Genomic DNA, 57671 nt, shown 5'->3' with positions numbered 1-57671 from the left:
AGTTCCGCGAGAGCACCGCCATCTTCAACATCGATGGCCCACTGTTCAGCTTGCCCGGTGGCGAAGTGCAGCTGGCGCTCGGTGCCGAATACCGCAAGCAGCGCATCGACGACACGCCCGATCCGAACTCGATCAACGGCAACCTGCTCGGCCTTACTGCCGGCACGCCGACCCGCGGCTCGGACAGCGTGAAGGAAGTGTTCGGCGAAATCTTCGTCCCGCTGCTTGCCGATCGTCCGTTCTTCCACAACCTGAACTTCAACGCTTCGGTTCGCTATACGGACTACGATTCGTACGGCAGCGACGAGACCTACAAGATCGCCGGTGAGTGGGCGTTCTTCCCGGGAATCGGCATCCGCGGCAGCTACGGCACGTCGTACCGTGCGCCTGCCCTTGCCGAGCAATTCCTCGGTGCGACCAGCGGCTTCATCGCTGCCGGCAACGATCCCTGCGATGCGGACAACTTCCCGCGTGCAAATGGGCAGCCGAATCCGGGTGCTTACACCCCGGCGCAGCAGCAGCGCGCTGCCAACTGTGCCGCCGTCGGGATCAACGTGGCGACCTTCCAGCAGAACAACGGCATTACGTCGTTCACGCGGGGCGGTGCGGAAACCGGTCTGTCGGCTGAAACGTCGCGCAACTGGTCGGTGGGTGCGGTGTTCCAGCCGCGCATCTCCAGCACCACTACGCTGGCACTTGCGGTCGATTACTTCGACATCAAGGTGTCGAACGGCGTGTCGGCACTCAGCGGTACGACGATCCTCAACCGTTGCTACAACGATGTCGATTTCAACCCGAACGAAGGGTTCTGCCGGTTTGTGTCGCGTGATGCGAACCAGATCCTGACCGTCACAAGCGGGTACGTGAACTTGTCGGAAGACATCGTGAAGGGTTACGAGTTCACCGGCCGTTTTGCGACCGACCTGCTCGGCGGCCGTGTCACGCTCAACGCCAATGTCACGAAGTACACCGAACAGTCGGACCGGACCTTCCCTGAGGAAATCCTGCTCGACGCCAACGGCACGCTGAACGTCCCCGACTGGGTCGGCTCGTTTGACGCTTCGTATCGCAAGGGCCCCGTCACGTTCCGTTACGGTCTCGAGTGGTTCGACGGCTCGAGCGGCACAGCCGAGTACAACCAAACCAGCCGCACCACCGGTGTGGTGAATCAGGCGAACGTCGACACTCTCAACGAGTTCTATCAGATCGAAGTGCCGGACTACTTCCTGCACTCCGCTTCGGTTCAGCTCAATGTGAACGAGAAGTTCGAACTGACGCTGGGCGTTCGCAACCTGCTCGACAAGGACCCGCCGAAGGTCACTGTGTACTACACGACCATCGGCAACGCACCGCTGTATTCGGGTTACGACTACACGGGCCGCCAGTTCTTCGTGAACACCAATTTCAAGTTCTGATCATCAGTACCTGAAACGAAATCGGGGCGCTTCCTTCTCGGAAGCGCCCCTTTTTTGTCGCTCGAAACAATCCCGCAGAGAAGAAAAAGCGTTACCCGACCACCATCGTCAGCGCTCCGTCGCCCTCGTCGATCTTCACCGTCGCACCATCGGGAATTTCGCCACCGAGGATCTTCTCCGCGAGCGGATCCTGCAGATAGCGCTGCACCGCGCGCTTGAGCGGCCGCGCGCCGTAGACCGGGTCGTAACCCACCCTTCCCAGCCAGCGACGCGCAGCATCGGTCAGGTCGAGCGCGATCTTGCGGTCCTTGAGCAACTTTTGCACCCGGCCGACCTGGATATCGACGATCGGCGCCATGTGCTCCTGCGCGAGGCGGTGGAACAGGATGATCTCATCGAGCCGGTTGAGGAATTCGGGACGGAAGTGCGCGCGCACTACGTCCATCACCTGCGGCTCCACGCTTTCGACGTCCTGCCCCTCGTCCAGCCCGGCGAGATACTGACTGCCGAGGTTGCTGGTCAGGATGATCAGCGTATTCGAGAAGTCGACCACCCTGCCCTGGCCGTCGGTCAGGCGCCCGTCATCGAGCACCTGCAGCAGCACGTTGAATACGTCCGAATGCGCTTTCTCGACCTCGTCGAACAGTACGACCTGGTACGGGCGTCTGCGAACCGCTTCGGTTAAAACGCCGCCTTCCTCATAACCAACATAGCCTGGAGGCGCACCGATCAGTCGCGCGACCGCGTGCTTCTCCATGAACTCCGACATGTCGATGCGGACCATCGCGTTGTCGTCATCGAACAGGAAACCCGCGAGCGCTTTCGTCAGCTCGGTCTTGCCGACGCCGGTTGGGCCGAGGAACAGAAAGCTACCCAGCGGACGGTTCGGGTCCTGCAGTCCCGCGCGCGCCCGGCGCACGGCTTTGCTAACCGCAGCGACCGCATTGGCCTGCCCGATCACCCGGTTTCCAATGACGCTTTCCATCGCGAGCAGCTTCTCGCGCTCGCCTTCCATCATCTTGTCGACTGGGACGCCGGTCCATTTGCTGACGACACTGGCGATGTCGTCCTCGGTCACTTCTTCCCGCAACAGCGCATTCTCGCCAGCGCTCTCGGTTTCGGCGAGCTTCTTCTCGAGCTGCGGGATCGTCCCGTATTGCAGTTCGCCAGCTCGGCCGAGGTCGCCCTCGCGCTGCGCCTGCTCGAGTGCGATGCGCGCCGCGTCGAGCTCTTCCTTGACCTTGCCTTCGGCGGCGATCTTGTCGCGCTCGTTCTGCCAGCGCGTGGTGAGCTCGCTCGACTGTTGCTCGAGGTTGGCGAGTTCGTCGCGCAGGGCCGCCAGGCGGTCTTTTGAGGCGCTGTCGGTTTCCTTGCCCAGCGCCATTTCCTCGATGCGCAGCTGGATGATCCGGCGATCGAGATTCTCGATCTCCTCGGGCTTGCTCTCTACTTCCATCCGCAGCCGTGAAGCCGCCTCGTCCATCAGGTCGATCGCCTTGTCGGGCAGAAATCGGTCGGAGATGTAGCGGTTGCTGAGCGTCGCAGCGGCCACGATCGCGCCGTCGGTGATTCGCACTCCGTGGTGCAGCTCGTACCGGTCCTTGAGGCCGCGCAGGATGCTGATCGTGTCCTCCACGGTCGGCTCACCCACGAACACCGGCTGGAAGCGACGCTGGAGCGCGGCATCCTTTTCGACGTACTTCTGGTATTCGTCGAGCGTGGTCGCGCCGATGCAGTGCAGTTCGCCACGCGCCAATGCGGGCTTCAGCAGGTTGCCCGCGTCCATCGCGCCTTCCGATTTCCCCGCGCCGATGAGAGTGTGCATCTCGTCGATGAACAGGATGATGTCGCCCTCGGCGCCTTTCACCTCGTCGAGCACGGCCTTCAGTCGCTCCTCGAACTCGCCGCGATATTTCGCACCCGCGATCAGCGCGCCCATGTCGAGCGCCATGAGCTTGCGGTCCTTGAGGCTGTCGGGCACGTCGCCGTTCGCGATGCGCAACGCCAGGCCCTCCGCAATCGCGGTCTTGCCGACGCCGGGTTCACCAATCAGGACCGGGTTGTTCTTGGTCCGCCGGGCAAGGATCTGCACCGTACGGCGGATTTCCTCGTCCCGGCCGATCACGGGGTCGAGTTTGCCCGACTTCGCCACCTCGGTGAGGTTGCGCGCGTACTTGCTCAGGGCATCGTAGCTTTCCTCGGCGCTGGAGGAATGCGCCTGCCGCCCGCCGCGCAGGTCGGTGATCGCAGTCTCGAGTCCCTGCGGGGTGAGGCCCGCGGCCTTGAGCGCCTGCCCCGCCGCAGTCGTCGTCGCCAGGGTCAGCGCCAGCAGCATCCGCTCGACGGTGACATAGCTGTCGCCGCTCTTGGCCGCGAGTTGCTCGGCCTGATCGAGTATGCGTACGGCATCGTTGTCGAGGCCCGGGGTCGCCTGAGCGCCGCCGCCCGATACAGCAGCGATCTTGCCGAGTGCCGCGTCGATGCCCTGCACTGCGACCGCCGGATTGCCGCCCGCGCGCGTGATCAGGCCCGCGGCCATGCCCTCGCTATCCTCGAGCAGCGCCTTGGCGAGATGCTCGGCGGTGATCCGCTGGTGGTTCATGCGGATCGCGACGGTCTGCGCGCTCTGGATGAAGCCCTTGGCGCGATCGGTGAATTTCTCGAGATTCATTGTGAAACCCTCATCCTGTCCCGGCTCAGATGGTGTTGCGATTGTGCAACACAACCCCTCTCACGAGGAAATGTCCGTCACGACTGTATTAGTCGCATAGGTGGGTCGATGCGACGCCGCTGGCAAGTCTCGATTGCAACTCTTCTTCACCCCGCTATCGCTTCCGGCAAGGAGAGGTTGCGCAATGAAATGGATCGTTCGGGGAGGCTTGGCGGTTCTCGCGATCATCGCCGTCGCGTTGGTCGCGCTCATGACTTGGGAGCCATTTGCCGCCTCTCCTGCCAAGCCTCCCGCAGCACATGCCTACCGCGCCGAAATAGTCCGCGACGAGTGGGGCGTGCCGCACATCTACGGCAAGACCGATGCCGACGTCGCCTATGGCATTGCGCAGGCCCATGCGGAGGACGACTTCTTCACCCTGCAGGATGTCGTCGCGATGACGCGTGGGCGTTACGGCGCGATCCGCGGCGAGGAAGGCGCGACCTTCGATTACGTCCTAGCGCTGCTCGATGCGCGCGGCACTGCGCGGCGCGAATATTCGAAGCTGGAGCCCCGCACGCGCGCCGTACTCGAGGCCTACGCGACCGGTCTCAACGACTACGCGGCGGCGCATCCCGGCGAAATCAAGCTCGGCAACCTGTTCCCGGTCGATGCGGAGGACATCGCCACCGGCTTCGCGCTGCGCCAGCCGTTCTTCTTCGGCCTCAACAACGTGGTCGGCCCGCTGGCGGAGGGGGAGACGCTGCTGCCCGACCCTGGACCGACCCTGCGCGGCCCGCTGCCCGACCGCGAAGCGGCGGAGAACGCCGGGTCGAACGCCTTCGCCATTGCGCCGGGCCGCTCGGGCGACGGGGTGACGCGGCTCGTGTCGAACGCACACCAGCCGTGGTGGGGCGGTGTCGCGTGGTACGAGATCGTCGTCGAGAGCGGCGAAGGCTGGCACTTCGCGGGGGCGACCTTTCCCGGCAGCCCGTTCCCCTTCCTCGGCCACAACGAACACCTCGGCTGGACCAACACCGTCAACCAGCCCGACATGATCGACGTCTACAAGCTGGTACTCGACGATGCGGGCGAAAACTACCGCCTGGATGGAAAGTGGCCTCCGCTCGAACGCAGCGAGGTGCGGCTGCCCGTGCGGTTCGGTCCACTGATCGTACCGGTCACACGCGAGGTTCTGCGCAGCCGCCACGGCCCGGTGATTCGCAACAAGAACGGCGCGTTCGCCTTCCGATACGGCGGCATGGGCAGCCTTGCGATGCTCGACGCCTACTATGCGCTCAACAAGGCCAAGACCTATGCCGAGTGGCAGGGCATCCTCGCGCGGCAGGCGGTGCCATCGACCAATTTCATCTACGCCGACAAGAGCGGCACGATCGCCTACTGGTACAATGCCTCGATCCCGCAGCGGCAGGCAGGGCCCGACTGGCGCGGCGTGCTGCCGGGCGACCGCAGCGACCTCATCTGGAACGCGCTCGTCCCCTACGACAGCCTGCCGCACTACGTGAATCCCGCCTCGGGTTTCGTGTTCAACGCCAACAACACGCCGTTCGTCGCCGCGGGCAAGGCGAGCAACCTGTCCGATGCTTCGACTCCGCGCGAAATGGGTGTCGAGACCCGCATGACCAACCGCGCATACCGTGCGGAAATGCTGCTCGACGCGCCGGGACCGATCGACCGCGACCGGCTCGAACGGATCAAATACGACACGGGCTGGGAACGTGCGGGATACGTGAAGCAAGTGCTCGACGGAATCGACGCGCTCGACACCCGGGGCGATCCACTGCTTGCGCGGGCGCAGGCGATCATGGCCCGGTGGGACATGACGAGCGACGGCGCCGGGCGGGCCGATGCGCTGGCGCTACTGGTCCTCAAGCGGCCGATGGGCGACAGCTACAATGGCCGCCCGCTCACGGCACCGCGCACGCTATTGCGCGATGCGGCGGAGCACCTGATCGCGCATTTCGGTCGCCTCGACCCTCCACTGCAGGACGTCCTGCGTCTGCGGCAGGGACCCGGCCGGTTCGCAGTGGACCTGCCGCTCGACGGCGGCAGCGACACCCTGCGCGCGTCGACCTCGTGGGATGTGGAGGCCGATGGGCGCCTGAAGGTCAAGCACGGCGACAGCTTCGTGATGTTCGTCGAGTGGGCTCCGGGCAAGCCGGTCTCGAGCACCTCGATCCAGCCGTTCGGCGCGGCGACCACGCGGCCCGGCAGCGTCCACTACTCGGACCAAGCGGCGCTGTTCGTGCAGCACAAGCGCAAACCGGTCCATTTCACACGCGCCGATACGATGAGGAATGCCGTCAGTCGAAAAGTGGTGACTAGCCGCTCCCGCGCGGACTAGGATCAACCGCAACCAGATTTATCGGATTCCCGGGGACATTTCATGACAATGCGTTTCGCCACCGCCAGCCTGCTGGCGCTTTCGCTCACCGCGTGTGCAACCGTGCCCGTGGCCACGACCGGTCCTGCGGCGCTGGGCGACAAGCCGGCCCCGGTGGCCGAACTCGCGAAGTCGGTTGCCATCCCATACGAGACGTTCACGCTGGCGAACGGCCTGACCGTGCTGGTCCACACCGACCGCAAGGCTCCGATCGTGGGCGTGACGACCTACTACCGCGTCGGCTCCAAGCACGAGCCGCGCGGCCGCACCGGCTTCGCACACCTGTTCGAGCACCTGATGTTCGGCGGCAGCGAGAACGCCGAGAATTTCGACGTGCCGCTCGAGAACGCAGGTTCGACCTCCACCAACGGATCGACTTGGTACGACCGCACCAACTACGTCGAGACCGTTCCGACCGGCGCGCTCGACCTGGCGCTGTTCCTCGAAAGCGACCGCATGGGCCACCTGCTCGGGGCGGTCACCCAGGACAAGCTCGACAAGCAGCGCGACGTCGTGAAGAACGAAAAGCGCCAGGGCGACAACGCGCCCTACGGCCTCGTCGAATACAAGATCGGCGACGCGCTGTTCCCGGTCGGACACCCGTATCGCCATTCGACCATCGGCTCGATGGCCGACCTCAACGCCGCCGACCTGACCGACGTGCGCAAGTGGTTCACCGACAACTACGCGCCCAACAACGTCGTCCTTTCGCTGGCGGGCGATATCGATGCTGCGACTGCCCGGCCGTTGGTGGAAAAGTGGTTCGGCTCGATCCCGCGCGGGCCCGAAGTGCGCAAGGTTGCCGCCGCGCCGGTCACCCTCGCCGCTCCCATCCGCGAGGAAATGACCGACCAGGTCCCGGTCACGCGGATCATGAAGGTCTGGACGGGCCCGAACATCAACGATCCCGATGCCGTCGCGATGAGCATGGCCATGTCGGTTCTCGGCGGGCTCGGCAGCTCGCGGCTCGACAACACGCTGGTCAAGGGCGACCAGGTCGCGGTCAGCGTCACCGCCTACAATCAGCAGCACGAGAACCTGTCGTTCCTGCAGGCGCAGATGGACGTGAAGCCCGGCGTCGACCCGGCGCTTGCCGAGAGGCGGCTGGACGAGGAGATCGCGAAGCTCGTGTCCGCCGGTCCCGACGCCGACGAACTGTCGCGTGCGGTCAATCTGGGTGTATCGAACCTGATCGGCTCTCTCGAGATGGTCGGCGGCTTTTCCGGCAAGGGCGCCACGCTCGCCGAAGGGCAACTCTACTCGAACGATCCGGCGAGCTACCGCAAGGAACTCGACGAGTTCGCCGCGCTGACCCCGGCCAAGGTCAAGGCGGCGATGGACCGCTGGCTCGCACGCCCGAACTATACCCTCGTGGTCAAGCCCGGTGAGCGGACAGAGGACGGCGCGACGATGGGCGGCTGGGGCGATGAGGGCACCGTTCCCGCCCCCGCCCCCGACGCCAAGAAACCCGTCCCCGCGATCGCGCAGGGTCCGGCACGCGCGATGCCGCCGGTCCTGCCGGTCGGCGAGCTCACCTTCCCGTCGGTCGAGCGCGCCACGCTGTCCAACGGCATTTCGGTGGCACTCGCGCGGCGCACGGCGGTGCCGAAGCTCACCATGGCGATCTCGTTCGACGCGGGCACTGCCGCAGACGGTGCGGCAAAGGCGGGCACGCAGGCGATGATGATGGCCCTGCTCGACGAAGGAACCACCACGCGCGATTCGATCGAGATCGCCAAGGAGCAGGAGCGGCTCGGCATGCAGATCGGCGCGTCGACCTCGCTCGACACCAGCGCCGTGACGATGACCGCGCTCACCGCTAACCTTCGCCCGTCGCTCGCATTGCTCGCCGATGTGGTCCGCAACCCGGTCTTCGCGGACACTGAGGTGGAGCGTGTGAAGGCGCAGCGCCTTGCCGCGATCGCGCAGGCACAGGCCAATCCCAATGCCATCGCCGGCCGCGCGCTCGGGCCGCTGCTGTTCGGTCCCGGCCACCCCTATGGCGGGGTCGGCGGCGCGGGCCTCGCCTCGGCGATCACCCCGCTGACGGGTGCCGCGCTGCGCGCCGAGCACGAGCGCTGGCTGCGTCCGGACGATGCGTCGATCACCGTGGTCGGCGACGTGACGATGGCACAACTCCTTCCCGCACTCGAAGCCGCATTCGGCGACTGGCGCGGAAGCGGAGGCGAACGCCCTGCGAAGGACCTGTCGGTTGCTCCCGTTGCTCCGAAGCAGCGGATCGTGCTGATCGACCGGCCCAATTCGCCGCAGTCGGTCCTGCTGCTCGGGCGCGTGCTGCCGGTGACGGGCCGCGAGCCGGGCCTCGAATCGCTCGAACTCGCTAACGAAGTCATCGGCAGCGGCTTCCTCTCGCGCCTCAACGAAGATCTGCGCGAGCAGAAGGGCTGGACTTACGGCGTGCGCAGCGGCCTCACCGCGGAAACCGGACCGCGCACGTTCTTCGTCTCGACCCCGGTGCAGTCGGACCGCACGGGCGATTCGATCCGCCTGATCCTCGACAAGGTGGCTGCTTTCTCGAGCAACCGCGACAAGGTGGTCGACCTCGAGTTCCAGCGCGTGACCGATGGCAATATCCGTGCGCTGCCCAACAAGTTCGAGACCAACGGGCAGGTTCTCGGCGCGCTGCTGCAGAACCAGACCCGCGGGCGGCCTGACGACTACCAGCGCACGCTGCCGACGATCTACGGTAGCATCGACAAGGCGGCGATCGACGCGGCAGCGGCGCGCTTCATGGCGCCTGGCGACATGGTGATCATCGTCGTCGGCGACCGGGCGAAGATCGACGACCAGGTCAAGGCGCTCGGCCTGCCGGTCGAGTACCGCGCGGCGAGCGAGTTCTGAGCCTTCGGCGAGGAATTGACATCGATGTAAGCACGGCCGATTGAGACGGCCGGACCAGCACAAGTCAGGAGAGAGCGAAATGAGCGTTGCCGGCAGCTACGATTGCGTCACCAAGACCCCGATGGGCGACCAGAAGAGCGTGTTCACCGTGGTCGACAACGGCGACGGCACTTTTTCGGGCAAGAATGCCGGTTCGCTGGGTTCGATGGACATCGAAGACGGCAAGATCGACGGCAACTCGCTCACCTGGACGATGAACATGACGGTGCCGATGCCGATGAAGCTGGAAGGCAGCGCCACGGTCGACGGCGACACACTGACTGGTTCGGTCGACGCTGGGGCGTTCGGCGCGATGCCGATGTCAGGCACGCGCCAGGGCTGATCGCCGACCGCAACCACCCCAAACCCTAATCACCAGAGAGGGCGCCGGAGCGATCCGGCGCCCTTTTTCGCGCGCTTCAGTCGACCAGCAGGCGATAGCCGACGGCCGGTTCGTTGACGATCAGCGCAGGATTGGCGGGATCGACCTCAAGTTTCTGCCTCAGCGCGCGGATCGCGACACGCAGGTAGTCGATCTGATCCTCGCGCGCCGGTCCCCATACGGTCCGCAGCAGGCTCCGGTGCGACAGGATGCGCCCGCCATGCTTGGCGAGTTCGGCGAGGACGCCGTATTCCTTGGGTGTGAGATGCACATCCTCGCCATCGCGCGACACCGACCGGCGATACAGGTCGATCGTTATCATCCCGGCCGTGACCGGTGCGCGGTCGTCCGCCGGAGCAAGGTCGACGAGGGTGTCGATAACCCGATCAAGCCGAGCCGCCTCGGCTCCGACGCTCGCGACCACCTCCTTGTCCGCCACCCCGGCGCGGCGCAGCGACCGGACACCCGCGGCGATCGCATTCAGGCCGGGCTTGAAGTCCTCTCCGATCGAAGCGAGCAGGGCGTCGCGCATCCGGTCCCGCTCGTGCAGCGCGGCGAGCGCGCGTGCGTCTCCTTCCGCCCGCGCACGGGCCAGCGCCAGCGCCGCCTGGTCGAGCAGGCTTTCGAGCAGTTCGCCCTGCTCGCGGCCGACCGCCGGAGCGCCATCTTCGCGGGCAAGTCCGATCGCGGCGCCTTCATCAGCGCCGGTCCGCATCGGGTGAAACTGCCAATCCGCGATGTTCGCGGTCGCGCGCACGCCACGCCCGGCGGGATTGCCCGATGCGATGGCTTGGCCTGCCGAAGCGATGTCGGCGGGCGAGAGTGTCGCCGCGACCGGTGCGCTCGCCGCTATGCCCGGGACCTGGCTGCCGACGACGACTACCGCATCGCATCCGAACAGGCGGGATAGTTCGCCGGCGGTGACCGTGAAGATTTCGCTCTCGTCGACACAGGACAACAGGCGACCCGCGAACCCGGCAATCGTTGCGTTGCGGTTGGCATGGGCATCGGCCAGCAGCCTCTGCTGGCGCAGCGAGCCCGCCAGACTGCTGGTGACGACCGCGACCGCAAACAATGCACTCACCGTCACGATGTCGGCCGGCGAGGTGATCGCAAACGTGTGGACCGGCGCGGTGAAAAAGAAATTGTACGCCAGGGTGGCCAGCACGGACACCGCAAGCGAAAGCGCCAGCCCACCGTAAATGGCCGCGCCCAGCACCGGCACGAGATAGAGAAGAACGACCGGCGCAATCCCCCAGCGCCCGGCGATGAGTTGGCCCGCGACCGTGGCCAGGGCAATCCCGAGCAGTCCGAATACCAGCCCACCCAATTGGCGTGCCACCGGGGTCCTGTCGGAACCGTTTCTGAGCGCAAACGACATGGCGACTATTTCGAACGTCGGGTGCGTCTCGTCGAGGCCTGTTTTGCGTCGCGCAGATAAATCCACATGGAATCTTTATGCCGCCCTGGCTCATCTGAGCGAGATGAATGACGCCATCTCGCAAGCAACCCCGAACGAAACCGCCCAGACCTCGACACCCCTCCCACTCCTTATGCTCGGAGCGATTGGTGTCGTGTACGGCGATATCGGCACTTCGCCGCTCTACGCCATGAAGGAGACCTTCATCGGCCCCCACCCGCTGGCGGTCGATCGACTGCATATCTTCGGAGTGCTGAGCCTGGTGTTCTGGTCGCTGATGCTGATCGTGACAGTCAAGTATGTCTTCGTCGCCATGCGCGCCGACAACAAAGGCGAAGGCGGCTCGTTTGCCCTGCTGGCACTGATCTCGCGGCATCTCGACGATCCGCGCAAGCGCGCGGCGCTAGTGGTCCTGGGCGTGGCGGCTGCGGCCCTGTTCTATGGCGATGCGATGCTGACACCCGCTATCTCGGTGCTGTCTGCGGTCGAGGGGCTGACGATCGTCGAATCGCGACTCGAACCGCTGGTGGTCCCTCTCGCCGCCCTCATCCTCGTTGGCCTGTTCCTGATCCAGTCGCGCGGTACTGCACGGATCGGCACCGTGTTCGGGCCGATCGTGCTCGTGTATTTCGCGACCCTTGCCGTGCTCGGCGTGGTCAACATCGCTGCGCACCCCGATGTTCTCGGCGTGATCGATCCGCGCTGGGCCGTTCGCTTCTTTGCCTACGATCCCCGCCTTTCGTTTCTTGCGATGGGATCGGTGTTCCTCGCGGTGACGGGTGCCGAGACGCTCTATGCCGACATGGGCCACTTCGGCCGCAAGGCGATCGGCCTGAGCTGGCTCACGCTGGTCTATCCGTGCCTCATGCTCAATTACATGGGCCAGGGCGCGCTGCTGCTGACCAACCCCGCGGCGGTGGAGAACCCGTTCTACCTGATGGCCCCGGAATGGGCGCGACTGCCGCTGGTCGGCATTTCCACCGCCGCGACGATCATCGCCAGCCAAGCGGTGATCTCGGGGGCGTTTTCGGTCACCCACCAAGCGATCCAGCTCGGTTTCCTGCCGCGCCTCAAGACGCTTCACACCAGCGAGCGAGCGGCGGGGCAGATTTACATCCCCGCGATCAACTGGGGGCTGATGGTCATGGTGCTCGTGCTGATCGGAAGCTTCGGGGAATCGACCCGCCTCGCCTCGGCCTATGGCATTTCGGTGGTTGGTACGATGTTGATCACGACCGCGATGCTCGCCTTCCTGCTGTTCCAGGTGTGGCGCTGGAACCGTATCGGGGCGGGCGCGCTGATCGGCCTGTTCCTCCTTGTCGACGGCGTTTTCTTCGCCTCCAACATCGCCAAGATCGCCGACGGCGGTTGGGTGCCGCTGGCGATCGCGGGGGTGACGTTCACCCTGCTCACGAGTTGGGCGAAGGGTCGCCAGCTTATGCGACAAAAGATGTCGGTGGATGCCGTGCCACTGGAAATCTTCATCCGATCGACGGCCAATTCGGTGCACCGGATCGGCGGGACCTCGGTGTTCCTGTCAGCCGCCAGTGAGGGCGTGCCCGCCGCGCTCCTCCATAATCTCAAGCATAACCAGGTGATTCATGAGCGCGTGCTGGTGCTGACTGTGCAGGTCGAGGAAATCCCCGTCGTCGCGCCTGCAACCCGCTTGCAGGCGACCGATCTCGGTAACGGCTTCTACCGCGTCATCCTGCACTACGGTTTTATGGACGAAGTCGACATCCCGCGTGATCTCGCCGCCATCGAATCGACCTGCGGCGCCCCGCTCGACATCATGCGGACGAGCTTCTTCCTTGGTCGTCAGAAGCTGATCGCGGCGAAGGACGTCGCCGGGATGGCGCTGTGGCGCGAACACCTGTTCGTATGGATGATGAAGATGTCGGAATCGGCGATGGATTTCTTCAAGCTGCCGACGAACCGCGTGGTCGAACTGGGCAGCCAGTTGCGGATATGAGTTTCGCCTAGCCCGCCGGGTGGTAGAAATCCCAGATCTTCTGCGCGACGCCTTCGCTGATGCCGGGGGTGCGCTTGAGATCGTCGAGCGCGGCCGCGCGCACCTTGCCCGCGGTGCCGAAGTGCAGCAGCAGCGCGCGCTTGCGGCCCGGACCGATGCCGGGAATCTCGTCGAGCGGCGACGCGGTGATCGCGCGGCTGCGCTTGGCGCGGTGCGCGCCGATGGCGAAGCGGTGGACTTCGTCTCGCAGGGTCTGGAGGTAGAACAGAAGCGGCGAATTGACCGGCAGCGTCTTCTCCCGTCCGTCGGGGAAGTGGAACACCTCGCGCCCCTCGCGGCCATGGTGCGGCCCCTTGGCGATGGCGATCAGCGGCACGTCCTCGATGCCGAGTTCCTCCAGCGCGTCCTTCACGCTCGACATCTGCCCCTTGCCCCCGTCGATCAGCACGAGGTCGGGCCACATCCCGCCGTCGCGATCGGGATCCTCCTCCTGTGCGCGGGCAAAGCGGCGGGTGAACACCTCGCGCATCATCCCGAAATCGTCGTTGGTCTGCGCCGACTTGATGTTGAACTTGCGGTATTGCCCCTTCACGAACCCCTCGGGTCCCGCGACGACCATCGCGCCCAATGCCTTGTCGCCCTGGATATGGCTGTTGTCGTACACCTCGATCCGGCGCGGCGGGCCTTCGAGCTCGAGGAAGTCGGCCAGTTCGGCCAGGAGCCGCGCCTTGGTGCCGCTTTCCGCTTGCCGCCGCTCGAGCGCCTCGCGCGCGTTGCGACTGGCCTGCTCCATCAACTTGCGGCGCGTGCCCCGCTGAGGGATCGTGATCTCCACCCCGTGCCCCGCCTTCTCGCACAGCGCCACGCCGATCAGCTCCTGCTCGGGCAGCGTACGGTCGACGAGGATCGTGCGCGGCGGCGGAACCTCCTCGTAGAACTGCAGGAGGACATCGGCGAGCACCTGATCTTCGTCGATCTCGGCCGTGTGGCTCGGGAAGAACGCGCGGTGGCCCCAGTTCTGCCCGCCGCGGATGAAGAACGCCTGCACCCCGACGTGGCCGCCCTGGCTGGCGAGCGCGAAGACGTCGGCATCGCCCACGCCCGACGCGTTGATTGCCTGACTGCCCTGGATCGCCGTCGCCGCGCGCAGCCGGTCGCGCAGCATTGCCGCGCGCTCGAAGTCGAGCGCTTCGGCCGCGGCGGCCATCTGCACCTCGATCTTCTTCTGCACCGCGCCGGACTTTCCGGAGAGGAACTCCTTCGTCTCGGCCACCAGCTCGGCGTAGCCCTCCGGGTCGATCCGTCCGACGCACGGCGCCGAGCAGCGCTTGATCTGGTAGAGCAGGCACGGACGGTCGCGCCGGGCGAAAAAGCTGTCGGTGCAGGACCTGAGCAGGAACAGCTTCTGCAACGCGTTGATCGTGACGTTGACCGCGCCCGCGCTCGCGAACGGGCCGTAGTAGTTGCCCTTCGCCCGCCGCGCTCCGCGATGCTTGCTGATGCGAGGGAATTGATGATCCGCCCGCAACAGGATGAAAGGGAACGATTTATCGTCGCGCAGCAGCACATTATAGGGCGGCCGGAAGCGTTTGATGAGCTGCGCTTCTAACAGGAGGGCCTCGGCCTCCGAATTGGTGACGACGATTTCGAGTCCGCGTGTCTGGCTGACCATCCGCTTGAGGCGATTGGAGAGCGCCTTGACCTGCGTGTAGTTCGCCACCCGCGCCTTCAGGCTGCGCGCCTTGCCGACGTAGAGCACGTCGCCGCGCGCATCGAGCATGCGGTAGACCCCGGGGCGCGGCTTGAGAGTGCGGACGGTCTCGCGGATCGCGGCGACGCCCGCCTCGAGGTCAGGCTGCGCGCCCCCGCCCTTGACGGTATAGGTCGCACGCTCCTCGTTGAAGCGTTCGGCGCCCTTCGGGTTCGGCGGGGTTCCGGCTTCTGCGCGCGACATCGCCTACGCAGATAGGGACTGGGGCGAATCCGTCAAACCGTCAGGCGTAGGCTTCCACCATCGGCCGCGCTTCGCTCGCCGCGGGAGTCAGCGAGTCGAGAAACTGCGTCGTCGCCGCATCCCAGCTGAAGGTGCGGCTGTGGTCTGCGCAGGCGGCGCGGTGCCGGGTGAGCGCAATCCGCACCGCCTTGCCGAGGTCGCGAGAGAGTGCGCCGGTCTCGGGCGTCACGATCGCGCGCGGGCCATCGACCGGGAACGCAGCCACCGGGGTACCGCAGGCGAGCGCCTCGACCATCACCAGCCCGAATGTGTCAGTGCGGCTGGGAAACACGAACACGTCCGCGCTGCGATAGGCGGCGGCGAGTTCGGCACCCTGCATCACGCCGAGAAAGTGCGCTTGCGGGAATCGCGCGGCGAGCCATGCGCGGGCCGGTCCGTCGCCGACGACGACCTTCGTTCCCGGCACGTCGAGAGCGAGGAATGCCTCGACGCTCTTCTCCACCGCCACACGGCCGACATAGAGCAGGATCGGCCCCGGCAGGCGGCGAAAGGCGGGGTGGAAATCGCCGTTCGCCGTGAACTGCGCGAGGTCGACCCCCCGGCTCCACGTTCGCGTCGGTCCGATGCCCTGTGCGGCGAGTTCCGACCGTAACCCCTCGGTCGCCGCCAGCGTGGCGGCGGCGGGACCGTGGAACCAGCGGATGAAGCGCCAGAACGGGCCCGCGGGAAGGCGCGTGCGGCGCGCGAGGTATTGCGGGAACTGCGTGTGGTAGGCGGTCGTGAACGCAAGCCCGTGGCGCACGGCCCAGCCTCGCGCGGCAAGGCCCAGTGGTCCCTCCGTTGCGATATGCAGCGCATCGGGCGCAAACGCGGCGATCCGCGCGCCGACCTTCGACCGCGATGCCAGCGCGAGCCGGATTTCGGGATATGTCGGGCACGGCATCGAGCGATAGTCGGCGGGCGAGATCACCCCGACCGTATGGCCCCTCGATTCCAGACCCGCGCGGGTCGCCTCGAGCGTGCGGACCACGCCGTTGACCTGCGGGGCCCAGGCATCGGTGACGATGGCGATACGCATCAGGCAGCCTCTCTTGCGGCGATTTCGGACACTTCGCGCAACGCGACCTCGTCGGCCCAGCGCAGGATTTCCATCGCGCCCGAAGGATGCTCGACCAGCGCGGTGCAGCTTTCGACCCAGTCGCCGTCGTTGAAGTATTCGATCCCGCCGAATGCGCGCGCGTCGGCGGTGTGAATATGGCCGCAGACCACGCCGTCGACCCCGCGCTTGCCGGCTGCGTGGGCGACGGTCTCCTCGAAGCGCGAGATGAATGCGACCGCGTCCTTCACCTTGTGCTTGGCGTGCGCGGAGAGCGACCAGAACGGCAGGTCGAAACGGCGGCGCACCGCGTTGATCACCACGTTCAGCCGCAGCAGCAGGTTGTACGCCGCGTCGCCCGCGAAGGCGAGCCAGCGCTGGCCCATCACGACCGCATCGAACTCGTCGCCGTGGAGCACCAGAAGGCGGCGCCCGTCTGCCGTTTCGTGGATCGCGGAGCGGCGAATTTCGACCCCGCCGAAGTTCATGCCGGAAAACTGGCGGAACATCTCGTCGTGATTGCCGGGAATGTAGACGACGCGGGTGCCAGCTTTCGCCTTCTTCATCACGCGACGGACAATCGCGTTATGGCGTTCGGGCCAGTAGAAGCGCTTCTTCATCCGCCAACCGTCGAAGATGTCGCCGACGAGGTAGAGCGTGTCGCTGTCGCAATGGTCGAGGAAGTCGAGCAGCATCGCGCACGCGCAGCCGCGGGTGCCGAGGTGGACGTCGGAAATCCATATCGTGCGGAAATGCCTCCGCGGCGCGCCCGAGGGGCCGATCGCGCGCGAGGACTTTGAAAGCTGCTTGAACTGCGCCTGCGCGGGAACTTCGCTCAGCATGCGGCCGATCCTCCTGCCATTTCGCACGCAATGACGCGCGCAAGTGACGGATTCGCGGCTGGATTACGGTTCCGGGTCTATCGAGCCAGCCACCCCGCGCGAAATCCGGTTCGCGCGGGGACAGCAGGGATCAGCCCTTCTTCTTTTCCGCCGCGATCCAGTCGCGCACGCGGCGGTCGAGCAAGGTCAGCGGGAGCGGTCCGGCGCCAAGCACCGTATCGTGGAAGGCGCGAATATCGAACTTGCTGCCGAGCGCCTTTTCCGCCTCGGCCCGCAGCGCGAGGATACGCAGTTCACCGACTTTATAGGTCGTCGCCTGGCCCGGCCAGACGATGTACCGGCGCACTTCGCTGCGAATGGTTTCGAGCGGGGTGGCCGAGTTTTCGTTGAAATAGGCGATCGCCTGATCCTCGGTCCAGCCCTTCGAGTGCACCCCGCTGTCGACCACCAGCCGGATCGCGCGCCACACTTCGTTGCTCAGTCGCCCGAAGTTCGAATACGGATCGGTGTAGGTGCCTGGCATCTCCTTCGCGAGCTTCTCGGAATAAAGCCCCCAGCCTTCGATGTAGGCGCCATTGAACGAGCGCTTCTGGAATTCGGGCACGCCGGTCAGCTCCTGCGCGATGGACAGCTGCATGTGATGGCCCGGCAGCGCCTCGTGATAGGCGATCGCCTCGAGCGTATTCTTGGGCATCGCGCTCATGTCCGACAGGTGCGCGTAGTAGATGCCGGGGCGCGAGCCGTCGGGCGTGCCGGTGCGATAATGCTGCGCGGCGCCCGGCTGCTCGCGGAACGGTTCGACGCGGCGTACTTCCAGCGCCGCCTTGGGCAGCAGGCCGAAATACTGCGGCAACTGGCGCTCGATCTTGCGGATCGCAGCGTCGGCATCGGCGATATACTGTTTCGCGCCCTCGTCGCCGTTCGGGTAGTAGTTGTCGGGCTTGGTCCGGACATGCTCGAAGAACGCCTTGAGGTCGCCCTTGAAGCCGACCTTGTCCTTGATCGCGAGCATCTCGGCCTGGATGCGCGTCACTTCGCTCAGTCCGAGTTGGTGGACCTCGTCCGGCGTCATGTCGGTGGTGGTACGGCTCTTGAGCATCTGCGCGTAGTAAGCCTGCCCGTCCTTGAGCGCGCCGACTCCTGTCGTGACCTTGGATACGTTGGGCCGGTCGCTTTCCATGAAGGCGACGAGATTGCGGTAGCCCTCTGCGTAGCGGCCGGTCAGCGATTCCTTGAGATACGCCTCGAGCGCGGCGGCATCTTCGGCGGAGATCAGATTCTTGGCGGCGAGCGCGGCGATCTTGGCCTTGCCGTCGGCCCAGACGGCGTTGTCGGGGCCGCTATCGAACGGTGCGCCCGCGGCAAGCTTTTTCGCTTCGGCAGTGACGATATCATAGGCGAAGTAGGGCGGCCGCACGCCATCCGCCGCGCGCGCCTTGGCAATGTCGGTCAGCTGATCGACCGCACGCCCGATGGCCGCGACACGGGTGATATAGTCGACCATGTCCTTGCGGGTATCGACCCGGTGCTGCGAAATCAGCAGCGATGGCAGCGCGGTGTGGATGCCTTGCATCTGGGTGAAGACATAATTGCTGTCGCGGAACTTGCGGGCCGCGGCTGCCTGCTCGTAGCCCTGCACGAAGATGTCGTACGACAGCTTGTCACTGTCCGAGAGCTTGGCGTAGTCGAAAGTGCGCTTCAGTTCCTCGACCGACGCCTTTTGCCATGCGAGTTCCGCGTCGGCGGCGGCGAGCGACATGTCGTCGATCTCGCCATACCGCTGCTTGCGGCCGAGCCCGGTCAGGCCGAGCGGGCTGTTCTGCAGCGCCTCTTCGTACTTCGCATCGAACCATGCGGTCAGCTTGGAATCGCGCGTCTGGGCGACCTGTTCCTGCGCGATGGCGGCGGGTGCGAAATGGACGAGCGCGACAGGCGCAGCGGCGAGCAGGATGGCATAGGCACGGCGCATAAGTCGGTCCCCCGGAAGAAAATGCTGATGGGTGCTTAACCCCGTTCGGATCGGAGCACAGGTGTTTTTGCGCGGCAGCCAACTACAGTCGACGAGCGTCGTGCGCGTCGCCCGGCACGCGCACCGCCAGCCCGTCGAGGTCGGGCGTCAGGTCGATCTGGCAGGCAAGGCGGCTCGTGCGGCAAGCACTGGCGGCCAGGTCGAGCATGTCCTCTTCCTCCTCGCTCGCGCGCAGCAGGCGGTCGAACCATTCGCTGGCGACGATGACGTGGCAGGTCGAACAGGCCATCTGGCCCTCGCACGTCCCCTCGAGCGGGAGACCGTGCGCCTGGCCGAGGCGGAGCAGGTTGTCGCCGGGTTCGGCTTCGGCTTCGACGCTCTTGCCGCGCGGGTCGGTGAAAGTGACCTTGATCCCCGCACTGCTCATTGCGCGTTCGCCGCGGCGTTGATCGTGGCTGCCGCCTCCTCGATCTGGGCCAATGTCGTGTAGCGCCCGAAACCGAGGCGGATCGAGTTCTTCGCCTGCGCATCGGACAGGCCGATCGCCTTGAGGACGTGGCTCGGGCGGCCCGAGCCGCTGGCGCAAGCGCTTCCGGCAGAGAACATCACGTCGCGGCAATCGCTGATCAGGCGCGCCACGTCGAGGCCTTCCTTGCGGATATTGAGGTTGCCGAACCACCGTGCCGAAGCGCTGCCGTTGAGCTCCCAATCGGCGAACAGTTCGCCCGAACGATCCCACAGCGATGCGACGTGTTCGGCATCCGCTGCCATGCGATCTTTCGCGAGCGCCGCCGCCGCCCCCATCCCGGCAATGAGCGCGGGACTGAGAGTGCCCGAACGAAGCCCATGCTCCTGCCCGCCACCGGTCTGCTGTTCGGCAAGATAGACGCCGTCGCGCACCCACAGCGCGCCGACCCCTTTGGGACCGTGGAACTTGTGCGCGCTGATCGCGATCAGGTCGCCGTGCTCGACCGGGAGCTTGCCATAGGCCTGCACCGCGTCGACCAGCAGCAACGCCCCCGCTTCGCGCGCCGTCGCGCTCCATTGTGCGAGTGGCTGGACGGTGCCGATCTCGTTGTTGACCTGCATTACCGCGACGAGATCGGTATCCGACCCAACGTCCTGTCCCGGGTCGCACACGCCTTGCTCATCCACCCCGAGGACCTGCGCACCGCGCGCGGTATCGAGAACAGCCGCGTGCTCGATCGCCGAAACCGCTGCGAATCCACCGGTGCCACGGATCGCGAGGTTGAGCGCCTCGGTCGCGCCGCTGGTGAAGATCACCCGCCCGGCCGGCGGCAGCAGCGCGGCGACCTGCTCTCGCGCCACCTCGATCGCGGCCCGCGCCATGCGGCCCATGCGGTGCGGCGAATGCGGGTTGCCGAAGGTCTCGCTGTCCGGCCCCCCGAGCCACTGGAGCATCGACTCGCGCGCCTCGGGCGCGAGCGGCGTGGTGGCCTGGTAGTCGAGGTAGATCACGACCGCTCCCCCAACAGCCAGTCAGCCCGGACTTGTTCCGGGCCGGTGCTTCGTTGAGGCAGGGCATCCGAAAGGCAGCACCGACCCCGGAACAAGTCCGGGGTGACATCAGAGAGTTGGCGGGCTTGGGTCATCGACTCGCCATATCCAGCCACACCTCGCAGAACTGCTCAACCTCGGAGCGGGTCGTCGTCCAGCCGAAGCTGACGCGGATCGTCCGGTCGGCCACATCGTCGGGCACGCCCATCGCGGTGAGGACGTGGCTGCGCTTCATCGTGCCCGACGAACACGCCGAACCCTGGCTCACCGAAATCCCCGCCATGTCGAACCGCATGAGCTGTGCCTGCGCCGACAGGCGCGGCATGGCGATGGCGCAGATAAAGGGCGTCGGATCGGACAAGCGGTCGCTCAGCCATTCGCCGCCACTTGCCCGGACCTCGTCCGCGAAAGCATCGAACGGGGCCAGCACATCGGGCGCGATATACGGATCGCCGCACGCCTCGAGCGCGGCGGCCATGCCGAGCACACCAGGCAGGTTCTCGGTCCCCCGCCGGTAGCCGCGCTCCTGCCCGCCATCGGGATGCAACATGGCAAAATCCTTTACCAGCAAGGCGCCCACGCCCACCGGCCCGCCGAACTTGTGCGCGGAGACGATGGCCATGTCGGCCATCTGCGGGAGCTCGAACTTGCCGGCGCTCTGCGCGCAGTCGACCAGCAGCAACCCCCCGTTGTCGTGGACGACCTCCGCCGCAAAGCCGATGTGCTGGCGATTGCCGGTCTCCGAATTGACGTGCTGGACCGCGACCAGCGAGCGGTTCTCCGGATCGTCGACGAGCAAGTCGGACGGACGGCTTTCGGCCGACAGCGCGACGAGGTCCGCCGCACCGTCGGGCCGGACCGGCAGGGTCCATTCCGGCCGGTCGCCGCGCAACACCGCGTCGTGCTCGACCGCGCTGACGATGTCGTGGACCGCGTTGGCCGCGTCCAGCGCCAGCTCCGCCGCCTCGCTTGCGCCCGAGGTGAAAATTACTTCGCCCTGCCAGCCGAGCGCCGCTTTCACCCTTTCGCGCGCGCCCTCGAGCAGGTGGCGAGCCTTGCGTCCCTCGGCATGCGGACTGGAGGGATTGGCCCACGACGTGAAGCCCTGCTCCATCGCCGCGCGCGCCTCTGGCCGCAGCGGCGTAGTGGCTGCATGGTCGAGATAGACGCGAGGGATTTTCGTCACGATTGCGATTTGTGCCTTCGACCCTATATAGCCGCCCACTCGCGGCGCGCCAGCGTGCCTCGCGCAAACGATTCCGGACAAGGCGATTTCATGCCCTCAGTGATCTTTCCCGGCCCCGAAGGCCGCCTCGAAGGCCGCTACAGCCCGCCGCCGCGCCCGCGCGCGCCGGTGGCGATGATCCTCCATCCGCACCCGCACGGCGGGGGTACGATGAACGACCGGATCGTCCAGCGCCTCTACAAGACCTTCGTCGACCGCGGCTTCGCGACCCTGCGCTTCAACTTTCGCGGCGTGGGCCGTAGCCAAGGCAGCTTCGACAACGGCGTGGGCGAGCTCTCGGATGCCGCCTCGGCGCTCGACTGGGTCCAGTCGATCCACCCCGAGGCGCAGACCACTTGGGTCGCCGGCGTCAGCTTCGGCGCGCTGATCGGGATGCAGCTCCTGATGCGCCGCCCGGAAGTGCGCGGCTTCATCTCGGTCTCGGCCCCGGCCAGCATGTACGATTTCAGCTTCCTTGCCCCGTGCCCGGCAAGCGGCATCTTCGTGCACGGCGCGCAGGACACGGTCGTCCAGCCGAGCTCGGTCGGCAAACTCGTCGAAAAACTGCGCACGCAGAAGCACATCACCATCCACCATGACGAGATCCCGCGCGCGAACCATTTCTTCGAGCACGAAGTCGACGACATGATGCTGTCGGTCGATAAATACCTCGACTTCCGTCTCTCGCCGGATTGCCCGATCCGCTGACCCGCTTCGAACGGTGGCGCTTCGCAACAAGAAATCGCTTGCAGAACGTATGTGACGTTGTATCATTGCATATCGAGAGAGGAGACTCGATATGGCCTACCTGCACCAAACGAGTTGGAAGGATCGCCCCGGCCCCGTGGCAGGGGTCATCGCGATCCACGCGGTTATCGGATACGCGCTCGTGACTGGTCTGAGCTTCAGCGAGATTATCGAGACGATCGAGAATCCGGACGCGATCAACGTCACCGTCCCGCTACCGCCCCCGCCGCCCGATCCCGTCGCGGAGCCGAAGCAATCGGCAATCGATCCGGTCATCGTCGCGCCGAAACCACCGATCGACGTCAGTCCGTTCAAGCCCGCGATCGATACCACGCCGATCATCGTTCCCACACCCGACCTGATCCCCAGGGTGATCCCCGGCCCCGTTCCGCAACCAGGCCCTTCGGCCCTTCCGACTTTCGCCGCCGTGACAGCCAAGCCGCGCGGCAACCCGGGTGCGTGGGTCACCGTCAACGACTACCGCTCGAACTGGATCAATCGCGAGATGACCGGCACCACCCGCTTCAAGCTCGACATAGGAGCGACAGGACGGGTCGACAGTTGCACGATCACCACTTCGAGCGGGCATCCCGAACTCGATAAGGCGACCTGCGCGCTGGTTACCCAGCGGGCCCGCTTCGATCCGGCGAAAGACGAGACCGGAACCAAGGTGCCCGGGACATGGAGCAATGCCGTTCGCTGGGAGCTGCCCGAGTAACGCGCCTTCCAACGGCGACCGGGAGGCCCGATCCTACCGGTTGCTTAGCTGCCCGGCCGGTGAGCGCCCCTCATCGTCGGGCAGCGTCCAGATCGCGACGTTGATCGCGGCGATCCCCGCCAGCACCAGCATCAGCATGGCCTGCCGCCGCATCCCTGGCTTGCGCCACAGCCACAGCGCGCCCCCGACAAGGGCGATCGCGGCGAGGACGAGGATCGAGAGGACGGTCGAGAGCATGTGCCGGTCCTAGCGCGCGGCAGGACGGCGGAACAGCCCGCGCTTCCGGCGGTTCTCCTTTCATGGAGGCGGACCTATTCCGCCCACCACTTGGGAGTACAGGTCCGATGAGCATTTTCGGCAAGATCAGGGACGCGATTTTCGGCAAGGCCAATGCCGCGCCCACCCCCGCCCCGTCGCCCACGGTGGACACCACGCAAGCTCCGGGCTCGGCTCCGCCCAGCCCGGCCCCCGCCGATGCCGGTTTCGGTCGCGGCACCGGCGGCGCCGCCACCACCCCGCCCGTCATCGACATCGAGAACAACCTCGACAACATGCCCGGCGCCGACCACCTCAACTGGCGCACTTCCATCGTCGACCTGATGAAGCTGCTGGGAATCGATTCCGACTACGACAGCCGCAAGGCTCTCGCGCAGGAGATGGGCCGCGAAGACTATTCCGGCACTGCGGAGGACAACGTGTGGTTGCACCGCCAGGTCATGAACGAACTGTCTCGCAACGGCGGCAAGGTTCCCGCCAACCTGCTCGACTAGCGCATTTGACAGCCCTCGCGCTGTCGCGCACATCGCGCAGATGACATCGTTTCAAAACCAACTAACGCGCCGCCAGACCCTCGCCGGGCTTGGCGGCGCTTCCGCGTTCGCGCTCGCCGGGTGCAAGACGCTACCCGCCGCGAGCGGCCCCGCGCTCTCGCCGACGGCACTGCTCGACGACATCGCGTGGAACCTGATCGAGCACAATCCGACGACCGCAACCGGTCAGGGTATCGACGTGGGCGACAAGGCGTACTTGCGCGGCCGTTTGGGCGATGCCTCCGCCGCGGGCCAGCGTGCGCTCGCCGACACGGTTCGGACCGACCTTGCCCGGGCCCGCGCGGTCGACACCAGCGCGCTCGATCCGGCGACCCGCACCAGCTTCGAAGTGGTGGAGAGCGCATACGCCACCGCGCTCGACGGGTTTGCATTGCCCTATGGCGATGTATCGGTGGGCGGCTGGCGCAATTCGCCCTACGCGGTGATCCAGAACGTCGGCGCCTATCTCGACCTGCCGCGCTTCATGGACGCCGACCATCCGGTGCGCGATCGCAACGATGCCGAGGCATACCTTTCGCGGCTCAAGCAGATTCCCCGTGTGCTCGATGGCGAGCTCGGCCGAATCCGCGACGCGCGCGGCAAGGGCCTCGTCCCGCCGGGCTTCCTGCTCGACAAGGCGATCACGGCGATGGAAAGCTCAATCGCCGATGCCCGCAAACCCGATGGCACGTACGTGACCGGGCTGACGGGCCGAACGAAGGACATTCAGGGCGAATGGGGGCCGCGTGCCCGCGCACTGACCGTGCCAATCGCCGCCGCGCTCGACCGCCAGCTCACCGAACTCAAGGCCCAGCGTGCCGTCGCCGACATGGACCCCGGCATGTGGAGCCAGCCGCGCGGCGACGAATGGTACGCCTGGGGCCTGCGCGCCGCGACGACGACACGCCTGACGCCTGATGAGATCCACGCCATCGGCCGCAGCGAACTCGCTGAAATCCACGCCCGCATGGACACGCTTCTGCAGGGCGCGGGCTACGCGCAAGGCTCGGTCGGGTCGCGGATGAAGCAACTGGCCGAAGACCCGCGCTACAAGTTCAAGGACGGCGATCCCGGCCGCGCCGAAATCATGGCTTTCATTAACGAGCGGCTGACGTGGATCAAGGCGCAGATGCCGCGCGCGTTCAACACCGTGGTGAACCCCAACATGGAGGTGCGCCGCCTGCCCCTCGCCGAAGAACCGGGCGGCCCCGGAGCCTACGGCGGCGCTGGCAGCAAGGACGGCAAGATTCCGGGGCGGATGTGGATCAACCTCGGTTCGACCGACCTCCACCGCAAGTACGACCTGCCCACGCTGACGCATCACGAAATGGTGCCCGGCCACATCTGGGAAGGCGAGTATTCGAACAAGCTGCCGCTGATCCGCTCGATCCTGTCGTTCAGCGCGTTCAGCGAAGGCTGGGCGCTTTACGCCGAGCAGCTCGCCGACGAACTCGGCGCCTACGATGCCAACCCGCAATGGCGCCTTGGCTACCTGCAGAGCCAGGCGTTCCGCGCCTGCCGCCTCGTGGTCGACACCGGCCTCCACCACAAGCGCTGGACCCGTCAGCAGGGCGTCGACTTTTTCGTCAACGAGAACGGCGACAACCCCGGTTCGGTCGCCAGCGAAGTCGATCGCTACTGCTCGTGGCCGGGCCAGGCCTGCGCCTACAAGACCGGTCACTCCGAGATCGTCCGCCAGCGTACGAAAGCGCAAGCCGCACTCGGCAGCCGCTACGACCTCAAGGACTTCGACCAGGCAGTGGTCGACGGCGGCAACGTGCCCTTGGACGTGCTCGCCCGAACAGTCGATCGCTATATTGCGATCGCCAAGAGTTAATAGCTGCGCTACTCATTCGCACTTGCCGATTACACAACCTGACGCAATACTCGGCCCCTTCTGTGGGGGCGCAAATGAAGATCAGGGGTATAGCGACACTAATCATCGCGTGGTGCGCAACACCGGCTGCCGCCGAATGGCACAAGGCGGAAAGCGAACACTTCGTCATTTATGCCGACGACGGCGAAAAGGATATCCGCAAGTTCGCCGAGATGCTCGAACGCTATCGCTCGGCAATGGAATTTGCCACCGGCTTCAAATACCCGAAGCCCAGCCCGTCGAACCGGGTAACGGTTTACGCGGTGGGCGACGCGAAGGATGTGCAGTCGCTGGCCGGCACCACCAGCCGTTTCCTTCAGGGGTTCTACGTTCCCCGCGCGGGCGCTTCCGTGGCGTTCGTGCCGGATATGCGATCCACCCGGGGCGAGCCGGATCCGGCCATGTCGACGCTGATGCACGAATATTCGCACCACTTCCTGCTGTCTGCATCACGCTCGCCGATGCCACGTTGGGTGAGCGAGGGCGCGGCGGAGTTCTATTCTTCCGCGACATTCATGGACAATGGCGGAGTGCAGATCGGCAAGCCGAACCAGTCGCGCGGATACGAGTTGTTCAACGCGGATTCGCTGACGATCGAGGAATTGCTCGATGAAGCCGAGTACGCCAAGCGCAAGTCGCGCCGGTACGATTCGTTCTACGGCCAGTCGTGGCTGCTCTATCACTACCTGATGTTCGTACCGGAGCGGACCGGCCAGATCGGCAAATACCTGCGCGAATTTGCGGCCGGCAAGCCACCCCTCGATGCGGCCCGCGCGGCGTTCGGCGATCTCTCGGTTCTTTCGACAGATCTGCAGAAATACCTGCGCCAGCGTCGGATGATGATGATCGTCGCAAAGCCCGAGCGCATTTCGACCGGACCCGTAACCGTGACGCGGCTCAGCGTAGGGCATTCGAAGATGATGCCCGCGATCATCCGCTCGCGACGCGGGGTAGATGAGGAGACTGCGAAAGAGGTGCTTGCCCTGGCCCGCACCTCAGCCCAGCCGTTCGCGACTGATGCCGAGGTCCAGGCTGCCCTCGCCGAGGCCGAGTTCGATGTCGGAAACGATGCTGAAGCGGTCGCGGCCGCGGATCGCGCGATCGCCGCCAACCCGGGTGTCGCCAATGCCTATGTGCAGAAGGGGTTCGCGCTGTTTCGCCAAGCCGAGGACAGCGACGATCGCGCGGGCGCGTACAAGCGGGCGATGGCTCCGTTCACCGCGCTGAACGGGATCGAGGCCGACCACCCGATGCCGCTGATCCACTATTATCGCGTGTTCCAGATGCAGGGCGTGGCCCCTCCCGAAAGTGCTCGACATGCGCTCGAGCGCGCTTCGCAGCTGGCGCCGTTCGACCTCGGCCTTTCGTTCGAGGCCGGGCTGATGCTGGCGGGCGAAGGGAAGATCGAACTGGCCCGCACGTTTTTGCAGCCCGTCGCCGCAGCTGCGCACGGCGGCTCCCTCGCCAACCAGGCGAAGGCGGCGATCGCCGTCCTTTCCGACAAGTCCGAAGGCACCCAAATCGACGTCGCGTCGCTGGTCGTGCCGACCGAGGATATCGAGGCAGCGAGCGGCGCGGAACCGCAGACTCCTGCACCGTAACCCCGCTAGGCAAGAAAAAGCCCCGGTCCGGTTTCCCGGCCGGGGCTTTCATCCGGGGCCCCTGAACGAGGCTCTCCTCTCCAACTGGTGAGGTGCGTCAGGCCGCTTGCGGAGCGGAATCCCTGACGCCCTGGTCGACGTGCTCTTCGAACTGGGCAAAGTTGTCGACGAAAAGCTGGACCAGCTTGTGCGCGGTCCGATCGTATTCCTCCGCATCCGCCCAGGCGGCGCGCGGGTCGAGCAACTTCGCGTCGACGCCCGGCACGCTGACCGGAACCTCGAACCCGAAGTTGGGATCCTTGCGGAATTCGGCGTCATTGAGGCTGCCGTCGAGCGCGGCGTTGAGCAGCGCGCGGGTCGCCTTGATCGGCATCCGCTTGATGCCCGGCTCGCTCGCCTTGCCGCCCGACCAGCCGGTGTTGACGAGCCAGCAGGTCGCGCCGCCATCGGCGATGCGCTTCTTGAGGAGGTTGCCGTACACGCTGGGGTGGCGCGGCATGAACGCGGCGCCGAAGCAGGTGCTGAAAGTCGCGGTCGGTTCGGTCACGCCGATCTCGGTACCGGCAACTTTGGCGGTGTAGCCCGAGAGGAAGTGGTACATCGCCTGGTCGGGGGTGAGCCGCGCGATCGGAGGCAGCACGCCGAAGGCATCGGCGGTGAGGAAGATCACGTTCGAGGGAGGCGGCCCGAGGTTCTTTTCGCTCGTGTTCGGGATGAACTCGATCGGATAGGCGCCGCGCGTGTTCTCGGTCTTGCTGTCGTCGGTGAAGTCGAGTTCGCGGGTTTCGGGATCCATCGTCACGTTCTCGAGGATCGTGCCGAACATCTTGGTCGTCGCGTAGATCTCCGGCTCGCCTTCGGCCGAGAGGTTGATCATCTTCGCGTAGCAGCCGCCCTCGAAGTTGAAGATCGCGGTGTCCGACCAGCCGTGCTCGTCGTCGCCGATCAGCGTGCGGCTCGCATCGGCCGAGAGCGTGGTCTTGCCGGTGCCCGAGAGGCCGAAGAAAATCGCGCTGGTGCCGTCGGCGCCGATGTTGGCCGAACAGTGCATCGGCATCACGCCCTGCGCGGGCAGCAGGAAGTTCAGGAGGCCGAATACGCCCTTCTTCATCTCGCCCGAGTATTCGGTGTTGCCGATCAGGATCAGCTTCTCGGTGAAGTTGACCGCGATCACGGTGTCGCTGCGGCTGCCGTGACGCTCCGGGTCGGCCTTGAAGCTCGGCAGGTTGATGATCGTGTATTCGGGCACGAAGCCCGCCAGTTCGTCGGTCGTCGGGCGGACAAGCAGCGTGCGGATGAAAAGGTTGTGCCAGGCCATCTGGTTGATAACGCGCACGTTGACCCGGTATTCGGGCTGGCTGCCGCCGAACAGGTCGGCGACGTAAAGCTCTTCCTGACCCTTCAGGTGGGCGAGGAAATCGGCCTTGAGGTTCGCCCAGTGTTCGGGCGTCATCGGCTGGTTGATCGTGCCCCAGTTGATCGAGGTCTCGGTCGTCGCATCGCGCACGACGAACTTGTCCTTCACGCTGCGCCCGGTGAACTTGCCGGTATCGACCAGCAGAGCGCCGTCCTTGGTCAGGTGACCTTCGCGCTTGGCCAGAGCTTCTTCGACCAGGGCGGCGGTACCGAGGTTGGCCTTGATGCGAGCGTCGGTCGCAAGGCCCTGTTCGGACAGGGAGTGGGCAAGCACGGCGGTCAAACAGATTCTCCAGGCTCTGAAACGGTCAAGCTGGCTCCGCGCTTTTCGTGCTGTCGTGCATACGAATGCGCAGGCTCGTTGGCCCGGCGCATAGTCGGCAATCCGATTCCCGTCAAACCCGCGCAAGGCGTAGCGGAGATGCGAATTATTGTGCGCCCTCAAGACGCAGCATTGGCGCGTTGCCGAGCGCGTTCCCAGCGGCTAGGCAAACGGCCATGCAGGCCGATGCCACAGAGCCGTTTTCCGGCGGAGGAACCGATACGTCCGACCGCACCACCATCGCCCTTGTGGACGATGACCGGAACATCCTGACTACCGTCTCGATCGCGCTGCAGGCCGAAGGGTACGCGACCCGCGTCTATTCGGATGGCGAGGCTGCGCTCAAGGCAATCAGCGAGAACCCGCCCGACCTTGCCGTGTTCGACATCAAGATGCCGCGGATGGATGGCATGGAGCTCCTGCGCCGGGTGCGCGACCAGCACTCCGCGCTGCCGATCATCTTCCTCACCAGCAAGGACGACGAGGAGGACGAGGAGGCCGGATTCGAACTCGGCGCCGACGATTACATTGCCAAGCCCTTCTCGCTTCGCCTGCTGATCGCCCGCATCCGCGCAATCCTGAAGCGAAGCGGTGCGGCCGACCTGACCGAAGGACCCGGTGCGGCGGAGCCCGGCCAGGTGATCGAGCGCGGCCGGTTGCGGATGGACCCGGCGCGCCATCAGGTGACGTGGGAAGACCGCCCGGTTTCGCTCACCGTCACCGAATTCCTCATCCTCGAAGCGCTCGCCCAGCGCCCCGGCGTCATCAAGAGCCGCAACCAGTTGATGGACGCCGCCTATCCCGACGACGTCTTCGTCGACGACCGTACGGTGGACAGCCACATCAAGCGAATGCGCCGCAAGTTCCGCAGTGTGGACCGCGAATTCGGCGCGATCGAAACGCTCTATGGCGCAGGCTACAGTTTTGCCGATGGGTGATCCGCGTCGTGGCTGACGGGCCGGCGGGGATCGGGCGCTTCACTCCCGGCGGGCGCCTGTCGCTAACCCCGCGAATCCTGATCATCAATTTGCTGCCGCTGCTGCTACTGGGCGGCGGGGTGTTCTACCTCGACAGCTACCGCAAGCAGTTGCTCGACGAGCGCTACATGCTCGCCAGGGTCGAGGCGCAGATCACCGCCGAGGCGCTGGCGGGCGCCAGCCGCGAGCGGCAGGAGGCGCTGCTCGTCCAGATCGGCAAGGAACAGAAGATGCGCCTGCGCATGTTCGATTCCGAGGGGATGCTGTGGGCCGACAGCTTCCAGCTCGCCGATCCGAGCTTTGCGTTCGACAAGCCCGGCGACGAAACCTGGCAGGAGAACCTCGCCCGCTGGATGGACCGCGCGGTCGACACCGTCGTCGGGGCGGATCCGATCATCGATTATGCCGAGCCGGACGAAACGAACGCGGACGCCTGGCCCGAATTGAAGCGCGCGCGCGAGGAGAACCTTACGCGTATCCAGCTCCGCGACGCGAGCGATGGCACCCCGGTGATCAACACCGCCACCCCGGTCGGCCTGCGGGGGGCGAGCCTGCTGACCACCCGCAACGCGGTCGACATCACTCTGCAGGTGCGTGAAGCCCGAACCACGCTCATCTCGGCGGTGCTGCTCGCGCTCGTCATGTCGACGCTGCTGTCGCTCTACATGGCGCGCACGATCGTCAGTCCGCTGCGGATGCTGGCCAGTGCGACGAACCGCGTAAGGCAGGGGCGCGAACGCCAGGTCGAGGTGCCGCGGCTGCCGATGCGCCGCGACGAGATCGGCCAGCTCGCCCGCGCGATCGCGGACATGACCGACACCTTGCGCCACCGGATCGATGCGGTCGAACACTTCGCCGCCGACGTTGCGCACGAGATCAAGAACCCACTCGCCAGCCTGCGCAGCGCGGTCGAATCGCTCGCGACGGTCAAGGATACGGCGCTGCGCGAGCAGCTCAACGCGATCGCCGCGCACGATGTGCGGCGGATTGATCGCCTCGTCAGCGAGATTTCCGAAGCGAGCCGGATCGATGCCGAGCTTTCGCGCGCGACGTTCGAATCGATCGATCTCGTGGCCCTGGCGCAGAACATCGTCGGCCGGCGCGAGGCGCGCGACGAGAACGCAGGCCGGCCGGTCGCGATGGCCTGGCCTGCGGGCGGCGCGCGGGTGATGGGCGTTCCGGTCCGGCTCGAGCGGGTGATCGACAACCTGCTCGACAATGCCGTGTCGTTTTCGCCTCCTGGTGCGTCGATCGACCTCGCCATCGAGAGACTCGACGGCCTCGTGACGCTGACCGTCTGCGACCGCGGCCCGGGCATTCCGGAAGAGACCCGCGAGAAGGTGTTTCGCCGGTTTCACTCGGATCGACCCGAGAGCGAAGGGTTCGGCCAGCACAGCGGCCTCGGCCTCGCGATCGCGCGCACCATCGCCGAGGCGCACGACGGCACGCTGATCGCCGAATCGCGCGCCGACGGAGCAAGCGGCGCGTGCATGATGCTGACCATCCCCGATCCCGACGCGGCGGCGCGGCGGTGATCCTTTACCAGGCGACCGCGGTGGCGATCGACGGTCGCGCGGTGCTGATCGAGGGACATGCGGGCGCGGGCAAGACGACGTTGGCGCTGGCGCTGATCGATCGAGGCGCCGTGCTCGTGGGCGATGACGGTGTCGCGCTGGAAGTGCGCGGCGGTGCGCTGTGGGCCTCGCCTCCGCCCGCGACCGCTGGCCTGATCGAGGTGAGGGGCGTGGGCATCGCCACCGTGCCCGCGATGTCCGCACCGGTCGCGCTGGTCCTGCGCGCAACCGACGATCCGCCGCGCTTCGTCGAAGGCGCCGCCTCGGCCGATCTTGTCGGAGTCGCAATCCCCGTTCTCGACTTCGACGTGCGCGGCGCGGCCGCCGTGCTGCGCGCGGAGTACGCGCTCAGACTCCACGGCCTGCCCCGGCTTGGGGCGGATTGAGCGCCGCGCTTCCCTTCCCGCCCGGAAGGAGTCACAAGTCGCGCCGTGACACTCGATCCCCCGCCCGATCCAGCCCGCCAGCGCGTGATCCTCGTTACCGGCCTCTCCGGCGCGGGCAAGACTACCGCATTGCGGGTGCTGGAGGACCTGGGGTGGGAGGCGATCGACAACTTCCCGATCCGCCTGCTCGACCGACTTGTCGGCGCGGCCATTCCGCCCGAGGGGGAGTCCCGCCCGCCGCTCGCGATCGGGTTCGACTCGCGCACCCGCGGATTCGTACCCCACGATGTCATCAACCGCGCGAAGAAGCTCGCCGAGCGATCCGACCTCGCGATCACCACGCTGTTTCTCGACTGTAGCGGGGCGGAACTCGAACGGCGCTACAACGAGACGCGCCGCCGCCACCCGATGGCGCAGGGCCGCCCCGTCATCGAAGGCATCCAGGCCGAGCGCGAACTGATGGAGCCGATGCGTCGCTGGGCGGAGGCGGTGATCGACACCAGCGCGCTGTCGGCAAGCGACCTCCAGCAGGCGATCCGCGACCGTTTTGCCGACGATCCCGCCGCGGGGATGACGGTAACCGTCTCTAGCTTCGGCTTTTCGCGCGGAATGCCGCCGCTCGCCGACCTGGTATTCGACATGCGCTTCCTTGCGAACCCGCATTGGGATCCCGAGTTGCGGCCTCAGACCGGGCTCGACGGTCCTGTGGCGGAATTCATTCGCAAGGACCCGGCGTGGGACGAGGCATTCGGCCGGATTCGCGACCTACTGCTGATGCTGCTCCCGCGCTACGGATCGCAGGGAAAGACCTACGTGAATATCGCGTTCGGATGCACCGGCGGGCGGCATCGCTCGGTCCATACCGCCGAGGCCATCGCCGAGGCCTTGCGCGGAGAGGGTTTTTCGCCCACTGTCGTGCATCGCAATCTGGGTTCGCGCGCCGCAGACCAGCTCGAAGGGCAGCCGCAGGCATGACGAACCCGCAACAAACGGGCGCTGCAAAACCGGCCAACGGTTCGCAACCTTCTCGCAGGCAGAGCATTCTTTTCACATGATCGGACTGATCCTGGTCACCCACGGTCGCTTGGCCGAGGAATTCGTCAGCGCGATGGAGCACGTGGTCGGCCCGCAAGAGGCGATCGCGACCATCTGCATCGGCCCCAGCGACGACATGGAGCGCCGCCGCGACGAGATCGCCAAGGCGATTCGCAAGGTCGATTCAGGCGAAGGCGCTATCATCCTCACCGACCTTTTCGGCGGAACACCCTCGAACCTCGCCATCTCGCTTCTCGATGCGGGCCGGGTCGAGGTGATCGCGGGGATCAACCTGCCGATGCTCATCCGCCTTGCCGGTGCGCGCAAGTCGTTGCCGGTCACCGCCGCGGTGTCCGCCGCGCGCGACGCGGGAAAGAACTACATCACCATCGCTTCCGAGTTCCTCTCAGCCGACGCCTGCCTCAAGAAGAAGGCCGCTCTGTGAGAGGTGCGAACGAAGTTCGGCGCACCTGCACCATCGTCAACCAGCGCGGCCTCCATGCCCGCGCCAGCGCCAAGTTCGTCAACGCGGTCGCCGCGCTGCCGGCCGATTGCAAGGTCGTGGTCACGAAGGACGGCAACGAGGCGGTCGGCGGCTCGATCCTCGGCCTCATGATGCTCGGAGCGGCGAAGGGCGACGCGGTCGACGTTATCGTCAGCGGCAGCGACGCCAATGCCGTTCTCGCCCAGCTCTGCGCGATGATCGACGACGGCTTCGGGGAAGACTGATGCCGGCGACCGGCCGGCGCACGATCACCGGCTTTTCCAATCCCACCGTCAAGGCTCTCCGGGCCCTGCGCGACAAGAAGCATCGCAAGGCATCGGGTCAGTTCCTCGCCGAAGGCCTGCGCCTCCTCACCGACGCTCGCGAATCGGGACACTTGCCGCGGACACTGGTCATGGCCGAGGGCCGCGACGATCACCCGCTGCTCGCGGCACTCGAAGCCGATGTCCTGGCGGCCGGCGGCGAGGTGATCGAAACCAGCGGCGACATCCTCGGCAAGATCACCGGCAAGGACAATCCGCAGGCGGTCGCGGGAATGTTCGACCAGTGGGACACCGGCCTGGCGGCGCTGGACCGGACCAGCGCGCCATTGGTCCTCGTCGCCCAGGCGCTACGCGATCCGGGCAACCTCGGCACCATGCTCCGCACCGCAGATGCCGTCGGCGCGGGCGGTCTGGTGCTCATCGACGACTGCGCGGACCCTTTCTCGGTCGAGGCCGTGCGCGCGAGCATGGGCGCGGTCTTCACCGTCCCGATCGCGCAGGCGCGGTGGGACGAATTCCTGCCGTGGCTGCGCGGCGGCGAGGGCCAGCTCGTAGCGGCGTCGCTCCGCGATGCGGTGCCCTATCGCGGCGCGGCTTACGCGCGCCCGTGCTTCGTCCTTGTCGGCAACGAATCGCGGGGACTGCCCGGGGACTACGAATTGGCCTGCGACCTGCGCGTAACGATGCCGATGAAGGGCCGCGCCGACAGCCTCAACGCTGCGGTCGCGGCCGCTGTGCTGGCCTATGAGGTGCTGGCGGCGATCGGCGACTAGTCCCCGGCGACGAGGCTGGTGAAGCTCCACTTGCCGTCGCGGCTCGAGGCGATGATCCGGTAATCCAGCGGACTGCGCAGCTTGTCGCTGGCGATGTAGCCCGCTTTCCCGTCGCGGGTCTCGACCTTCTGGAATTCCGCGTCTGGCTGCAATCCCGCACTGAGCGTGACGAAATCCCACGAGACCGATGCGAGTTGCGGCGCGTCGTCAGCGGCGGCTCGCCACAGCGGCACGCCTTCGCCCGTCACCAGCATCTCCATGGCCGTTTCGACATCCGCTAGGGGCTGCGCGGCGACCCACGGGATGGTCACCCCACCCTCTGCATTGACGCCGCAACCGAGCGTGGTGAGTTCGGCGAGGTCGCTCCACAGGCCCGACTTGCTGTCCGCGAGGCGCTTCCGCAGCTCGGCGGTGCCCGCCCCGCCCCCGAAGTCGAGCACGACATCGGGCGCGGCGAGCGCAATGAGCTGCTCGGCATTCTTCGCTTGAATCGCGGTGACGAGCGCCGCCCGGAACTCTTCGGCCCCCGGCTTCTGACCGCAGTCTTCGCGGGGGGCGTAAGCCCCCTGGGCAAGCTTCGCCGGAGCCGTTCCTTCGACCTTTTCGACGACCTCGTCGGTGGCGTCGCGTATGGTCTCCGACGGCGCGTTTTCCTGGCTGCACGCGGCAAGGACGGCGAGCAGCGCGAGCGCCGCGGTTCTGGTTCCAGGTATCCTCATCGCCTCATCCGTAGCGGCCAAGTGCCCGAGGAAACAACCTAATCCTGCTGCGCGGGTTCCGTCTCACCAGCCTCGACATAGCGCGGCGCCGCCTCCACCAGCGGCACTTCTTCGATCTCACGCTTGCCGATCTCGATGCCCTTTTCAGCAAGGCGGCGACCAGACGTGAGAACATTGCGTTCAAAGCTGCCCACAAAATCATTATACTTGCGAACCGCGCGATCAAGATTGACGCCAACGCCCTTCAAGTGATCCGCTGCTACCCGTAACCGATCGTAGAGCTCGGCCCCGGCGCGTCCGATCTCCACCGCCTCGCGGGCGATCGTGTCCTGCCGCCAGACCTGCGCGACGGTGCGCGCGATCGCCACGAGATTGGTGGGAGTCGCCAGCAGCACCTTGTTGCGGAACGCGAAATCCCACAGTTCGGGATCGGCCTCGAGCGCGGCGGCGACGAAGTGCTCGCCGGGCACGAACATCACGACGTAGTCGGGCGCCTCGTCGAACTGGCTCTGGTAGCTTTTCGCGCCCAGCGTCTGGACGTGGTTCTTCATGGCCCGCGCATGGAGTTCGAGGTGCCGCGCCTTATCGGCATCGTTATCCGCCTCGAACGCGGCCTGGTAGGCGTTGAGCGAGACCTTGGCGTCGATCACCAGCTTCTTCTGCCCGGGCACGCGGACGATCGCGTCGGGCCGCAAGCGACCCTCGTCGGTGTCCATCGAGTGCTCGAGGTCGAAGTCGGTGTGTTCGGACAGGCCGCACTGTTCGAGCACGTTCTGCAGCGCCCGCTCGCCCCAGCGGCCCCGCGCCTTGGGCGCGTTGGTCAGCGAATTGCCGAGCCGTGCCGCCTCGCGCCGGACCTCTTCCTGGCCCGCCTTCATCGATTCGATGAGGCCGGTAAGCTGGCCGAAGCCGTCCACGCGTTGCTTCTCGAGGGATGCCACCTGGTCCTCGTACGCCTTGAGCCGATCGCCGACCGGCTGGAGCAGCGCGCGGATCTTTTCCTCCGACGCCTTTTCCGAATGGCCCATCCGCTCGGCGGCTGCGGCGAGCAGCTTTTCCTGCGCCGCGCCGAGCACTTTCGCCCCGGTGTTCTCGAATTCCTTGAGTAAATTCGCACGGCTTTCCTCGAGCAAACGCTTTTGCTCGGCGAACCCGGCCGCCTGCGCCTTCAACCCGGTGAGTTCGTCGCGCGCGGCATCGAGGCTGGCCGCCAGCGCATCGGCGCGCGCCGCCCGTTCGCTCATCGTCGCAAGCTCGGGCGCCATCCGCGCGACCTTCTCGGCATGGTCCCTTGCCTCGGCATCGCGCTCGGCATGGCGGGCTTTCCAGTCCGCCACGGGGCGACCGCCGAAAAACCAGCCCAGGGCCAAGCCCGCCACGAGCGCGACCACGATCAGAACGGCAGAAACGATATCCATCGGCTAGAACATAGCCGGAACGTGGAATGTAGGAAAGCCCGGTCTCGCGATTTTCCGCAGGATCAGGCGGCGCGCAATTTCTGCAGCTTCTTCAGCGCCATCTGCCGCTTCAGGCGGCTGAGGTGGTCGATGAAGAGGATCCCTTCGAGATGGTCCATCTCGTGCTGGATGCAGGTCGCCATCAGGCCCTCCATCTGCTCCTCGTGGACCTTGCCCTCGAGGTCCTGCCAGCGCACGCGGCAGGTCGCCGGCCGGTCGACATCGGCGTAGATGTCGGGGACCGAGAGGCATCCTTCCTGGTAGGTCGCCAGGTCCTCGGCCGGATCGAGGATTTCGGGATTCACGAAGACCCGCGGTTCCTTCTTCGTCGGCTGGTGATGATGATGATGCCCGTCGTGGTTGCACGGCTCGGGCTCGGCATCCGGGTCGTCGGGCTGGAGGTCGATCACGAGCACTCGCTTGGGCACGCCGACCTGGATCGCCGCGAGGCCGATGCCGGGCGCATCGTACATGGTTTCGAACATGTCCTCGACGAGCGTCCTCAGCTCGTCGTCGAACGCCTCGACGGGGGTAGATACGGTCTTGAGCCGGGGATCCGGCACTTCGAGAATTTCACGGATAGCCATATGCGGCAGATAGTGCCGCACGCGGGATTCGGCAAGGAACCGCCGCCCGCCCACAGCGATTGCCCAAGCGTATCCGAACGAGTGGAGCGCATTGATGAGCAACACAGCCGAAATCGAGAAACTCGAAAACCGCTTCTGGCAAACCATGGTCGACAAGGACTCCAGGACCGCCGCCGGGATGATTGCCAGGGAGGGAATTGTCACCGGCCCGATGGGTGCGATGGCGATCGACCCCGCGAAATACGAGGCGATGACCGAGGAAGGCCAATGGAACCTCAAATCGTTCGAGCTGAGCGACGTGCAGGTCGTCCAGCCGTCGGACGACGTCGCCATCATCGCCTACAAGGTGCACCAGAAGGGCGACATGAAGGGCCAGGCGATGGACCTCAAATGTGTCGATTCGAGCACATGGGTCCGCGAGGACGGCGACTGGAAATGCGCCCTCCACACCGAGACGATCCTCGGCGAGATGCCGCTCACCAACTGAGCGGCGTCAACCGACCGGGCGGCGCGCGCGTTTCGGTGCGAAAAGCGATCGTGCCGTCGGCCCCCAGTTGAGCCACGCCTCCGTTACGAGGATCGGCAGGATCAGGGTGAGCCACTCCTTGGTGGTTTCCTGCAGGTCCTCGCTCGGCATGAACGCAAAGACATCGCCTTGCACCCGGTCGATGAGCCGTACCCACACGAAAGCCCCGCCGAGAGCGAATGCGCGGATCGCGAAGCGTCGATGGTTCACGAAGTCGCATCGACGAGCGGCCTGCCACGCGATCGCCGCGAACGCGAACCACAGCAGGCCGAGGATCGTCAACGGCACGCGCGATCCGGGCAGATAGAGCGTCGCGCCGAGGTAAGCCCCCAGCAATCCTGCGATCATGCAGCCTGCCAAGAAAAATCGCCCAAGCCATCGGTGGACCTCGGGCCGCGATCGCCGCAATCCGGGAATGAACTGAAACGGCGCAATGAGAAGGATCGGCGCAGCGACAAGCGCGTGCCCGATGTACCAGACCAACCGATTGAACGTTGTCGCCCCGTCTTGCAACTCAGGCGCGATGACGTCGGCCGCTGAATCGAGGAGAAAATAGACCGTCGTAAGAACGAAGGCACCCCAGAACAGATACCAGAGCGGATGGATCGGCTGGATCGGTTGCGAAGTCGTTGCCACGTTCCCAGTCCCCGCCTGCCTGCCGGGACGAAGGCTACCCCACTGGCCGGCGTGCGCGCAAGGCCTGGGCGAGCGTCCCCTCGTCGAGGTAGTCGAGTTCGCCGCCCACCGGAAGGCCATGGGCGAGCTGAGTGATCCGCACCGGAAAGCCCTCCAGCCGCTCGGCGATGTAGTGCGCGGTGGTCTGGCCTTCGAGCGTGGCGTTCATCGCCAGCACGACCTCGTCCACCCCGCCCTTGGCGACGCGCTCGATCAGCGGGCCGATCGACAGATCTTCCGGCCCCACACCATCCAGAGCCGAGAGTCGCCCTCCGAGAACGTGATAGCGCCCGGTGAACAGCTTCGCCCGGTCGAGCGCCCACAGGTCGGCGACGTCCTCCACCACGCACAGAGCACGCTGGTCGCGGCGCGGGTCGGCGCAGATGCCGCAAGGGTTGGTGGTATCGACGTTGCCGCAGGTCGTGCACTCGACGAGGCGGTCCTGCACTTCGGACAGCGCTTCGACCAACTGGCGCAGCGCGGTCTCGCGCCGCTTGACCAGCCACAGCACCGCCCGCCGCGCGCTGCGCGGGCCGAGGCCGGGCAGGCGGGCCAGCGCACCGGCCAGCGTCTCGATCTCTTGCGATGCCATGGGGCGGAAGATAGGGGCTGCGGTCCCTACGCGAAAGGTTGGTCGTCCGGTTATGCGCCCCAAATGAGAATCGTCTTCATGGGAACACCGGCCTTTTCTGTGCCGACGCTCGCCGCGCTCGACGATGCGGGGCATACCGTCGTCGCGGCCTATACCCAGCCGCCCCGCCCCGCGGGTCGCGGCAAGCAGCTGCAGCCGAGCGCGGTGCAGGTAGAGGCGGAAATCCGCCATATCCCGGTGCTGTCTCCGGTCTCGCTCAGGTCGTCCGAAGCGCAGGCCGAACTCGCCGCGTTCGAGCCGGACCTCGCGGTCGTGGCGGCATACGGGCTGATCTTGCCGCAGGCGGTGCTCGACATCCCGAAGCTCGGCTGTCTCAACGTCCACGCCAGCCTGCTGCCGCACTGGCGCGGTGCGGCGCCGATCCAGCGGTCGATCATGGCGGGCGACCAGGTGACTGGGGTCACGATCATGCGGATGGAGGCCGGGCTCGACACCGGCCCGATGCTTGCCACCGCGCGCACCCCGATCGACGACAAGACCGCGGGCGAGTTGACCGAGGAACTCGCCGAGATCGGCGCGCAGCTGATGGTCGGCACGCTGATCGACCTGCCCATGCTCCACGCCATCCCACAGGACGATGGCCAAGCGAGCTACGCGCCCAAGATCGACAAGGCCGAAGCGAAGATCGACTGGTCGGGCGATGCCGAGGCGATCGAGCGCAAGGTACGCGGGCTCGCCCCGTTTCCGGGCGCGTGGTTCGAACTCGACGGCGAGCGGATCAAGGTGCTCAAGGCGCAGGTCGTCGCGCGCGAGGGCAAGCCGGGCACCACGCTCGACGACGCGCTGGCGATCGGCTGCGGCTTTGCAGCGCTTCGCCCCGTACGCATCCAGCGCGCGGGAAAGCCGGCGATGGCGGTGGAGGATTTTCTGCGCGGCAAGCCCATCCCGGCGGGGACCTTGATCGGTTGACCCGGTTTGCGTTGACCCTTGAATTCGACGGCGGCCCGTTCGCGGGTCTTCAGCGGCAGTCCAACGCGCCGAGCGTGCAGCAGGCCGTCGAGGAGGCGGTGCTGGCGGTGACCGGCGAGACGGTCACCATGGCCGCCGCGGGTCGCACCGATGCCGGGGTCCACGCGCTGGCGATGCGCGCACACCTCGAGATCGAAAAGGCCATCGACGCGTTCCGGCTCATGGAGGCGCTCAACGCACACCTCCGCCCTGCGCCGGTAGCCGTGATCGCCTGCGAGGTGGTGCCGGACGACTGGCACGCGCGGTTCAGTTGCATCGGCCGCGCCTACGAATACCGCATCGTCAACCGCCGCGCGCCGCTGACGCTCGAAGCCGGACGCGCCTGGCACGTCGGCCCCGCGCTCGATGCGGCGGCAATGCATGAGGCGGCGCAGGCCCTCGTTGGGCTGCATGACTTCACGACGTTCCGCTCGGTCCAGTGCCAGGCGGCGAGCCCGGTGAAGACGCTCGACCGGCTCGACGTGCGGCGAGAGGGCGAGCACGTGATCGTGGAGACGGCAGCCCGCAGCTTCCTCCACCACCAGGTGCGCAGCATGGTCGGCTGCCTCGCGCTCGTGGGCATGGGTCGTTGGCAGCCGGACCGCATCGCCGAAGCACTGGCGGCACGCGACCGGCAGGCGCTCGGCCTCAACGCCCCGCCCCACGGGCTCTACTTCGTGAAAGCATTCTACAGCGCCGGAGATTAGTTTCGCCGCGCAACCCTTCCCATCGCGGGCCGCCCGGCGTAGCGAGGCGCCAGAGGACGATTGGGAAAGGATTCATTCGATGGCCAACACCGGCAAGCAGCTCTTCACCACGCTCGGCAGCGACGGCAACCTGACCGTCGAGATCGCCGATACCGAGTTCCCCGACCCGACCGGCAACCAGGTCCTGGTGAAGGTGGAGGCCGCGCCGATCAACCCCAGCGACCTTGCGCTGCTGCTCGGCGGGGCGGACCTTGCGAGCGGCACCTACACCCCCGGCAAACTCGTCGCCCCGATGCCCGAACCGATGCTGTCGGCGATGAAGGCGCGGCACGACCAGCGCCTGCCGGTCGGCAACGAAGGCGCGGGCACCGTCGTCGCGACCGGCGCCAGCGACATGGCGAAGGCGCTGATGGGCCAGCGGGTCGCCTGCGTGCCGGGCCACGCCTATTCGCAATACGCGATTGCCGACGCCAGCATGTGCCTGCCGCTCGGCGACCACAGCGCGGAAGCCGGCGCGTCGAGCTTCGTCAACCCGATGACCGCGCTGGGCTTCGTCGAGAATGCGAAGATGGACGGCCAGAAGGCGATCGTCCACGCGGCGGCCGCTTCAAACCTCGGCCAGATGCTGCTCAAGATCTGCCAGGAAGACGGGATGGAACTCGTCAACATCGTCCGCAAGCCCGAGCAGGAGGCGCTGCTGCGCGACCTCGGCGCGAAGTGGGTGGTCGACAGCTCGTCGCCCGATTTCATGGCCAAGCTGTGCGAGGCGATCGACGCGACCGACGCCTATTACGGGTTCGACCCGATCGGCGGCGGCACCACCGTCGATGCCTGTTTCCGCGCGATGGAGCGCGTCGCGGCGGGCAAGATGAGCACCTACAACCGTTATGGTTCCAACCAGCAGAAGACGATGCACATCTACGGCCGGCTCGACACCGGGCCGACAATCCTCACGCCCGCCTACGGCTTCGGCTGGACGCTCAAGGGCTGGCTGCTGACCCCGTTCCTCGCAATGGCCGGAACCGACACGATGCTGCGGATGCGCCAGCGCGTGCTCGACAATCTGTCGACGACGTTCGCGAGCAGCTACAAGACGCGCGTCACGCTGGAACAGATGCTCGAGCAGGACGCGGCCACCGATTATCGCCAGATGAAGACCGGCGAAAAGTACCTCGTCACGCCGTGGGGGTAGAAGCACCGGGCCCGGAATAAATCCGGGCTGACTGTCGAAGGGCGAGTTGCCATCACTTCGTCACCCCGGACCTGTTCCGGGGTCGGTGCTCGTTCTGCCCTTATCGCCTGTCGAATTCGACCTGCAGGCGGGCGCGATCGGCGATCCCGCTTGCGAGGCACACCTGCAGCAGGATACGCGCCTTGGCCGGCCCCAGCCCGCGCGCCGCGACGAAGCCGAGCGCGTCGTCGTCCACCTCGAGATTGCGGTCGACCGAGCCTTGGTCGACTCGGCTCGAGCGGACGACCGGCACCTCGGTCGCGGATAGGGCGTCGATCACCGCGCCGCTCGCGTTGCCCTGCCCCAGTCCCGCGAGGACGATACCTTGATCGCCGCTTCCCAGCGCGCAACCGACGGTGTCCGCCTCCATCCCGGCATAGGCATACAGGATCGCGACCTTCGGCAGCGTATCCGGCCACGCGAACCGCGCGCCCCGCCCCGTCCGGTCGGGCGGGCCGAACCAGTCGAGCGAAGTCGGCGTCACGTTGGCGATCGGTCCGCGCGGAAAGCCGCGAAACGCCTCCGCCCCGCCGGTCGCCGCCTTGCGCACGTCGATCGCGGCGAAGACCTGATCGCTCATTACGACGAGCACGCCCCGCCCCGCCGCCTGCGCGTCGCCCGCCACGCGCACCGCGTTGGCGAGGTTGCGCATCCCGTCGCTGCCGACCGCGTCGGCCGGCCGCATCGCCCCGACGAGGATCACCGGCTTGCCCGCGGGCAGCGTGAGGTCGAGCAGAAACGCGGTCTCCTCGGCGGTATCGGTGCCGTGGGTCACGATGACGCCGTCGACCGCTTCGTCGGCAAGCGCGGCGGAAACCTCGCGGTGAAGCGCATCCCACTGGATCCAGCCGATGTCCTGCGATCCGATCGCGGCGATGTCGCGCCCATCGAAGCTGGCGTCGAGGCCCAGGCCCTCGGCCGCCTCCAGCAGGTCCGCGACCCCGATCTGGCCGGGACGATAGGCACGCTCGGTCGCCGAACCGGCACTCCCGGCGATGGTGCCCCCGGTGGCGAGCAGGCGAATGCGCGGTGCTGTCATGCCCGGCGCCCTAGCCCCGATTGACCCGCCGCGAAACCCGACTAGAAGCGCCCCCGCATGCACCCGCAAACGGGGGCGATTAGCTCAGTTGGTAGAGCGCCTCCTTTACACGGAGGATGTCGGCGGTTCGAGCCCGTCATCGCCCACCATTCAGTCACTATCTTCGCCGGAAATCATTTTCTGCGGGATAGTAGACTGGCCATTCCCTCCGACATTTCCGATATTTACGCACGAGTTGGAAAGCCTTTGCGCCTTGCAAGAGACTGAATTGGTCATCAAACAGAGGGCGATATTCGGTGCAGTTTCTCTGCTGGCTAATTTCGAGGTCGGAGGATGCATTGCACTAATGTTGGCGAATTGATGCGGGTTTGATGCGCGTTTTGCAAATGCACGCTTTGCGCCCTGATGTCAGACGGAGGGCTCGGACTTCGCGGCTCTCAAGAGCGGACATCCATCATACCGAGCTTAAGAATTGAGCTAGACGCGACCCCGAACGGAGGAGGGTAGGCTAGGACACTGCGAAGCACGTGACTGCCCGATTTGTTGAACCACCCAGCCGAGGTGACTATCTTGAACCCGCATCCGCGCTTGCTTTAGAGCGTTGAAGATTGCGTCGGAAACCTGCCTGTTATGCATTTCACTCAATAGGTGTGTGCGATAAAGGGCCGGCGGGGCGGCTTGCTGGAAGCATCGGGATCAGAGTAAGCCGGGCAGCCTAAGAGCCCCTGCTTTCATCCAAATCCCAGCAGCTCGCGTTGGCTCGCCCAATCTAGAGGCAGGTTGTTGACACGCGCCAGGAACTGGCGGTTCATATGTGAAGGCTGCTTCCCATCGAGAATGGCGACGGTAATGTCGGGCGGCAGATAGGCAAGGCGCAGCAGCCTGCAGAAATACTGCTTCGATAGACCAAGGCGGTCGGCTGCGGCATCAATCGAGCCAATGGCTGGATCTTCTATTACTGCCCTCGCCTGGACCGCGCGGACAATCAGCTTGATGAGTGAGGGATCTCGCCGTGCCTCGGCCCACCCCTGTCCCGGCGCATTGATCCTTACCTCACCGCCGCAGTGGATAAATTCCGCCCCGATGGTGACAGGTTCATCTGTTCCGGCGAAGAGGATTTCGACCCGATCAGAGTCAACCTTCACCCTCTCGACGTATTCAAGGACGAGCTCGCGTGATGGAGTTGGCCCTTCCCAGCTGGCCTCGGTCTTCGTCGCCAGCTCATGGATCACCAGCTTCTCGATCTCGTTTGCAGGCAAGCGGTGGATGCGAAGTACTGGTCGTTCTTTGTCCTTCTGGCTGGCGTAATAACGATAGCGCTGCCCTTTCTTGCTTGCGTGGTCTGGGGTCATCCGCCGTCCTTCCCCATCCCAGATAATACCAGCTAGCAAGCTAGCTTGTACGGCGTGCTCTCCATATTTGCGCCTGACCCGGTTCAGCGACAATCGCGTCGCAACCTTCTCAAACGTCTCCGGGTCGATGATGCCATCGTGCTCGCCTGGATAAGATTTGCCCTGATGGGTAATCTCGCCGAGGTAGATGCGGTTTGCGAGCATCTGGTAGAGCGCGCCCCTGCTGAAGTTACAGCCCCCGTAGATCCGGCCATCCTTGAGGATGCGCTGCCTGGTTCTGATACCTTGCTCAAGAAGATCCGATTGCAGCAAATAGACCGATCCCAGTTCGAGATATCGGTTGAAGATGTATCGAACCTTCTCGGCTTCCTCGGGCACGACGAGCAGTTTGCGGTCCTTGATCTCGTACCCGAGCGGCACCACCCCACCCATCCACATGCCACGCTTCTTGGATGCTGCGATCTTGTCGCGGATACGCTCGCCCGTGACCTCGCGCTCGAACTGGGCGAAGGACAGGAGCACGTTTAGGGTCAGTCTACCCATGGAGTTGGTTGTGTTGAATGCCTGCGTGACACTGACAAAGGACGCACCGCACTTGTCGAGGGTGTCGACGATCCGGGCGAAGTCAGCCAAGCTACGGGTGAGCCGATCGACCTTGTAGACGACAATGATATCGATCTTCCCCGCTTCGACGTCCTCCATCAGCTGCTGCAAACCAGGTCGATCCATTGAACCACCTGAGAAGCCACCGTCATCGTAGAGCTCATCGATCGCTTCCCAGCCTTCATGTGCCTGGCTGAGGATGAAGGCGGCACAGGCCTCTCGCTGAGCATCCAAGCTGTTGAACGACTGTTCGAGCCCTTCCTCGGTCGACTTGCGGGTATAGATCGCGCAGCGACGGCGTTTTGGGGTGTCTCGCGTCATTCCGTGGCACCCGCCCGACCCTTTAGCCCGAAAAAGCGTGGTCCTGACCAGGCCGCACCGGTGATCTCGCGCGCAATCTGGGTAAGCGAGGAAAAGTGTCGGTCTTCGAACTCGAAGCCTTCCTCGAGCACCGTCACGCAATAGGCCTTGCCATGCCAATCGCGGACCAGTCGCGAGCCGGGTTTGAGCGATTGCGACTGGCCAATGTCAATATCGCCCTCTGTCGTGAGTTGCTCGGAAAGGCGGTCAAGCTCACGAAGTCTCGCAGGGGGCAAGCCGCCATGAAGCTTTTCCTGCAGGCGCCAAGCAATTGCGCGCTTCATCTGGCTGGGTGTCATTCCATCGACCAGAGTCTGGCCCCGGTGCAAGCGGCGCCATTCGGCCCGAAGCCGGGCTGGCGACATCGTCTCCAGCCCAGCGAGTTGTTCATCAATGTGCGCCATGCTCAGCGCTCGATGCGCCAGCAGGTTTCGCCGCTCGGGCGACATTCGCGAACCACCTCGTATCCCTTCTTGCGCAGGCCAGTCATGAAGGCGCGCGCGCTGTGCGGCTGCCAGCCGGTCGTCTCAGTCATCTCAGCCAGCGAAGCGCCCTTGGCGCGTGACAGCAGTTTCTCGACGCAGAAGGCCTTGGTTGGGCCTTTGGTCTTGGTTGGATGTGGCAAATTGGACGTTGATTCTATGGTCATCTGAGGTCTCCTTTTGGGAGCGAGCAACGTGCTGCTCCCACCGCCTCAGGCCCCATCAACCGGCTGGTTCGGGGCTGCGCCTCACCTCAGCGACGCGCTTGGACCAATGCTCGTTTTCGTTCGGAAGTCGAATGAACAATTGAGATACTTGCCGATTCTTCTGGGAAGAGGTGAAAAGAACCTCGTGATCAAATTATCGGAGGTGCGCTCGCAGATATCCGTATCTGCTGCGCAAGCTGGTGATCGAGCGGCCATCCACGTGTGGTGTACCGTCGTGACATACAGACTCAGGAACACGACAGAACGTGGAAATCATCGCACCTTCTGTTTGAAATGCACGACCATTTAGTCCACTATAGCCAAAATAGCCAATGCGGGTGTCGCTATGAAAACCATTTCCGCAAGGGATGCCAAGAACGGTTTTGGATTGCTGATCGACACTGCTTTGGTTGAGCCGGTCACTATCGAAAAGCACGGAAGGGCAGTCGTCGTCGTTGTCTCGGTCGAAGAGTATGACCGATTGTCCGCGGCTGTTGGTCAAGCGTCCCAGGCTGATGAAGAGAATCTTTGAAACCGTCAGGATGGGTCATGCGGAGGATTGAGGGGCGTGGAGTGCAAGAGAGGAAAGCTACTGGCAGTCGAATAGCTGCGGTCGATCTGTTTTGTGGTGTGGGAGGGCTGACGCGAGGCCTTGAAAAGGCAGGTATTGATGTTCGGCTAGGCGTCGACATCGATCCGCATTGCGAGTATCCCTACAATGCCAACAACAAGGCGGCTTTTCTGCTGCAATCGGTAGCAGACCTCACATCGGCGGGCTTGAACGAGATCGTTTCCGACGCCCCTTACACACTACTCGCCGGTTGTGCGCCCTGCCAACCATTCTCGACATATCAGCACAAACTCGGACCTGACGATGGACGGTGGCACCTGCTCCGATATTTCGGGCAACTGGCTGCTGAAATGAAGCCCGATTTGGTCACGATGGAGAACGTGCCCAATCTCGCCAAGCAATCGATTTTTTCCGAGTTCATCAAGTTCTTGGAAGTCAGTGGATTCCATGTAAGCCATCAGGTCGTGAATTGCGCAGACTACGGTGTCCCGCAGCAGCGGCAAAGGCTTGTTTTGCTGGCATCCAGACTTGGACCGATAAATCTCATCTCGCCCCTGTATGAGGGACGGCACAAGACCGTTCGAGAAGCCATACATGCCTTGCCACAAATCCGGGCGGGAGGCGTTTGTTCGGAGGACCCGCTCCATCAATCGTCCGAACTGTCCGACCTCAACCTAGAGCGCATTAAAGCTTCGAGGCCTGGCGGTACATGGCGAGACTGGGACAGCGATCTCGTTGCAGACTGCCACAAGCGAAGCAGTGGGAAAACATATCCTAGCGTTTACGGGCGGATGGTCTGGGACGAACCGGCACCCACAATGACCACTCAATTCTTCGGTTTCGGGAATGGGCGCTTCGGACACCCGGAACAGGATCGTGCAATCTCGCTGAGAGAGGGGGCGATACTTCAAAGCTTCCCGAAAGGTTACAAATTCGTGGCCAAGGGCGAGCCCGTCTATCGAAAGATCATTGGTCGCCTCATCGGCAATGCCGTGCCGGTGAAACTCGCCGAAGCTGTCGGCAAGAGTGTTGTTCGGCACGTGGAGGAGTATTCCAAGCCGGCGAAACGGGCTGCGTAATGTCCAGCGCTGCTTCCGCAACCAGAGAAGTCGAAGCTCCAGTAGTAGCGCCGCCCGAACCGGGCCAACTCGTCGAAGTGCGAAGACGCCAGTGGGTGGTTGCCGATGTGGAGGCTTCCGTTGGCGAAGGCCATCTCCAATCACGCCAACATTGTTTGACCTTGGCGTCGATAGACGAAGACAGTCTCGGTGAAGAACTCGAAGTCATATGGGAGATCGAACCCGGAGCTCATATCATCGAGAAAGCCGGCTTGCCCTCGATCACTGGCCGAGATGGAACCGAACGCCTCGAAGCATTTTTGGATGCCGTCAGATGGGGAGCGGCGACGAACGCCGACCGTGGCTTCTTGCAAGCGCCGTTTCGAAGTGGCGTAAGCATCGAAGATTTCCAGCTCGATCCGTTGGTTCGTGCGATCGATATGGCGCGAGCCAATCTCTTGATCGCGGACGACGTCGGTCTCGGCAAGACGATCGAAGCCGGATTGGTCATCCAAGAATTGTTGCTGCGTCACCGCGCGCGCACCGTGATGGTAATTTGCCCCGCATCGCTTCAGGAAAAGTGGCGCATCGAAATGCTCGAAAAGTTCGGGCTCGAATTCCAGATCGTCAACACCGACTACATCAAGGAGCTCAGGCGCAACCGCGGCATTCATGCGAACCCCTGGACTTCGTATCCCCGCCTCATCGTCTCCGTGGATTGGCTGAAATCTGGCGAGCCGCTGCGGACGTTGCGCGATGTCCTGCCACCTCATGCAAGCTATCCTCGCAAGTTCGACATTTTGGTGGTCGACGAGGCTCATAATGTCGCTCCGGCGGGGTCGGCGCATTATGCGCTCGAAAGCCAGCGCACTCGTCTCATTCGAAGAATTGCGCCGCATTTCCAGCATCGCCTGTTCCTCACCGCCACGCCGCACAACGGCTATACGGAATCATTCACCTCGCTCCTCGAATTGCTCGACGATCAACGATTTTCGCGGAACATCCTGCCGGACGATAAGCAGCTCTCGCAAGTGATGATCAGGCGACTGAAAACTGACTTGGTCGATAGCGAAGGCAAGCCGCTCTACCCGAAACGAAACCTTCAAGCCCTTTCCGTGCCGTTCACCGACGACGAACGAGCGATTCATCAGACGCTCGACGCCTATTGCAAGAGCCGAGAGCAGACATCGCGTGACGCCGGCTTCGCAGGCACGAAGTTCGTCAACAGTTTGCTCAAGAAACGACTGTTTTCCTCGCCAGCCGCCTTCGCGTCGACTTTGGAGAAGCACTTCGCGACGCTGACTTCGGACAAACCCGCTCGAAAGAACGACTCCATGGCGGAGCGTATCTTGAGGAAAGCGATCCAAAAGGCAGAGGAAGACTATGCGGACGACGGACAGGCCGAAACGGCACAGGAAGAAGCCGTAGAAGAGGCGAGCAAGCGTGCAGCGCCGCTGACCGGTGAAGAGCTCCGCCTTCTCGACCGAATGCGCGATTGGGCGCACAGGAATGCACAGCGAGCGGACTCGAAAGCCCGTGCGATTGTCGATTGGATCGGAGCCAATCTCAAGACGAGCGGGGAATGGACTGACCGGCGAGTCATTCTTTTCACCGAATACCGCACGACCCATCAGTGGCTCCACCAAATCCTCGCAGCGAACGAGTTTGGTGGCGACAGGCTCGCGGTGATTCATGGGGGAATGGATCACGACGAACGCGAAGTCGTGAAAGCGGCTTTCCAAACGAACCCCAAGGATGCCCCGGTTCGCATTCTCCTGGCGACCGATGCCGCTTCCGAGGGGATCGACTTGCAGAATTATTGTAACTGCATGATCCACATCGAAATTCCTTACAATCCGAACGTGATGGAACAGCGGAACGGCCGGATAGATCGTCATGGGCAGCGCCACGACGAAGTCTTGATCTGGCACCCTGTCGACGGAGGTGCGGCCGACGAAGACAGTCTGGGCGGCCATAAGGACGACATCATTCGTGCGCTCCGGAAGCTCGAAGCCATGCGTGAAGATATGGGAAGTGTGAATCCCGTTATCGCGCCGCAATTGGCCGGTCTGATCGAAGGCACAAGACGAGAGCTGGACACGCGCGAGGCAGAAGCGCGGGCGGCAAAAGCGAAGCGCTTCGTTCGTGCAGAGAGGCAACTCAAGGAACGCATCGCGCGATTGCACGAACGCCTCCAGGAAACGCAAAAGGACTTTCACCTTACCCCAGACCGTATCTGCGCCGCGGTGAAAGCCGGTCTTGCATTGGCTGAGAAGCCTCCACTCATTCCAGTAGAACTCGAAGGCGCCCCTTCAGGAGCGGTTTTCGAAATGCCGGCCCTGACCGGTTCATGGGCGCGCTGCATGGAAGGTCTAAGGCATCCCTATACGGGCAAATTGCGACCCATCACTTTCGATCATGCCGTCGCCAAGAATCGTGACGACGTCGTTCTGATCCATCTCAACCATCGCCTCGTTCAAATGTGCCTTCGACTGATGCGGGCGGAGGTCTGGGCGCAGGACGACGTGAAGAAGCTAAACCGCGTCGACGTCCGAACGGTTCCGGATACCGATTTGGACGAACCCGCGGTCGTTCTCGTTTCGCGTTTGGTCATAACGGGCGGCAACCACCACAGGCTTCACGAGGAACTGACGGTGGCTGGCGGCTATCTCAAGGAAGGCAGTTTCGCACGCGAACAGCGTGTCACGCAGGTCAATGAATGGCTCGCTGCGGCTTCCGATTGCGAAATCTCGCAATCATTGTTCGATGGCCTGGCCGGCCGCTTCTCGAAGCAAGAGGAAGCGCTCTTGCAGACTGTAGAGGCTCGATCGCGCGATCGCCTCCGCAATCTCGAATCCACGTTGGAAAACCGCAAACAACAAGAGATCAAGAACATCCGCACTGTTCTGAGCGAGCTCGCCAAAGCGATAGAGGCCGAATTGAAGAAGGATACGGAGCCTCAACAGTTAGCCTTGTTCAGTGAAGACGAGAGGTTGCAGGTGCGTCGCGATACGGATTCACTCCGGGCGCGTCTGGCCCGAATACCAGCCGAAGAGACCGAAGAAATCGCTGCCATCGAGCAGCGCTACGAGGGCTTCGCAGCAAGGACATTCCCGGTTGCGGTCATCTTTCTCTTGCCGAAATCGCAGGCGCGGGAGGGCGGCGTATGACCACTACGAGTCAACACGCCGAATGGCTGTCCCTGATCGATATTTCGGGTCCCTTTTTGGCAGAGCCTGTCCTCAAGGAGGCGTTCCCGCAGGGCTTGGAGGAGATCGAATCCTCCAAACGTAGAACGCTTCGCCAGGCCTATGACGAGTGGCGCGAAGCTCATGAACTCGACGATCCTGACCTACCAGCCCTTCACGCAGCGTGGGTCGATCTCGTTCTTCGCCAAGGGCTCGAATTAGATGAAGACGGGACTGGGGACGTATTCAAGGCCCAGGCTGATTTGCCGGAATCCGTCCGTTGCGACATTCCCGAACGCGGTGTCACTTTGCGTCCGGACTATGCGGTCGTGAACGACCAAAAGGCCGACGAGCCCTTGATGCTCGTATCCGTCTATGAACCGTTCACTGCACTGGACGAGCCATTGAAGATCGACGGTTGGCCGGCCAGCCCCTCCGAACGCATGGTCGAGCTGTGCCGAGCGAACGGAGTTCGGCTGGGGCTTGTCACAAATGGCGAGCGCTGGATGTTGGTCGACGCTCCTGTCGGTGCGGTAACGAGCTTTGCCAGTTGGTACGCCAATCTTTGGGGGCAAGAACCGAAGACCTTGCAAGCGTTCGTCAATCTCCTCGGAGTCAGGCGCTTCTTCGTCGATCGTAGCGAACAACTGCCTGCGCTCTTGGACGAGTCCCTCAAACTTCAAGACGAAGTTACCGATGCGCTCGGCGAACAAGTGCGCAGAGCTGTCGAGGTGCTGATTCAAAGGCTCGATCGGGCCGACCTGGACTTGAATCGAACGCTCCTGGATGGCGTCACCCCGACAGAGCTATATGAGTCTGCTCTGACGGTGATGATGCGAACCGTCTTTTTGCTTTCGGCGGAAGAGCGCGGCCTCCTCTTGTTGGGAGACGAACGTTACGAGGCCAACTACGCGGTTTCGACTTTGCGTATGCAGCTACGCGGCGAGGCCGAAGAAATCCTCGAACGCCGGCAGGATGCATGGTCACGGCTATTGGCGATCTTCCGAGCTGTTTACGGAGGCATTGAACACGAGGCGATGCGATTGCCTGCTCTTGGGGGATCGCTGTTCGACCCGGACCGCTTTCCGTTCCTGGAAGGTCGCTCGAAGGGCTCGTGCTGGAAAACCGATCCGGCGAGGCCGCTCCCGATCGACAATCGGACGGTCCTTTTGCTGCTTGACGCCGTTCAGCTCCTCCAAGGAAGAACGCTTTCCTACCGTGCGCTCGATGTCGAGCAGATTGGCTACGTTTACGAAGGCCTGCTCGAACGTACCGTGGTGCGCGCCAAGGATGTGACGCTCGACCTCGATGCGACAAAGAACGCCAAGAAGCCATGGGTCACGCTCGACGAGCTGGAAGATGCCGCAGCGAAAAGTGACGCTGCGGTTGCGAATTTGCTCAAGGAGCGAACCGGCAGTGCCGCAAGCCGGGTATCGAACGATCTTGCGAAGAAGGTCGAAGAGGCCGAGGCTGACAAGCTGTTGACAGCTTGCCATGGCGATCAAGTGCTGCGCGATAGCATCAGACCTTATTTTCACTTACTGCGTTCTGATAGTTGGGGTTATCCGCTCGTTTATCCGGTCAGAACCTTCATGGTCACAACGGGCGCGGATCGTCGGGAGACCGGAACGCACTACACACCCAAGTCGCTTACCGAAGCTATCGTCAAAGAGACTTTGGAGCCGATCGCTTATGTCGGTCCGGCAGAGGGCAAACCAAGAGAGGAATGGAAGCTCAAATCTCCCGCAGAAATCCTTGATCTCAAAGTTTGCGATCCAGCAATGGGGTCCGGAGCGTTTCTGGTTCAAGTATGTCGCTGGCTCTCCGAGCGTCTCGTTGAAGCTTGGAGCGAAAGCGAGGCTTCCGGAAACGCACTTACAGCGGAAGGAATCGTGGTCGAGAAACGCAACGGTCACGAGCCACTTCGAGACGACCCGGAAGAGCGACTGCTCACTGCCCGACGTTTGATTGCTGAACGCTGCTTATACGGCGTGGATATGAATCCGCTTGCTGTCGAGTTGGCGAAGCTCTCGATTTGGCTCGTCACGCTTGCGAAGGGGCGGCCATTCGGCTTTCTCGATCACAACCTACGTTCTGGAGACAGCCTTCTAGGTATCACCGATCTCGACCAGCTGCTCTACCTCGACATACAGCCCGGCAAGGGCAGTACGAAAAAGTTGTTCGCCGCCAAGATAGATCAGGCTGTGACCGACGCGATATCTCTCCGCTCGGAGCTAAGAAGCAAGCCAATTCGCGATATCCGTGACATTGAAACGATGTCGACTCTGGACGCAGAGGCGAGGGGAAAACTCGTCCTGCCCGAATTGATCGCCGATGCCCTAATTGGTGATGTTCTCGCCGCTGGAGGCAAGAAAGCCAAGTTGACTGGCCTGTCTATTGAAGCGGGCGAAGCGATTAACGGCAGCGCGGAAGCTGCGGCATCACTACGTAAACGCGCCGTGTCTGCGCTGAGTGTGGAGCTGTCTGTTGGTAGAAGCCCTAGGCAACCGTTTCATTGGCCGCTCGAATTTCCGGAAGTTTTCGCCCGCCAGGTTAGGGGCTTCGATGCCATTGTGGGAAATCCCCCATTCTTGGGAGGCAAGCGGATTGCTGGCGCCATGGGCCGAAAATACCTGAATTACCTAATAAATGTTGTCGGCGGGGGTGTGAAGGGTTCGGCGGATCTGATCGCCTACTTCTTCCTGCGAATTGTAGAAGTCTTGGGCCTCGACAGAACGACTGGCCTGATTGCCTCCAATTCGATTGCGGAGGGTGGTACGCGTGAAGTTGGCCTTGAGGGAATCAGATCTAATGGCTCTACGATCTATAGGGCTGTTTCGGGCCAAGTTTGGCCGGGGAAGGCCAATGTAGTCACAAGCCAAGTCTTTATCTTTAACGGTTTATGGACGGGGCTACGGCTCCTGGATGGCAAAGCCGTCACTTCGATCTCGGCTTATCTAACTGATCGGGACAATTGGGAGCCGGTCAAACTAGCGGTCAATCGCGGACGAGTTCACCAAGGTTCAGTTCTATTAGGAAAAGGATTTATCATTGACGCAAAGGAAGCAGCGGAGATTATTGCTTCAGACGGAAAATCGTCGCGTATTGTTTTCCCATATTTAAGTGGTCAGGATGTAAATCAGGATTCTCGGCACAACACGAATCGATGGGTAATCAATTTTTGGGATTGGGATGAAGTCAAGGCAAAGGAATTTTCACTAGCTCTATTTGAGATGCTCGAAGGTGCCGTCAAACCAGAGCGCGAGCAGATGAAGAGTATGGGCGGAAGTGCAGATACATTTTGGCGACACCTTTGGTATAGAGCGGAATTATATCATGAATTGGGGTATCATGAATACTTTTCAGATCATCCCGATGGTTGGTCACCCGAAACTAAGTCGCCCGAAACCGTCTTAGTGTTTGCGACTGGTGCTTCAAAATACCCGTGCTTCACATTCGTTAAAAACGAATATGTATTCGGTCACAGTCTGTGCGTAATCCCAAGGGCAAACTACTCTATTTTTGCGACATTATCGTCTGATATTCACGCGGTTTGGGCCTTCGAGCATGGATCACGTTTGCATGAACGTCTTCGGTACACCCATGGCGATGTTTTTGAAACATTCCCGTTTCCAGAAGGCGTGTTAGAGGGTGGTATGGGAGAATTAGCCGAGCTTGGCTGCCAGTTTTTTGTGGCGCGCAGTGAGTATATGGTAATGAATAGCAAGGGGATGACGAAATTCTATAATGATTTTCATGACCCTGATTGCGAAAACGACGCCATTATTTCTTGTCGGGAATTGCAGATTGAGATCAATGAAGCTGTTCTTTGCGCTTATAAATTTAGTAAGATAGACCTCGACATTGGCTTTCACGAAGTCGGTTATCTGCCGCCAGACAAAAGCACTCGCTTCACGATGAGCGATGCCGCGCGGGGTCAGATTTTGGCGAAGCTTGCGCTACTCAACAAGGAACGGCACGAGGCTGAGGTAAGCGAAAAAACGGCGCCGAAGTCCCGAAAATCGAAACAATCTTCCGGTCCTGATGACGCCGGCGATCTATTCGCTCGGCGGGAATGGGCGGACTAGTCGATGGTCAAAGTCGTCTCGTTCAGTGACCTGCCAACTACAGACCTCTTGGTCGACGCTGTATACGAGGGTGCGCCAGGCGGAATGTTGTCCGGCGAGGCACTTTCCAAACTGCTCCCTGGCTCGGGCAATCAAGGCGGTTTCAGGGCCTCGGGCCCTGGCGAGGCTAAGAAATTCGTCGTTCTCTACACGAGTGGAGACGATCAGGATTGGCCTGATCGACTCGACACGAGCACGGGTCAATTCGTGTATTACGGAGACAACAAAACCCCCGGACACGAACTCCACGATACGGTTCGCGGGGGGAACAAAATACTCCGCCGCTGCTTCGACCATCTGCACTCAAATCCGGCTCGAAGAGACGCAATCCCACCATTCCTCATCTTCCGGAAATATCCGACAGCAGCGAGTGCGCGATCGGTTCAATTCAAAGGATTGGCGGTTCCAGGATTTACCGGACTACCGGCGACAGCCGATTTGGTAGCGGTTTGGAAGACGACCAAGGGGCAACGGTTCCAGAATTATCAGGCGACGTTCACCGTCCTCGATACGCCCAGTATTTCTCGGGCTTGGCTTGAAGATTTGGCGTCAGATGATCGGCTGACCGATAATGCGCCGGATGCTTGGCGAGATTGGGTAAAGTTTGGCCGGTATGACGCTTTAACCGCCGAGAGCACGACGGTGATCCGAGATGCGGCTGCGCAGATCCCGGATAGCGCCGGAAAAATGGCCATACTCGATACCGTATGGCAGCACTTCAAAGATGCGCCTCGGGCGTTCGAGGCTTTCGCGGCGCACATTTTCCAAATGCACGATCAGCGAGTTATCATCGACGAGATTACACGGGCTTCTGTCGATGGGGGGCGTGATGCTATCGGGAAATATCTGCTCGGGCTGAGCGACGATCCGGTTTATGCCGAGTTCTCACTCGAAGCGAAATGTTACCGACCGCAATTGAACGGACAGACGGCCAACTCCGTTGGCGTAAAAGAGGTTTCACGTCTCATCTCAAGGATCAGACATCGTCAGTTCGGCGTGTTGGTGACGACGTCGGTCATTGGCCGGCAGGCGTACGAGGAAGTCCGCGAAGATCGCCACCCCATCATATTCATATGCGGCAAAGACATTGCCGACATCTTGACGACGAACGGCTTCAACACGCCCGAGCTCGTGGCGACCATGCTCAAGAACGAATTCGCGATCACGGGAGGCGCCGCATGACCGAAACGAATATCGGAACACATGCGCAAAACGCCTGGATCGCGGTGGGCGATGAGGGGCTTGCCAGTGCGTTCCCGTTCCCGCAATTCGCATTGACGCTAGCGATAGGAAAGAAACTCGTCGGCGGCGTTTCTGAGGGCGATTGGGTGCTCGTTGCCGACTCTGCGGGGAACGCCCTCCGCATCGGCCGTGTCTTGCGCTTACGTTCGGACTTAGATCGAACGACTATCTATTTCGATCAGGCCATAGACTGCCTCGCGGAGGCCACTCTGGCGGCCGCCGGCCTCTCTTCGCCAAGCTCTGGATCGGTCGGTCGATTGCAGTGGAGTGACTTCGTCGATGCTGTTCTGAAGCTGACAGGGAAGCCCCTAGACGAAATTCCGCTAATCGACACGCAGGCTTACATCCGCGAATTGCTCCAGCTTGCAGTCATGGACGACTTGCTCGGACCGGCGAACGGACCGGACGAGCAGATCGTCGAAATGAGCGTTCGTGATCGGTATCTCGTTGGCAAGCTCGCGCCTCAACAAAGAGGTGAAGCCGGCGGCATCGAAGGATTGGAGGGGCCGCTCGGAGTAGAGGACGAGGAAGAGCCGGACGATCTCGAAGTTCATACGGGAAGGCATGATCCCGGTGCGGAGTTCGACGGCACCACGGGCAAAGTCGATGCCGAAGCTGAAGCAGCCGAAGAGATCGATGCCGCCAGCAATCAGTCGCTCATCCCGTCGAGCCTCGGATTTACCTTTTGCGTGGACGGCGATGTCGACCAGATCGAGGTCGATGCTCGCTGGGGTCAATACACCCGCATCTATGACCATGAGCATACGAAGACCGTCAACAGAAAGATCAAGGACGCGGACGGCAACGTCGTCGAATCCAGACAGGAAGAGGTCAAGGCGAAGGTATGGCAGCGTGAGCCCTGCGGTGGCGTTATCACGTTGAACCTGACCGAAGGGGCCATCTCTCATCAAGCACCGGACAAAGCACATCCGGAAGTTCGCATTCAAGGAACCATCCGCGGCAAGAACGCCAACGGAGATCGTCTCGTCACGGTCTTCCTCGTGAACGCCCAGGAAGAGCCAGACGAGAACAAGGACAGCGGATGGCTATTCCAGCCAGAAATCCATGTGCGCGCCGTCTCTGACACTAAAGACCCCGCAATTTTCCGCCGACGGCTGGCGCTGACGGGTATCGGCGACGATGCCGAACGTGACGCGCTGGAAATGATCTATCGCAAGCAGGTCGAGTTCG

Annotated in this window: 47 protein-coding genes and 1 tRNA gene (2 of these 48 only partly in view); 28 read left to right on the top strand and 20 right to left on the bottom strand. The window is 63.8% G+C overall.

Annotated elements, in window-relative coordinates:
• Positions 1 to 1415, top strand: partial view of a TonB-dependent receptor domain-containing protein gene (locus ACWPMX_RS03035; RefSeq protein WP_455698573.1) — the 3' end only. 1663 nt of this gene lie to the left of the window's left edge; the window shows 1415 of its 3078 coding nt (coding positions 1664–3078); its start codon lies beyond the left edge, outside the window; it ends in the stop codon at positions 1413 to 1415.
• 91 nt (positions 1416 to 1506) lie between these two features.
• Here the strand turns inward: ACWPMX_RS03035 and clpB are convergent, their stop codons facing one another.
• Positions 1507 to 4086: an ATP-dependent chaperone ClpB gene (clpB, locus tag ACWPMX_RS03030; protein ID WP_455698572.1), complete on the bottom strand. Its 2580-nt coding sequence runs from the start codon at positions 4084 to 4086 to the stop codon at positions 1507 to 1509.
• A gap of 184 nt (positions 4087 to 4270) precedes the next feature.
• On the opposite strand from clpB, the gene ACWPMX_RS03025 reads away from it, so the two are divergent.
• From ACWPMX_RS03025 to ACWPMX_RS03015, 3 genes are all read left to right on the top strand, one after another.
• Entirely contained in the window at positions 4271 to 6430 is a 2160-nt protein-coding gene (locus ACWPMX_RS03025; RefSeq protein ID WP_455698571.1) for an acylase, read from the top strand.
• Positions 6431 to 6472: 42 nt separating this feature from the next.
• A complete protein-coding gene (locus tag ACWPMX_RS03020) occupies positions 6473 to 9331 on the top strand; it encodes a M16 family metallopeptidase (RefSeq protein ID WP_455698570.1) in 2859 nt (952 codons plus the stop codon).
• 79 nt (positions 9332 to 9410) lie between these two features.
• Positions 9411 to 9713, top strand: coding sequence for a hypothetical protein (locus ACWPMX_RS03015; protein WP_455698569.1), 303 nt, complete (start codon positions 9411 to 9413; stop codon positions 9711 to 9713).
• 76 nt (positions 9714 to 9789) lie between these two features.
• On the opposite strand, the gene ACWPMX_RS03010 is transcribed toward ACWPMX_RS03015, so the two are convergent.
• Positions 9790 to 11094 (bottom strand): DUF4118 domain-containing protein, encoded by a 1305-nt coding sequence (locus tag ACWPMX_RS03010; protein ID WP_455698568.1) that lies wholly within the window; start codon positions 11092 to 11094, stop codon positions 9790 to 9792.
• A 142-nt stretch (positions 11095 to 11236) separates the two neighbouring features.
• On the opposite strand from ACWPMX_RS03010, the gene ACWPMX_RS03005 reads away from it, so the two are divergent.
• Positions 11237 to 13144 carry a potassium transporter Kup gene (locus ACWPMX_RS03005; RefSeq protein ID WP_455698567.1) on the top strand — a complete coding sequence of 636 codons (1908 nt, stop codon included), beginning with the start codon at positions 11237 to 11239 and terminating at the stop codon, positions 13142 to 13144.
• 7 nt (positions 13145 to 13151) lie between these two features.
• Here the strand turns inward: ACWPMX_RS03005 and uvrC are convergent, their stop codons facing one another.
• The 7 genes from uvrC to ACWPMX_RS02970 all read right to left on the bottom strand — a co-directional run bounded on the left by uvrC (position 13152) and on the right by ACWPMX_RS02970 (position 21709).
• Positions 13152 to 15098, bottom strand: a complete 1947-nt coding sequence (uvrC, locus tag ACWPMX_RS03000; protein WP_455698566.1) for an excinuclease ABC subunit UvrC — start codon at positions 15096 to 15098, stop codon at positions 13152 to 13154.
• 40 nt (positions 15099 to 15138) lie between these two features.
• Positions 15139 to 16176: a glycosyltransferase family 4 protein gene (locus ACWPMX_RS02995; protein ID WP_455698565.1), complete on the bottom strand. Its 1038-nt coding sequence runs from the start codon at positions 16174 to 16176 to the stop codon at positions 15139 to 15141.
• Complete coding sequence (locus ACWPMX_RS02990; RefSeq protein WP_455698564.1) at positions 16176 to 17036, bottom strand: UDP-2,3-diacylglucosamine diphosphatase; 861 nt, start codon at positions 17034 to 17036, stop codon at positions 16176 to 16178. The genes ACWPMX_RS02995 and ACWPMX_RS02990 overlap by 1 nt, the downstream gene beginning before the upstream one ends.
• A 130-nt stretch (positions 17037 to 17166) precedes the next feature.
• Positions 17167 to 19005: a DUF885 domain-containing protein gene (locus tag ACWPMX_RS02985; RefSeq protein WP_455698563.1), complete on the bottom strand. Its 1839-nt coding sequence runs from the start codon at positions 19003 to 19005 to the stop codon at positions 17167 to 17169.
• Positions 19006 to 19087: 82 nt separating this feature from the next.
• Positions 19088 to 19432, bottom strand: coding sequence for a 2Fe-2S iron-sulfur cluster-binding protein (locus tag ACWPMX_RS02980; RefSeq protein WP_455698562.1), 345 nt, complete (start codon positions 19430 to 19432; stop codon positions 19088 to 19090).
• Positions 19429 to 20484, bottom strand: a complete 1056-nt coding sequence (locus tag ACWPMX_RS02975; RefSeq protein ID WP_455698561.1) for a cysteine desulfurase family protein — start codon at positions 20482 to 20484, stop codon at positions 19429 to 19431. The genes ACWPMX_RS02980 and ACWPMX_RS02975 overlap by 4 nt, the downstream gene beginning before the upstream one ends.
• Positions 20485 to 20614: 130 nt before the next feature.
• Positions 20615 to 21709 carry a cysteine desulfurase family protein gene (locus ACWPMX_RS02970; protein WP_455698560.1) on the bottom strand — a complete coding sequence of 365 codons (1095 nt, stop codon included), beginning with the start codon at positions 21707 to 21709 and terminating at the stop codon, positions 20615 to 20617.
• Between the two features lie 90 nt (positions 21710 to 21799).
• On the opposite strand from ACWPMX_RS02970, the gene ACWPMX_RS02965 reads away from it, so the two are divergent.
• Positions 21800 to 22456 (top strand): alpha/beta hydrolase, encoded by a 657-nt coding sequence (locus tag ACWPMX_RS02965; RefSeq protein ID WP_455698559.1) that lies wholly within the window; start codon positions 21800 to 21802, stop codon positions 22454 to 22456.
• Between the two features lie 91 nt (positions 22457 to 22547).
• Positions 22548 to 23213 (top strand): TonB family protein, encoded by a 666-nt coding sequence (locus ACWPMX_RS02960; RefSeq protein ID WP_455698558.1) that lies wholly within the window; start codon positions 22548 to 22550, stop codon positions 23211 to 23213.
• Positions 23214 to 23246: 33 nt separating this feature from the next.
• Here ACWPMX_RS02960 and ACWPMX_RS02955 read toward each other — a convergent pair whose 3' ends face one another.
• A complete protein-coding gene (locus tag ACWPMX_RS02955; RefSeq protein ID WP_455698557.1) occupies positions 23247 to 23450 on the bottom strand; it encodes a hypothetical protein in 204 nt (67 codons plus the stop codon).
• 107 nt (positions 23451 to 23557) lie between these two features.
• Between ACWPMX_RS02955 and ACWPMX_RS02950 the strand changes: the two genes are divergently transcribed.
• The 3 genes from ACWPMX_RS02950 to ACWPMX_RS02940 all read left to right on the top strand — a co-directional run bounded on the left by ACWPMX_RS02950 (position 23558) and on the right by ACWPMX_RS02940 (position 27499).
• Positions 23558 to 23983: a DUF3597 domain-containing protein gene (locus ACWPMX_RS02950; RefSeq protein WP_455698556.1), complete on the top strand. Its 426-nt coding sequence runs from the start codon at positions 23558 to 23560 to the stop codon at positions 23981 to 23983.
• Between the two features lie 40 nt (positions 23984 to 24023).
• Positions 24024 to 25859, top strand: a complete 1836-nt coding sequence (locus ACWPMX_RS02945; RefSeq protein WP_455698555.1) for a DUF885 domain-containing protein — start codon at positions 24024 to 24026, stop codon at positions 25857 to 25859.
• Between the two features lie 74 nt (positions 25860 to 25933).
• Positions 25934 to 27499: a DUF1570 domain-containing protein gene (locus tag ACWPMX_RS02940; RefSeq protein ID WP_455698554.1), complete on the top strand. Its 1566-nt coding sequence runs from the start codon at positions 25934 to 25936 to the stop codon at positions 27497 to 27499.
• Between the two features lie 97 nt (positions 27500 to 27596).
• Here the strand turns inward: ACWPMX_RS02940 and ACWPMX_RS02935 are convergent, their stop codons facing one another.
• The gene (locus ACWPMX_RS02935) at positions 27597 to 29198 is read right to left on the bottom strand and encodes a phosphoenolpyruvate carboxykinase (protein ID WP_455698553.1); all 1602 of its coding nucleotides are present in this window, start codon (positions 29196 to 29198) and stop codon (positions 27597 to 27599) included.
• A gap of 215 nt (positions 29199 to 29413) precedes the next feature.
• On the opposite strand from ACWPMX_RS02935, the gene ACWPMX_RS02930 reads away from it, so the two are divergent.
• The 7 genes from ACWPMX_RS02930 to ACWPMX_RS02900 all read left to right on the top strand — a co-directional run bounded on the left by ACWPMX_RS02930 (position 29414) and on the right by ACWPMX_RS02900 (position 34750).
• On the top strand, positions 29414 to 30175 hold the full coding sequence (locus ACWPMX_RS02930; protein ID WP_455698552.1) for a response regulator transcription factor: 762 nt from the start codon (positions 29414 to 29416) through the stop codon (positions 30173 to 30175).
• A gap of 8 nt (positions 30176 to 30183) precedes the next feature.
• On the top strand, positions 30184 to 31749 hold the full coding sequence (locus tag ACWPMX_RS02925) for a sensor histidine kinase (protein ID WP_455698551.1): 1566 nt from the start codon (positions 30184 to 30186) through the stop codon (positions 31747 to 31749).
• Positions 31746 to 32174, top strand: coding sequence for an HPr kinase/phosphorylase (locus ACWPMX_RS02920; RefSeq protein WP_455698550.1), 429 nt, complete (start codon positions 31746 to 31748; stop codon positions 32172 to 32174). Before ACWPMX_RS02925 ends, ACWPMX_RS02920 begins: the two co-directional genes overlap by 4 nt.
• Before the next feature lie 45 nt (positions 32175 to 32219).
• Entirely contained in the window at positions 32220 to 33149 is a 930-nt protein-coding gene (gene rapZ, locus ACWPMX_RS02915; protein WP_455698549.1) for an RNase adapter RapZ, read from the top strand.
• A 76-nt stretch (positions 33150 to 33225) separates the two neighbouring features.
• Complete coding sequence (locus ACWPMX_RS02910) at positions 33226 to 33654, top strand: PTS sugar transporter subunit IIA (protein WP_455698548.1); 429 nt, start codon at positions 33226 to 33228, stop codon at positions 33652 to 33654.
• Positions 33651 to 33938, top strand: coding sequence for an HPr family phosphocarrier protein (locus ACWPMX_RS02905; RefSeq protein WP_455698547.1), 288 nt, complete (start codon positions 33651 to 33653; stop codon positions 33936 to 33938). Before ACWPMX_RS02910 ends, ACWPMX_RS02905 begins: the two co-directional genes overlap by 4 nt.
• A complete protein-coding gene (locus tag ACWPMX_RS02900) occupies positions 33938 to 34750 on the top strand; it encodes a TrmH family RNA methyltransferase (RefSeq protein ID WP_455698546.1) in 813 nt (270 codons plus the stop codon). Before ACWPMX_RS02905 ends, ACWPMX_RS02900 begins: the two co-directional genes overlap by 1 nt.
• Here the strand turns inward: ACWPMX_RS02900 and ACWPMX_RS02895 are convergent.
• From ACWPMX_RS02895 to def, 3 genes are all read right to left on the bottom strand, one after another.
• Positions 34747 to 35469, bottom strand: a complete 723-nt coding sequence (locus tag ACWPMX_RS02895) for a hypothetical protein (protein WP_455698545.1) — start codon at positions 35467 to 35469, stop codon at positions 34747 to 34749. The two genes, ACWPMX_RS02900 and ACWPMX_RS02895, sit on opposite strands and share 4 nt — an antisense overlap.
• A 38-nt stretch (positions 35470 to 35507) precedes the next feature.
• A complete protein-coding gene (gene rmuC, locus ACWPMX_RS02890) occupies positions 35508 to 36887 on the bottom strand; it encodes a DNA recombination protein RmuC (protein ID WP_455698544.1) in 1380 nt (459 codons plus the stop codon).
• Between the two features lie 62 nt (positions 36888 to 36949).
• Positions 36950 to 37513, bottom strand: coding sequence for a peptide deformylase (def, locus tag ACWPMX_RS02885; RefSeq protein ID WP_455698543.1), 564 nt, complete (start codon positions 37511 to 37513; stop codon positions 36950 to 36952).
• A gap of 94 nt (positions 37514 to 37607) precedes the next feature.
• Between def and ACWPMX_RS02880 the strand changes: the two genes are divergently transcribed.
• Positions 37608 to 38000 carry a nuclear transport factor 2 family protein gene (locus ACWPMX_RS02880; RefSeq protein ID WP_455698542.1) on the top strand — a complete coding sequence of 131 codons (393 nt, stop codon included), beginning with the start codon at positions 37608 to 37610 and terminating at the stop codon, positions 37998 to 38000.
• A gap of 6 nt (positions 38001 to 38006) precedes the next feature.
• Here ACWPMX_RS02880 and ACWPMX_RS02875 read toward each other — a convergent pair whose 3' ends face one another.
• Together ACWPMX_RS02875 and recR are read right to left on the bottom strand one after the other, a co-directional pair.
• Entirely contained in the window at positions 38007 to 38675 is a 669-nt protein-coding gene (locus ACWPMX_RS02875; protein WP_455698541.1) for a DUF2306 domain-containing protein, read from the bottom strand.
• Positions 38676 to 38709: 34 nt separating this feature from the next.
• Positions 38710 to 39306 carry a recombination mediator RecR gene (gene recR, locus ACWPMX_RS02870; protein ID WP_455698540.1) on the bottom strand — a complete coding sequence of 199 codons (597 nt, stop codon included), beginning with the start codon at positions 39304 to 39306 and terminating at the stop codon, positions 38710 to 38712.
• 63 nt (positions 39307 to 39369) lie between these two features.
• Between recR and fmt the strand changes: the two genes are divergently transcribed.
• The 3 genes from fmt (at position 39370) to ACWPMX_RS02855 (ending at position 42213) form a co-directional block, all read left to right on the top strand.
• Positions 39370 to 40275, top strand: coding sequence for a methionyl-tRNA formyltransferase (fmt, locus tag ACWPMX_RS02865; protein WP_455698539.1), 906 nt, complete (start codon positions 39370 to 39372; stop codon positions 40273 to 40275).
• The gene (gene truA, locus ACWPMX_RS02860; RefSeq protein WP_455698538.1) at positions 40272 to 41021 is read left to right on the top strand and encodes a tRNA pseudouridine(38-40) synthase TruA; all 750 of its coding nucleotides are present in this window, start codon (positions 40272 to 40274) and stop codon (positions 41019 to 41021) included. Before fmt ends, truA begins: the two co-directional genes overlap by 4 nt.
• 79 nt (positions 41022 to 41100) lie before the next feature.
• Positions 41101 to 42213, top strand: coding sequence for a zinc-binding dehydrogenase (locus tag ACWPMX_RS02855; RefSeq protein ID WP_455698537.1), 1113 nt, complete (start codon positions 41101 to 41103; stop codon positions 42211 to 42213).
• 100 nt (positions 42214 to 42313) lie between these two features.
• On the opposite strand, the gene ACWPMX_RS02850 is transcribed toward ACWPMX_RS02855, so the two are convergent.
• Positions 42314 to 43291: an asparaginase gene (locus tag ACWPMX_RS02850; RefSeq protein ID WP_455698536.1), complete on the bottom strand. Its 978-nt coding sequence runs from the start codon at positions 43289 to 43291 to the stop codon at positions 42314 to 42316.
• Positions 43292 to 43364: 73 nt separating this feature from the next.
• On the opposite strand from ACWPMX_RS02850, the gene ACWPMX_RS02845 reads away from it, so the two are divergent.
• Positions 43365 to 43440: transfer RNA gene (locus tag ACWPMX_RS02845), tRNA-Val, on the top strand.
• A 582-nt stretch (positions 43441 to 44022) separates the two neighbouring features.
• Here the strand turns inward: ACWPMX_RS02845 and ACWPMX_RS02840 are convergent.
• Genes ACWPMX_RS02840 through ACWPMX_RS02830 form a run of 3 tightly spaced genes read right to left on the bottom strand, consistent with a single transcriptional unit; the run spans position 44023 to position 46255 of the window.
• On the bottom strand, positions 44023 to 45567 hold the full coding sequence (locus ACWPMX_RS02840) for a recombinase family protein (protein ID WP_455698535.1): 1545 nt from the start codon (positions 45565 to 45567) through the stop codon (positions 44023 to 44025).
• Positions 45564 to 46055, bottom strand: a complete 492-nt coding sequence (locus ACWPMX_RS02835; RefSeq protein WP_455698534.1) for a DUF2924 domain-containing protein — start codon at positions 46053 to 46055, stop codon at positions 45564 to 45566. The genes ACWPMX_RS02840 and ACWPMX_RS02835 overlap by 4 nt, the downstream gene beginning before the upstream one ends.
• Positions 46013 to 46255, bottom strand: a complete 243-nt coding sequence (locus ACWPMX_RS02830; protein WP_455698533.1) for a DUF3489 domain-containing protein — start codon at positions 46253 to 46255, stop codon at positions 46013 to 46015. The genes ACWPMX_RS02835 and ACWPMX_RS02830 overlap by 43 nt, the downstream gene beginning before the upstream one ends.
• Before the next feature lie 385 nt (positions 46256 to 46640).
• Between ACWPMX_RS02830 and ACWPMX_RS02825 the strand changes: the two genes are divergently transcribed.
• The 6 genes in view from ACWPMX_RS02825 to drmA are tightly spaced (at most 41 nt apart) and all read left to right on the top strand, a layout consistent with a single transcriptional unit that may run on beyond the window.
• Positions 46641 to 46826 carry a type II toxin-antitoxin system prevent-host-death family antitoxin gene (locus tag ACWPMX_RS02825; protein WP_455698532.1) on the top strand — a complete coding sequence of 62 codons (186 nt, stop codon included), beginning with the start codon at positions 46641 to 46643 and terminating at the stop codon, positions 46824 to 46826.
• A gap of 41 nt (positions 46827 to 46867) precedes the next feature.
• Positions 46868 to 47944: a DNA cytosine methyltransferase gene (locus ACWPMX_RS02820; protein ID WP_455698531.1), complete on the top strand. Its 1077-nt coding sequence runs from the start codon at positions 46868 to 46870 to the stop codon at positions 47942 to 47944.
• Positions 47944 to 51093, top strand: coding sequence for a DISARM system SNF2-like helicase DrmD (drmD, locus tag ACWPMX_RS02815; RefSeq protein ID WP_455698530.1), 3150 nt, complete (start codon positions 47944 to 47946; stop codon positions 51091 to 51093). The genes ACWPMX_RS02820 and drmD overlap by 1 nt, the downstream gene beginning before the upstream one ends.
• Positions 51090 to 55199 (top strand): Eco57I restriction-modification methylase domain-containing protein, encoded by a 4110-nt coding sequence (locus ACWPMX_RS02810; protein WP_455698529.1) that lies wholly within the window; start codon positions 51090 to 51092, stop codon positions 55197 to 55199. The genes drmD and ACWPMX_RS02810 overlap by 4 nt, the downstream gene beginning before the upstream one ends.
• A gap of 3 nt (positions 55200 to 55202) precedes the next feature.
• The gene (locus ACWPMX_RS02805; protein WP_455698528.1) at positions 55203 to 56420 is read left to right on the top strand and encodes a restriction endonuclease; all 1218 of its coding nucleotides are present in this window, start codon (positions 55203 to 55205) and stop codon (positions 56418 to 56420) included.
• Positions 56417 to 57671, top strand: the 5' end (the start) of a protein-coding gene (gene drmA / locus ACWPMX_RS02800) for a DISARM system helicase DrmA (protein ID WP_455698527.1). Its footprint extends 2813 nt past the window's final position; the window shows 1255 of its 4068 coding nt (coding positions 1–1255); the start codon lies at positions 56417 to 56419; its stop codon lies beyond the right edge, outside the window. The genes ACWPMX_RS02805 and drmA overlap by 4 nt, the downstream gene beginning before the upstream one ends.

The organism is Tsuneonella sp. HG094 (assembly GCF_053819285.1).
Note: the sequence above shows the minus strand (reverse complement) of the source record. Positions and strands in the feature narration are given on the sequence as shown.

Bases quoted from the DNA above. Each gene is read 5' to 3' on its own strand.
- ACWPMX_RS03020 (WP_455698570.1), top strand. From the start codon at position 6,473: ATGACAATGCGTTTCGCCACCGCCAGCCTGCTGGCGCTTTCGCTCACC.
- ACWPMX_RS02995 (WP_455698565.1), bottom strand. From the start codon at position 16,176: ATGCGTATCGCCATCGTCACCGATGCCTGGGCCCCGCAGGTCAACGGC.
- ACWPMX_RS02855 (WP_455698537.1), top strand. From the start codon at position 41,101: ATGGCCAACACCGGCAAGCAGCTCTTCACCACGCTCGGCAGCGACGGC.
- rmuC (WP_455698544.1), bottom strand. From the start codon at position 36,887: ATGGATATCGTTTCTGCCGTTCTGATCGTGGTCGCGCTCGTGGCGGGC.
- clpB (WP_455698572.1), bottom strand. From the start codon at position 4,086: ATGAATCTCGAGAAATTCACCGATCGCGCCAAGGGCTTCATCCAGAGC.
- ACWPMX_RS02880 (WP_455698542.1), top strand. From the start codon at position 37,608: ATGAGCAACACAGCCGAAATCGAGAAACTCGAAAACCGCTTCTGGCAA.
- ACWPMX_RS03015 (WP_455698569.1), top strand. From the start codon at position 9,411: ATGAGCGTTGCCGGCAGCTACGATTGCGTCACCAAGACCCCGATGGGC.
- ACWPMX_RS02830 (WP_455698533.1), bottom strand. From the start codon at position 46,255: ATGACCATAGAATCAACGTCCAATTTGCCACATCCAACCAAGACCAAA.
- drmD (WP_455698530.1), top strand. From the start codon at position 47,944: ATGTCCAGCGCTGCTTCCGCAACCAGAGAAGTCGAAGCTCCAGTAGTA.
- ACWPMX_RS02945 (WP_455698555.1), top strand. From the start codon at position 24,024: ATGACATCGTTTCAAAACCAACTAACGCGCCGCCAGACCCTCGCCGGG.
- recR (WP_455698540.1), bottom strand. From the start codon at position 39,306: ATGGCATCGCAAGAGATCGAGACGCTGGCCGGTGCGCTGGCCCGCCTG.
- ACWPMX_RS02910 (WP_455698548.1), top strand. From the start codon at position 33,226: ATGATCGGACTGATCCTGGTCACCCACGGTCGCTTGGCCGAGGAATTC.
- fmt (WP_455698539.1), top strand. From the start codon at position 39,370: ATGAGAATCGTCTTCATGGGAACACCGGCCTTTTCTGTGCCGACGCTC.
- ACWPMX_RS02955 (WP_455698557.1), bottom strand. From the start codon at position 23,450: ATGCTCTCGACCGTCCTCTCGATCCTCGTCCTCGCCGCGATCGCCCTT.
- ACWPMX_RS02840 (WP_455698535.1), bottom strand. From the start codon at position 45,567: ATGACGCGAGACACCCCAAAACGCCGTCGCTGCGCGATCTATACCCGC.
- ACWPMX_RS02950 (WP_455698556.1), top strand. From the start codon at position 23,558: ATGAGCATTTTCGGCAAGATCAGGGACGCGATTTTCGGCAAGGCCAAT.
- ACWPMX_RS02985 (WP_455698563.1), bottom strand. From the start codon at position 19,005: ATGCGCCGTGCCTATGCCATCCTGCTCGCCGCTGCGCCTGTCGCGCTC.
- ACWPMX_RS02805 (WP_455698528.1), top strand. From the start codon at position 55,203: ATGGTCAAAGTCGTCTCGTTCAGTGACCTGCCAACTACAGACCTCTTG.
- ACWPMX_RS03005 (WP_455698567.1), top strand. From the start codon at position 11,237: ATGAATGACGCCATCTCGCAAGCAACCCCGAACGAAACCGCCCAGACC.
- ACWPMX_RS02835 (WP_455698534.1), bottom strand. From the start codon at position 46,055: ATGTCGCCCGAGCGGCGAAACCTGCTGGCGCATCGAGCGCTGAGCATG.
- ACWPMX_RS03025 (WP_455698571.1), top strand. From the start codon at position 4,271: ATGAAATGGATCGTTCGGGGAGGCTTGGCGGTTCTCGCGATCATCGCC.
- ACWPMX_RS02850 (WP_455698536.1), bottom strand. From the start codon at position 43,291: ATGACAGCACCGCGCATTCGCCTGCTCGCCACCGGGGGCACCATCGCC.
- ACWPMX_RS02900 (WP_455698546.1), top strand. From the start codon at position 33,938: ATGCCGGCGACCGGCCGGCGCACGATCACCGGCTTTTCCAATCCCACC.
- ACWPMX_RS02965 (WP_455698559.1), top strand. From the start codon at position 21,800: ATGCCCTCAGTGATCTTTCCCGGCCCCGAAGGCCGCCTCGAAGGCCGC.
- ACWPMX_RS02940 (WP_455698554.1), top strand. From the start codon at position 25,934: ATGAAGATCAGGGGTATAGCGACACTAATCATCGCGTGGTGCGCAACA.
- ACWPMX_RS02990 (WP_455698564.1), bottom strand. From the start codon at position 17,036: ATGCTGAGCGAAGTTCCCGCGCAGGCGCAGTTCAAGCAGCTTTCAAAG.
- ACWPMX_RS02960 (WP_455698558.1), top strand. From the start codon at position 22,548: ATGGCCTACCTGCACCAAACGAGTTGGAAGGATCGCCCCGGCCCCGTG.
- ACWPMX_RS02930 (WP_455698552.1), top strand. From the start codon at position 29,414: ATGCAGGCCGATGCCACAGAGCCGTTTTCCGGCGGAGGAACCGATACG.
- ACWPMX_RS02980 (WP_455698562.1), bottom strand. From the start codon at position 19,432: ATGAGCAGTGCGGGGATCAAGGTCACTTTCACCGACCCGCGCGGCAAG.
- uvrC (WP_455698566.1), bottom strand. From the start codon at position 15,098: ATGTCGCGCGCAGAAGCCGGAACCCCGCCGAACCCGAAGGGCGCCGAA.
- ACWPMX_RS02825 (WP_455698532.1), top strand. From the start codon at position 46,641: ATGAAAACCATTTCCGCAAGGGATGCCAAGAACGGTTTTGGATTGCTG.
- def (WP_455698543.1), bottom strand. From the start codon at position 37,513: ATGGCTATCCGTGAAATTCTCGAAGTGCCGGATCCCCGGCTCAAGACC.
- ACWPMX_RS02810 (WP_455698529.1), top strand. From the start codon at position 51,090: ATGACCACTACGAGTCAACACGCCGAATGGCTGTCCCTGATCGATATT.
- ACWPMX_RS02895 (WP_455698545.1), bottom strand. From the start codon at position 35,469: ATGAGGATACCTGGAACCAGAACCGCGGCGCTCGCGCTGCTCGCCGTC.